Source organism: Sivoneniella epilithica UHCC 1019 (assembly GCF_040830845.1).
Taxonomy (GTDB): Bacteria; Cyanobacteriota; Cyanobacteriia; order Leptolyngbyales; family Leptolyngbyaceae; genus ULC077BIN1.
On record NZ_JBFPDP010000037.1, the window covers coordinates 1 to 51,702 of the forward strand.

60 protein-coding genes are annotated in these 51,702 nt (G+C 47.2%); 24 read left to right on the forward strand and 36 right to left on the reverse strand.

Going from position 1 to position 51,702, the window contains the following annotated elements:
* Positions 1-32 precede the first annotated feature (32 nt).
* The 3 genes from AB3R30_RS19230 to AB3R30_RS19240 all read right to left on the reverse strand — a co-directional run bounded on the left by AB3R30_RS19230 (position 33) and on the right by AB3R30_RS19240 (position 4,182).
* The gene (locus tag AB3R30_RS19230; protein ID WP_458650833.1) at positions 33-1,442 is read right to left on the reverse strand and encodes a hypothetical protein; all 1,410 of its coding nucleotides are present in this window, start codon (positions 1,440-1,442) and stop codon (positions 33-35) included.
* Positions 1,443-1,519: 77 nt separating this feature from the next.
* Complete coding sequence (locus tag AB3R30_RS19235; protein ID WP_458650834.1) at positions 1,520-3,115, reverse strand: hypothetical protein; 1,596 nt, start codon at positions 3,113-3,115, stop codon at positions 1,520-1,522.
* Between the two features lie 461 nt (positions 3,116-3,576).
* Positions 3,577-4,182 carry a hypothetical protein gene (locus AB3R30_RS19240; protein ID WP_458650835.1) on the reverse strand — a complete coding sequence of 202 codons (606 nt, stop codon included), beginning with the start codon at positions 4,180-4,182 and terminating at the stop codon, positions 3,577-3,579.
* Between the two features lie 241 nt (positions 4,183-4,423).
* Here AB3R30_RS19240 and AB3R30_RS19245 point away from each other — a divergent pair, with 241 nt between their 5' ends.
* Positions 4,424-5,221, forward strand: a complete 798-nt coding sequence (locus AB3R30_RS19245) for a ParA family protein (protein ID WP_458650836.1) — start codon at positions 4,424-4,426, stop codon at positions 5,219-5,221.
* Positions 5,222-5,398: 177 nt separating this feature from the next.
* Positions 5,399-5,863 (forward strand): hypothetical protein, encoded by a 465-nt coding sequence (locus AB3R30_RS19250; protein ID WP_458650837.1) that lies wholly within the window; start codon positions 5,399-5,401, stop codon positions 5,861-5,863.
* A gap of 13 nt (positions 5,864-5,876) precedes the next feature.
* Here the strand turns inward: AB3R30_RS19250 and AB3R30_RS19255 are convergent, their stop codons facing one another.
* A complete protein-coding gene (locus AB3R30_RS19255; protein WP_458650838.1) occupies positions 5,877-6,449 on the reverse strand; it encodes a tyrosine-type recombinase/integrase in 573 nt (190 codons plus the stop codon).
* A 255-nt stretch (positions 6,450-6,704) separates the two neighbouring features.
* Between AB3R30_RS19255 and AB3R30_RS19260 the strand changes: the two genes are divergently transcribed.
* On the forward strand, positions 6,705-7,133 hold the full coding sequence (locus AB3R30_RS19260) for a helix-turn-helix domain-containing protein (protein WP_458650839.1): 429 nt from the start codon (positions 6,705-6,707) through the stop codon (positions 7,131-7,133).
* A 108-nt stretch (positions 7,134-7,241) separates the two neighbouring features.
* Here the strand turns inward: AB3R30_RS19260 and AB3R30_RS19265 are convergent, their stop codons facing one another.
* The 7 genes from AB3R30_RS19265 to AB3R30_RS19295 form a co-directional block, all read right to left on the reverse strand.
* On the reverse strand, positions 7,242-7,748 hold the full coding sequence (locus tag AB3R30_RS19265) for a hypothetical protein (RefSeq protein ID WP_458650840.1): 507 nt from the start codon (positions 7,746-7,748) through the stop codon (positions 7,242-7,244).
* Positions 7,745-8,854, reverse strand: coding sequence for an AAA family ATPase (locus AB3R30_RS19270; protein ID WP_458650841.1), 1,110 nt, complete (start codon positions 8,852-8,854; stop codon positions 7,745-7,747). Before AB3R30_RS19270 ends, AB3R30_RS19265 begins: the two co-directional genes overlap by 4 nt.
* Before the next feature lie 152 nt (positions 8,855-9,006).
* Positions 9,007-9,621 carry a HEAT repeat domain-containing protein gene (locus AB3R30_RS19275; RefSeq protein WP_458650842.1) on the reverse strand — a complete coding sequence of 205 codons (615 nt, stop codon included), beginning with the start codon at positions 9,619-9,621 and terminating at the stop codon, positions 9,007-9,009.
* A 79-nt stretch (positions 9,622-9,700) separates the two neighbouring features.
* Positions 9,701-10,975 (reverse strand): HEAT repeat domain-containing protein, encoded by a 1,275-nt coding sequence (locus tag AB3R30_RS19280; RefSeq protein ID WP_458650843.1) that lies wholly within the window; start codon positions 10,973-10,975, stop codon positions 9,701-9,703.
* A gap of 157 nt (positions 10,976-11,132) precedes the next feature.
* Positions 11,133-11,627 carry a C-phycoerythrin subunit alpha gene (gene cpeA / locus AB3R30_RS19285; RefSeq protein WP_458650844.1) on the reverse strand — a complete coding sequence of 165 codons (495 nt, stop codon included), beginning with the start codon at positions 11,625-11,627 and terminating at the stop codon, positions 11,133-11,135.
* Positions 11,628-11,693: 66 nt separating this feature from the next.
* A complete protein-coding gene (cpeB, locus tag AB3R30_RS19290; RefSeq protein WP_458650845.1) occupies positions 11,694-12,248 on the reverse strand; it encodes a C-phycoerythrin subunit beta in 555 nt (184 codons plus the stop codon).
* Positions 12,249-12,476: 228 nt separating this feature from the next.
* Entirely contained in the window at positions 12,477-12,644 is a 168-nt protein-coding gene (locus tag AB3R30_RS19295) for an NblA/ycf18 family protein (RefSeq protein ID WP_458650846.1), read from the reverse strand.
* A 205-nt stretch (positions 12,645-12,849) separates the two neighbouring features.
* On the opposite strand from AB3R30_RS19295, the gene AB3R30_RS19300 reads away from it, so the two are divergent.
* The 5 genes from AB3R30_RS19300 (at position 12,850) to AB3R30_RS19320 (ending at position 20,757) form a co-directional block, all read left to right on the forward strand.
* Positions 12,850-13,530, forward strand: a complete 681-nt coding sequence (locus tag AB3R30_RS19300) for a phycobiliprotein lyase (protein WP_458650847.1) — start codon at positions 12,850-12,852, stop codon at positions 13,528-13,530.
* A gap of 3 nt (positions 13,531-13,533) precedes the next feature.
* Positions 13,534-14,115, forward strand: coding sequence for a hypothetical protein (locus tag AB3R30_RS19305; protein WP_458650848.1), 582 nt, complete (start codon positions 13,534-13,536; stop codon positions 14,113-14,115).
* Between the two features lie 104 nt (positions 14,116-14,219).
* On the forward strand, positions 14,220-14,975 hold the full coding sequence (locus tag AB3R30_RS19310; protein ID WP_458650849.1) for a phycobilisome rod-core linker polypeptide: 756 nt from the start codon (positions 14,220-14,222) through the stop codon (positions 14,973-14,975).
* 1,404 nt (positions 14,976-16,379) lie between these two features.
* Complete coding sequence (locus AB3R30_RS19315; RefSeq protein WP_458650850.1) at positions 16,380-19,370, forward strand: NPCBM/NEW2 domain-containing protein; 2,991 nt, start codon at positions 16,380-16,382, stop codon at positions 19,368-19,370.
* Positions 19,371-19,551: 181 nt separating this feature from the next.
* Complete coding sequence (locus AB3R30_RS19320) at positions 19,552-20,757, forward strand: class I SAM-dependent methyltransferase (RefSeq protein WP_458650851.1); 1,206 nt, start codon at positions 19,552-19,554, stop codon at positions 20,755-20,757.
* 7 nt (positions 20,758-20,764) lie between these two features.
* On the opposite strand, the gene AB3R30_RS19325 is transcribed toward AB3R30_RS19320, so the two are convergent.
* From AB3R30_RS19325 to AB3R30_RS19365, 9 genes are all read right to left on the reverse strand, one after another.
* Positions 20,765-21,679, reverse strand: a complete 915-nt coding sequence (locus AB3R30_RS19325; RefSeq protein WP_458650852.1) for a HEAT repeat domain-containing protein — start codon at positions 21,677-21,679, stop codon at positions 20,765-20,767.
* A gap of 35 nt (positions 21,680-21,714) precedes the next feature.
* The gene (locus AB3R30_RS19330; RefSeq protein ID WP_458650853.1) at positions 21,715-21,954 is read right to left on the reverse strand and encodes a hypothetical protein; all 240 of its coding nucleotides are present in this window, start codon (positions 21,952-21,954) and stop codon (positions 21,715-21,717) included.
* A gap of 118 nt (positions 21,955-22,072) precedes the next feature.
* On the reverse strand, positions 22,073-22,894 hold the full coding sequence (locus AB3R30_RS19335) for a HEAT repeat domain-containing protein (RefSeq protein ID WP_458650854.1): 822 nt from the start codon (positions 22,892-22,894) through the stop codon (positions 22,073-22,075).
* A 121-nt stretch (positions 22,895-23,015) separates the two neighbouring features.
* Entirely contained in the window at positions 23,016-23,843 is an 828-nt protein-coding gene (locus AB3R30_RS19340) for a HEAT repeat domain-containing protein (protein WP_458650855.1), read from the reverse strand.
* A gap of 100 nt (positions 23,844-23,943) precedes the next feature.
* The gene (gene cpcA, locus AB3R30_RS19345) at positions 23,944-24,432 is read right to left on the reverse strand and encodes a phycocyanin subunit alpha (protein WP_458650856.1); all 489 of its coding nucleotides are present in this window, start codon (positions 24,430-24,432) and stop codon (positions 23,944-23,946) included.
* A 108-nt stretch (positions 24,433-24,540) separates the two neighbouring features.
* Positions 24,541-25,059 (reverse strand): phycocyanin subunit beta, encoded by a 519-nt coding sequence (locus AB3R30_RS19350; protein WP_458650857.1) that lies wholly within the window; start codon positions 25,057-25,059, stop codon positions 24,541-24,543.
* 500 nt (positions 25,060-25,559) lie between these two features.
* Positions 25,560-26,312, reverse strand: coding sequence for a phycoerythrobilin:ferredoxin oxidoreductase (locus AB3R30_RS19355; RefSeq protein WP_458650858.1), 753 nt, complete (start codon positions 26,310-26,312; stop codon positions 25,560-25,562).
* Positions 26,313-26,359: 47 nt separating this feature from the next.
* Positions 26,360-27,088 (reverse strand): 15,16-dihydrobiliverdin:ferredoxin oxidoreductase, encoded by a 729-nt coding sequence (locus tag AB3R30_RS19360; protein WP_458650859.1) that lies wholly within the window; start codon positions 27,086-27,088, stop codon positions 26,360-26,362.
* A 154-nt stretch (positions 27,089-27,242) separates the two neighbouring features.
* Positions 27,243-27,827, reverse strand: coding sequence for a phycobiliprotein lyase (locus AB3R30_RS19365; protein WP_458650860.1), 585 nt, complete (start codon positions 27,825-27,827; stop codon positions 27,243-27,245).
* Positions 27,828-27,907: 80 nt separating this feature from the next.
* On the opposite strand from AB3R30_RS19365, the gene AB3R30_RS19370 reads away from it, so the two are divergent.
* Positions 27,908-28,729, forward strand: a complete 822-nt coding sequence (locus tag AB3R30_RS19370; RefSeq protein WP_458650861.1) for a pentapeptide repeat-containing protein — start codon at positions 27,908-27,910, stop codon at positions 28,727-28,729.
* A gap of 7 nt (positions 28,730-28,736) precedes the next feature.
* On the opposite strand, the gene AB3R30_RS19375 is transcribed toward AB3R30_RS19370, so the two are convergent.
* The 7 genes from AB3R30_RS19375 to AB3R30_RS19405 all read right to left on the reverse strand — a co-directional run bounded on the left by AB3R30_RS19375 (position 28,737) and on the right by AB3R30_RS19405 (position 32,940).
* On the reverse strand, positions 28,737-29,153 hold the full coding sequence (locus tag AB3R30_RS19375; RefSeq protein WP_458650862.1) for a type II toxin-antitoxin system VapC family toxin: 417 nt from the start codon (positions 29,151-29,153) through the stop codon (positions 28,737-28,739).
* Between the two features lie 110 nt (positions 29,154-29,263).
* Positions 29,264-29,764: a hypothetical protein gene (locus AB3R30_RS19380; RefSeq protein WP_458650863.1), complete on the reverse strand. Its 501-nt coding sequence runs from the start codon at positions 29,762-29,764 to the stop codon at positions 29,264-29,266.
* Between the two features lie 63 nt (positions 29,765-29,827).
* On the reverse strand, positions 29,828-30,364 hold the full coding sequence (locus AB3R30_RS19385) for a phycobiliprotein lyase (protein WP_458650864.1): 537 nt from the start codon (positions 30,362-30,364) through the stop codon (positions 29,828-29,830).
* Positions 30,365-30,580: 216 nt separating this feature from the next.
* Positions 30,581-30,787 carry a hypothetical protein gene (locus tag AB3R30_RS19390; protein WP_458650865.1) on the reverse strand — a complete coding sequence of 69 codons (207 nt, stop codon included), beginning with the start codon at positions 30,785-30,787 and terminating at the stop codon, positions 30,581-30,583.
* 232 nt (positions 30,788-31,019) lie between these two features.
* Entirely contained in the window at positions 31,020-31,679 is a 660-nt protein-coding gene (locus tag AB3R30_RS19395; RefSeq protein WP_458650866.1) for a HEAT repeat domain-containing protein, read from the reverse strand.
* A gap of 96 nt (positions 31,680-31,775) precedes the next feature.
* The gene (locus AB3R30_RS19400) at positions 31,776-32,024 is read right to left on the reverse strand and encodes a hypothetical protein (RefSeq protein ID WP_458650867.1); all 249 of its coding nucleotides are present in this window, start codon (positions 32,022-32,024) and stop codon (positions 31,776-31,778) included.
* A gap of 184 nt (positions 32,025-32,208) precedes the next feature.
* On the reverse strand, positions 32,209-32,940 hold the full coding sequence (locus AB3R30_RS19405; protein WP_458650868.1) for a phycocyanobilin:ferredoxin oxidoreductase: 732 nt from the start codon (positions 32,938-32,940) through the stop codon (positions 32,209-32,211).
* Between the two features lie 112 nt (positions 32,941-33,052).
* Between AB3R30_RS19405 and AB3R30_RS19410 the strand changes: the two genes are divergently transcribed.
* From AB3R30_RS19410 to AB3R30_RS19420, 3 genes are all read left to right on the forward strand, one after another.
* Entirely contained in the window at positions 33,053-33,571 is a 519-nt protein-coding gene (locus AB3R30_RS19410) for a VOC family protein (protein ID WP_458650869.1), read from the forward strand.
* A 66-nt stretch (positions 33,572-33,637) separates the two neighbouring features.
* Positions 33,638-34,108: a DUF2656 domain-containing protein gene (locus AB3R30_RS19415; protein WP_458650870.1), complete on the forward strand. Its 471-nt coding sequence runs from the start codon at positions 33,638-33,640 to the stop codon at positions 34,106-34,108.
* Positions 34,109-34,110: 2 nt separating this feature from the next.
* Positions 34,111-34,812, forward strand: a complete 702-nt coding sequence (locus tag AB3R30_RS19420) for an ankyrin repeat domain-containing protein (RefSeq protein ID WP_458650871.1) — start codon at positions 34,111-34,113, stop codon at positions 34,810-34,812.
* Positions 34,813-34,925: 113 nt separating this feature from the next.
* On the opposite strand, the gene AB3R30_RS19425 is transcribed toward AB3R30_RS19420, so the two are convergent.
* The 9 genes from AB3R30_RS19425 to AB3R30_RS19465 form a co-directional block, all read right to left on the reverse strand.
* Complete coding sequence (locus AB3R30_RS19425; protein WP_458650872.1) at positions 34,926-35,195, reverse strand: phycobilisome linker polypeptide; 270 nt, start codon at positions 35,193-35,195, stop codon at positions 34,926-34,928.
* Between the two features lie 10 nt (positions 35,196-35,205).
* Positions 35,206-36,078 (reverse strand): phycobilisome rod-core linker polypeptide, encoded by an 873-nt coding sequence (locus tag AB3R30_RS19430; RefSeq protein ID WP_458650873.1) that lies wholly within the window; start codon positions 36,076-36,078, stop codon positions 35,206-35,208.
* A 145-nt stretch (positions 36,079-36,223) separates the two neighbouring features.
* Complete coding sequence (locus tag AB3R30_RS19435; protein ID WP_458650874.1) at positions 36,224-37,042, reverse strand: phycobilisome rod-core linker polypeptide; 819 nt, start codon at positions 37,040-37,042, stop codon at positions 36,224-36,226.
* 108 nt (positions 37,043-37,150) lie between these two features.
* On the reverse strand, positions 37,151-37,639 hold the full coding sequence (cpcA, locus tag AB3R30_RS19440) for a phycocyanin subunit alpha (protein WP_458650875.1): 489 nt from the start codon (positions 37,637-37,639) through the stop codon (positions 37,151-37,153).
* Positions 37,640-37,755: 116 nt separating this feature from the next.
* Positions 37,756-38,274 (reverse strand): phycocyanin subunit beta, encoded by a 519-nt coding sequence (locus tag AB3R30_RS19445; protein ID WP_458650876.1) that lies wholly within the window; start codon positions 38,272-38,274, stop codon positions 37,756-37,758.
* A 625-nt stretch (positions 38,275-38,899) separates the two neighbouring features.
* Positions 38,900-39,640: a phycocyanobilin:ferredoxin oxidoreductase gene (locus AB3R30_RS19450; protein WP_458650877.1), complete on the reverse strand. Its 741-nt coding sequence runs from the start codon at positions 39,638-39,640 to the stop codon at positions 38,900-38,902.
* Positions 39,641-39,735: 95 nt separating this feature from the next.
* Positions 39,736-41,664: a response regulator gene (locus tag AB3R30_RS19455; protein ID WP_458650878.1), complete on the reverse strand. Its 1,929-nt coding sequence runs from the start codon at positions 41,662-41,664 to the stop codon at positions 39,736-39,738.
* Between the two features lie 8 nt (positions 41,665-41,672).
* The gene (locus AB3R30_RS19460; protein WP_458650879.1) at positions 41,673-42,047 is read right to left on the reverse strand and encodes a response regulator; all 375 of its coding nucleotides are present in this window, start codon (positions 42,045-42,047) and stop codon (positions 41,673-41,675) included.
* 30 nt (positions 42,048-42,077) lie between these two features.
* Positions 42,078-43,910 carry an ATP-binding protein gene (locus AB3R30_RS19465; protein WP_458650880.1) on the reverse strand — a complete coding sequence of 611 codons (1,833 nt, stop codon included), beginning with the start codon at positions 43,908-43,910 and terminating at the stop codon, positions 42,078-42,080.
* Positions 43,911-44,258: 348 nt separating this feature from the next.
* Between AB3R30_RS19465 and AB3R30_RS19470 the strand changes: the two genes are divergently transcribed.
* The 12 genes from AB3R30_RS19470 (at position 44,259) to AB3R30_RS19525 (ending at position 51,600) form a co-directional block, all read left to right on the forward strand.
* Positions 44,259-44,561 carry a type II toxin-antitoxin system HigB family toxin gene (locus AB3R30_RS19470; protein WP_458650881.1) on the forward strand — a complete coding sequence of 101 codons (303 nt, stop codon included), beginning with the start codon at positions 44,259-44,261 and terminating at the stop codon, positions 44,559-44,561.
* 40 nt (positions 44,562-44,601) lie between these two features.
* Positions 44,602-45,009, forward strand: a complete 408-nt coding sequence (locus AB3R30_RS19475) for a helix-turn-helix domain-containing protein (RefSeq protein ID WP_458650882.1) — start codon at positions 44,602-44,604, stop codon at positions 45,007-45,009.
* 74 nt (positions 45,010-45,083) lie between these two features.
* Positions 45,084-45,644, forward strand: coding sequence for a phycobiliprotein lyase (locus AB3R30_RS19480; protein ID WP_458650883.1), 561 nt, complete (start codon positions 45,084-45,086; stop codon positions 45,642-45,644).
* A 328-nt stretch (positions 45,645-45,972) separates the two neighbouring features.
* Positions 45,973-46,833, forward strand: a complete 861-nt coding sequence (locus AB3R30_RS19485) for a phycobilisome rod-core linker polypeptide (RefSeq protein ID WP_458650884.1) — start codon at positions 45,973-45,975, stop codon at positions 46,831-46,833.
* The gene (locus tag AB3R30_RS19490) at positions 46,811-46,960 is read left to right on the forward strand and encodes a hypothetical protein (protein WP_458650885.1); all 150 of its coding nucleotides are present in this window, start codon (positions 46,811-46,813) and stop codon (positions 46,958-46,960) included. The genes AB3R30_RS19485 and AB3R30_RS19490 overlap by 23 nt, the downstream gene beginning before the upstream one ends.
* Positions 46,961-46,989: 29 nt before the next feature.
* Complete coding sequence (locus tag AB3R30_RS19495) at positions 46,990-47,736, forward strand: phycobilisome rod-core linker polypeptide (protein ID WP_458650886.1); 747 nt, start codon at positions 46,990-46,992, stop codon at positions 47,734-47,736.
* 99 nt (positions 47,737-47,835) lie between these two features.
* Positions 47,836-48,594 (forward strand): phycobilisome rod-core linker polypeptide, encoded by a 759-nt coding sequence (locus tag AB3R30_RS19500; RefSeq protein WP_458650887.1) that lies wholly within the window; start codon positions 47,836-47,838, stop codon positions 48,592-48,594.
* Between the two features lie 26 nt (positions 48,595-48,620).
* On the forward strand, positions 48,621-49,148 hold the full coding sequence (locus AB3R30_RS19505; RefSeq protein ID WP_458650888.1) for a phycobiliprotein lyase: 528 nt from the start codon (positions 48,621-48,623) through the stop codon (positions 49,146-49,148).
* Positions 49,148-49,756, forward strand: a complete 609-nt coding sequence (locus AB3R30_RS19510; protein WP_458650889.1) for a CpcT/CpeT family chromophore lyase — start codon at positions 49,148-49,150, stop codon at positions 49,754-49,756. The genes AB3R30_RS19505 and AB3R30_RS19510 overlap by 1 nt, the downstream gene beginning before the upstream one ends.
* Positions 49,734-50,099 carry a CpeR family transcriptional regulator gene (locus AB3R30_RS19515; RefSeq protein WP_458650890.1) on the forward strand — a complete coding sequence of 122 codons (366 nt, stop codon included), beginning with the start codon at positions 49,734-49,736 and terminating at the stop codon, positions 50,097-50,099. Before AB3R30_RS19510 ends, AB3R30_RS19515 begins: the two co-directional genes overlap by 23 nt.
* A 138-nt stretch (positions 50,100-50,237) precedes the next feature.
* Positions 50,238-51,269, forward strand: a complete 1,032-nt coding sequence (locus AB3R30_RS19520; protein WP_458650891.1) for a phycobilisome rod-core linker polypeptide — start codon at positions 50,238-50,240, stop codon at positions 51,267-51,269.
* 10 nt (positions 51,270-51,279) lie between these two features.
* Positions 51,280-51,600, forward strand: coding sequence for a TMEM14 family protein (locus tag AB3R30_RS19525; RefSeq protein WP_458650892.1), 321 nt, complete (start codon positions 51,280-51,282; stop codon positions 51,598-51,600).
* Positions 51,601-51,702: the final 102 nt, after the last annotated feature.

Sequence of the window (51,702 nt, forward strand, 5' to 3'; positions counted from 1 at the left end):
TGGCGATCGTGCGGGATGCGATTCGTTCCTATTTAGCCGCTCCTCGCTTTGTTCTCAATCCAACTGCGTAATCCCTGTTTCAATTCGCGGGTTGCTCGGAGGGGAATGTATTCTAAGCCGCAATCATAGAGCAGTTCTTCTTCGCGTCGGCGCAAGTAACCACCCACCGCCACTTCCACAATGTATTGAGTGATGAAGGCTGGGGTATAGAACACCCCTTGGGTTTTGCGTTTTCCTTTCTTGGGGTCATAGTCCTGTCCGGTTGCCAGCGCCCGTAGCTCTTCCAGGTCGCTGACGGATTGTTCAAAAATGTGTCCCAAAATATCGACCGACACTTCCGTGTCAAAGTCAAACCGGGTTAACTGCTTTAGCTGAGAACATAGCTCATCGGTAAGCTGAAGCTGTTCGTCTAGCACTGGATCGAGCTTAAACAGTCCACCGTTATAGCCAGAGATGGGCGGGTTCTCGTTGCCCTGATCCACCCACCGAAATACTGTTTTGTAGTTGTCCCAGATGGCGCGCGGGTTGTAGGGATCGGTGTGGTCGTGGGCGGTGGCGATCGTCTTGGCTGGCAGCAGACCCCGATCTTCACAAAATGCAATAAACAAGATGCGGTCTAAGACTTTTTGCGCTTTTTCGATCAGCGTTGCGTCGCGATCGCGAATCGTGTCAGGGGCTTTTGTTTGGAAGTCGCGGACGATCAGCAGCCGAACTTGTTTGTACTCTTGATAAAGCTGTTTGGTAATTTCTTCTTGGGCTTCATTCGACTCTTGCAACAGCCGATCAATCCGAGACAAGGGTTGTGGGCTGTCTGCGGCTGGTAGAAAGTTTTGGCGGCACAGGAGAAAATAGAAGCGCTTGAACTGTTCTAGGTCTGCCAGGTCGGGGAGCAAAAATTGCTCGTAGTAAGCAGGTGTTTTGCTGGTTTGATAGAGCCGTACTTCCCGATAGTTGGAAACAATCACCCACTTACAATTTGGGGTGTAGTTGGCATAGCGCCATCCCTGTTCTACCGCCGATTCTTTGCGTCCCGCTGTCGGGCGATCCAGATCATTCTTTGCCCCTTTGAGTTCGATCGGGGCAACGAGATGCCCTTGCAGTTTGGCTTTTCCTTGCTTCCCTTCAGTTGCCGTAAATAGCCCCAAAGCGCCATCCGCAGACCCGCCACCGTCGGATATAGACTGTTCGGCATGAATTTCCCAAGTTTTACCAGCGCCCGCAATCACCGATCTATAGCCCAAGACTTGCTGAAAAATATCATTGAGAAATTGCCCATGCAGCGACACCTCTTTGATTTCGTCTAGGGTGCCGCTTTGCAAAGAGTCAATCCACTGCTCCAACTGCGATCGCCGTACCTCTAAGTCTGTGGGGAAGGAGAAGCTCCGCAGGGCATTGTTTAAGGTTTTGCTGTGAAACAGGGCGTTTGCGGCAGGAATAGGCATGGAAAAACGGCATGAAGAACTATTCCAACATACTTACACCGTTGGAAATCAACCCAAAATTTTAACGGTAGAACAAACTACCTACTATATCGGTGCTTTTTCCTTAATTTCTCTGCCTGACTCCAGGCTTCTATCCCCTTCACTACCTCTCTTATGTGAGCAATTCCCTCTTTCGTTGTCATATTTCGGGGTGCGGGTCTGTCCGTCTCCTCACCCGGCAATTTATTACCCCCATCTTCCCGCTTTTCTTCATTTTCAGTAACCCTACAAGCCCCGTCAGGTAAGGTATTACACCCATTCTTATCCAAAAAGCTTGTGGGGTTTTGTGGGTTGAGTGCGCCCTCGCAGCACTCTAGCCCACTACCCATATGAAGTTCGCGATTCAACGCTGCCTGTAAATCGTCTGGATGCCACAAATCACGGTGATTATAGAGGGTTTGACCACCAATCTTATATTTGACTAAGACCTTAAAGCGCTTAGTAGCTCCGTCGGGGAGAGATTCGGCTGCTGATAACGTCGCCACCGCTTGTCGAATTCGTTCTCTAGCGTCTTGCTCTTGTTTCTGATTCCACCCGTTTGAGTTTTCGCTCTCTGACCGTTGTTGTCGATCGCGGTGGCGTTTACCTAAACCATAGTGAAAATATCGACTATTCTCTACGGAGTGTGTCCACTCCATCGCTCGTTTTTCAATTTCATGCTGATGTTGACACCACTCCTCATAGCCGGGAAGCGATCGCGCTACTTTTACAATGTCGTCTGTTAGCTCTGCTCCTACTAGCGGAATCTCTGAGCCGCAGACATGACCAAAAATATAAGACCGCATGGCAATCCGACCGAGCAATCGATTGGTTTGCCCCAAGCCTGTCCAGCCCTGTTCAATTTCCGCATTCAAGTCATTTAAGAACTTGTTCGCTTTTCCACTGATGCGGTACTGTTTGCGCCTAGCTGCTTTGATGGTTCGATCAATTGTTTTGGTATCAACCTGATTGCGGCGTTGAGCAAACTGCCAGTATTCCACAAAGGTTTGCTGAGATCCCCATATTAGCCTTAAGTCTTGATCAAGTAAGTAAGACCCAGCTTGCATGGGCAGCCGATGCCCGTTGTAGAGGGTCATTTCTCCACTTGGGGCGTAGGGCTTGCGGTTGGGAAACACTTCTAGCTGTCCCGGTGCCAGTTTGAACCCAGCATTCTCTATCAGCGTAGACACTGCCAACGCGATCGCCCAGGTTTTTTGGGCGGTATCAAAGGGAAAATAAATGTGGAGTCCTTTGCTGTCGCTGGAGGTGCAAAGGACAAACTGCACCAAACCCAACGGTTCGAGGGCTTCTGTAATCCGTCTCCAGGCAAAGGGATCGCGAATCGGGTTATAGGAACTGCCGCGATCGAGGTCTAAGACTATGTATTCGGTCGTGGAACCAAACCGCACGCCGTAGAGGAGCGCTCCCTGCTGAATCAAGCGATCGGAGAGGGGATGACGGCTCTCGGTTTGCCAGTTGGGTTTTTCTCCCGGATTGGGGTGGTCTGCCCAGAGGTAGTCATAGCGATGGGGGAATAACGATAGAAAGGTATCATTCCATTCTTGGATGAACTGAAATTTAGACTTCCGACGGGAGCTTTTTGGGTGGAGTTTATCTCCAAAGCCTTTGACTGAAGGGGAGGGAGCTAGATTCATGGTCTGTCCTCCCGATGGTCACAAAATGTTGAATACATAATTAACTACCTATGCCTGTGGGTGAGTGGCGGATAGGAAGCTAGGCAAAATTAGAAAAATTCATCAAATGAGGTTGCATCATTTGACAAATTGCTACTAGAATTGGCGTAGCCTATGAACTTTGCAATGCGAAAGCACAGCAAAGCTGGATGACCTAACGTGACTTTCTTGCTAGCTAGCTAGTTAGAGTCTTCCATTCCTATCCGTATTCAATAAAAGTCTTTTAGCCCCTTCTGTTCTCGCAGTGGGGGTTTTGACTTTTAAAGGGTTTTTTATGTCACGGCATGACCTCCTTTTCAACCGTTAAAAAATGTTTGGCGCTCTGGCGCTCACCGACACGCAGCAAATTTGCTGTAGTGAGTAGCTTAATTGATCTAAGCGCAAATCTGGGAAAATGGGACAGTTTTTAAAAAAACTCTCAATTAGCGCTCCTCTCTCATCTGCAACTCAAACAGGATCATTTCCCAGATATTTTGATCAAACTCGGCTTTAGACTCTTCAAGTCCCAACTTTTGGAGAAACTGATCAAGTTGATCCATTGTCCAACCCATTCGGTGAATTCGCTGACCGATCGCCCCTTGAATTATTTCCAACGTGATGGGGTACTGCTCTACAGCGTCGCTCAACCGGATCGGTTCATCTAGGAATGTGGTCAAATCGGGTCGCAGATACCAATCCGCCTGCTTCAGTGCAAAGTCTGGAGGGGGAGCCGTGAAGTAGATAGCATCTTCCTTCTCATCACATACCAACCACTCGACGGCTTTAGCAGTAAAGAGCCAATCTTGTTCTAGGTCAGTCAGCAGTCGGGCACGAATATTCTTCATCCCAGCGAAGGGATCGTATACTCCGATACTCCATGCTAGATCGACTTCTTCCGGGTGTTTCTGGTGGTGTTGCTCAAAGATGTCTTGGATCACTGCCTCCATCTCCATCTCACGCGATCGCCGATTGTGTTCCTGCACCTCCTTCAAAGGAGCCTGACCCGCACCCCGCTTTTTTTGCTTCATGGCTCCAATTTTTCGTGGCATATTTCCATCCTCAAATAGGCATTTCTAGCACTGTAGCCGTTATTCTACCGGGTTATTAGCGATTCCTCAATCACTGGTATTGCTTCGCGCCGCATGGCTCTCATGTTCAGGACAATTCACAGGATATAGTGATACGTGGGAAACTCAATGTTTTACAAGAGTTAAAATTTAACAAAAAATAAAAAGATAAAAAGTCAAAATTAGCTTTTTAACAAAATCTAATGAATTTGAAAAACCAGCTATGTTAACTATTGCGATCGCGTCTCTCAGCGGCGGACAAGGTAAAACCACTGCATCTCTAATGCTGGGTCGGCTGCTCTCGCGTCAAGGCTATCCCACGCTGTTGATTGATGCTGACCCACAGCATAACTTGACGACTTATCTTGATCTAGAACTTCAGACCAACCAACCCACCCTGCTGGAATTTCTGAAAAAATCCGTTTCTGCCGAAAATAGTATTTATCCGAGCGAGGGCAACGAGAATCTATTTCTGATTCCCGCCGATGACCAACTGGATACGATTCAAGACTACCTCTCGAATAGCGGGGTGGGTGCGACGCTGCTAAAACGTCGGCTGGAACCAATCGCCAATACATTCAAAGTCTGTATTATTGACGCGCCGCCTCAGCGATCGCAAATTTGCTTAACGGTTCTAGGGGCGGCGGATAGCCTGATTATTCCTGCGGAAGCGTCGGTAAAAGGCTATGGCTCTCTAGTCAGAACCTTAGATCTGCTGCGAACGCTCCAGGATATTGGTGCAACCGATGCCCAAGTAATGGGAGTGCTGCCTTTTCGCGATCGCTGGATTGGCAACACCCAAACCCATGAGAGCCGCGCTGCTGTTGATGGAATGCGCGATGAGGTCGGGGAGGCATTAATTCTGCCTTCAATTCGAGAATCGGAGCGATATAAGCAGGCGATTAATCGTCGTTCCACTTTGAGCGATCTGGGGTATCCCGAATTGGAATATCCGTTTGCAGTGCTAATCGATAAAATTAGCAAGCTAGCAAAAGCAAAGAAGAAAAAAACAAAAAGCTAGTTTCTATTTTTTGGCTTTTTGACTAATCCCTTGAAAAACCTTCTTTGACCCATGATTTTACGAATATAGTAAAGAGATAAAGCTAAAAAAGTGAAATTAGCCTTTTGAATTTCTTGCTTTTAGTCAGTCAATTGCTTCAAATTTAGCTGTTCCTGTTCCTCATTCTTTCTCATTGCCATGTCTGATAGTGTTCTAGACCGAATCCGCCAGAACCGACAGCGCCCGACTGTACCCGTTAGAGACGACACACTCATTACCAGAGTGCAGCAATCCGAGTCACCCTCTGTATACAAAATTGTTGAGTATTCACCAGAAGCCCCTTCACCAGAAGTCAAGCGATCGCCGACTGAGAGCGGCAGCGACGCTTTGGAAGAGTTAAAAGCAGAACTCGCCAAGGTTCCGCCAACCAACCGCCATTCTGCGATCGTGTTAGAGCAAGAACTCGACCACGCCTTAACCCGCTACTGCAAAGATAACCGGGTGACGATCGAAGTGTTTCTCGAAGCTGCCTGGGTTTATGCTTCTGCCAACCCAGCCACAATGAAGAAAATTCTAGCAGAAGCCAAACGTCGTTATGGAGATCGCAAACGAGCCGGAAAACTCCGTCGGCTGCTAACGATGCTAGAAGGGAAGCCCTCATGAGCAGTCCTGATGTTCAAAAAGTGAGCGCCGCGATCGCCTGCCCTTTTTGCGCCTCACTTACCTCTAGATATTTCTGCAAGGCTGCGAGTGAATTGTGTCCGCTGATTTCTTGAATCACCCGTAACGGAATTCCGGCTGCACTCATCTGCGTCAGCGCCGTTCGCCGGAAACTGTGAGTTGATGCGCCGATAATCTCTACCCGTTGAAATGCCTGCTGTAAAAGCTTGTGTGCCGAGGTCGGTCGAATATATCCGCGCTGCCATCGCCCTGGAAACAAATAGTCCGTTTTTACCTGCGGCTGATAAGCTTCTAACCACTGCCGCAGCCGAGGATGAGTTTGAATCGATCGCGTTGCCCGTCGCCCCTTCGTATCTTTCTTGCGGATCAAAATTTCAGCGCTGACTAGCCCTGATTCTTGGTATACATCCCTGACCAATCGAGTACAGGCTTCATTAATTCGGCAGCCCGTATAAAGGCATAACCCAAAGAGCGCCCGATCGCGATCGCTGTGTAACCCAGCTTGAAACAGTCGAGTGATTTCTTCAGGGGTGAGAATTTTTGCCTGTCCATGACCATCAATCTTCACCTAGGCTATCTCCTCGCCACCAAAACTATCACTATTCCTAAACTAGGATAAGAAATTACTCCTTCTTATCCTATCGGGCAGCAAGCTCGTTGAGCTATTGCTAGATTGCAACCCATGGGAATTGCAAAGCGTAGAGTGTAGAATAGGTCACGGTTGCAAAGCCAAACCTACAACATTGACACCCACATGGACACTATGTGCGATCGCCTTCCGGCGGTTATCTTGTAAATGTTGGAATTCTTTTGGTACTGACCAATGCCAGCGAGGTTACAAATTAAAGCTGAAGATTGCTCCCCTTTAGGGCAGTTCATTCTGCAATACCTGGAAAGGCAGAGTATCAGTATGAACCGTTTGGCGGAGTTGTCTGGAGTGCCGCAACCCCGGTTGAGAGGAGCGTGCTTTAAAGGAACTTGCCCCACTCCTGAAACCTTGAGAAAGTTAGCCAGAGTCATGGGAAAGCATCACCTGGAGCTTTATACCTTAGCCTACGAAGGACGGATGGAACCGCTTCCAGAAGATGCCGATGATGTTTCGCTCGATATTTTGATGCGAGAATTGTTTGAAACCGCCAGAGAACTAGAATTAGCGGTTCCCAAAGTTCGCCCTTCTAAAGCAAAAATCCGTAAAGCTCTGCTAATACTAGGGTTTAGCTCAGAAAACAATGCTATCTCTGAAGTTGGTTAAGTAGAAACAATTGCTTGCTATCAATAGTAGAGCGATCGCCCTTGAACATAATGTATTGGATCAGTAGTAGCCAAAAGTCTATGCCATTCTAGATCAACTTGAACTTGTCTAAAATCTATGACGGTTTTTTTCAAACAGAAATGGTTTTACAGATAGAATCATCCGCTCTACCTCAGGCTGGTTGTGTTTAAGGAGATCATGTCCCCATAATTCATTCATGTCGTCAGAGCAATCTTGTGAAAGGGCTTCCCCAATATTTTCAAAAGTTCTTTGAATAATTTTTCTCAGATTCTCTGGCTCAGAGACTACTCCAAGCACGAAAACCCTATCAGTTAAATCCTGCGGAATCTGATTTTTTACATAACTCAATCGCTCCTCTTGCTGATTGTCGAAATCGATCAGCAAAACCATCATTCTGTATAGATATTTTTGCATTTCGGGAGCGTGAACGTCTTTGAGGTCATTCAGTACTTTGCCCCAACCACCAGCAGAGGGTAGGACTTGAATCGCACGTCCATTAAGGTTTGGATGAAGAATAAATCCGTTTGCAATCTGGCGATTCGCATCGTCTTCAGGCAACACAAGAATGTGTGATTGATATTTATTGATGCTCATGGCTCTATATCGCCGCGAATCAAGGCATCTACAAGATCGCCTCTAATAGATAGCTCACTAAGCAGCCTGACTAAAGTTGGCTCTAAATGGCTTCTCCGCTGGAGAACTATCGTGTTTTCATCTGAAAACTTTCGGATTGCTTCAGGATTATGAGAGGTTACTAAAATTTGTCCTTTACCCTGAAATGAGCGTCGTAGCGATGCGACAAAATGTCCAACTTCTGATATTGCAAGATAGTTATCAGGTTCATCCCAAAAACAAAAAAGTGGACCATAATACTTGTTGGCAGCTAAGACAACAGCGCAAAGGAAAAAGCATTTCTCACCATCAGATAAGTCTCTAAACTCAACCCCCAGATGTGAATTATTTGCCTCAAATCGAACAACCATACTTTTAGAATTTTTGCCAATCTGCTCATTCAGAAAATCCTGGATGTCAGGCATAACTTCTCGGAGATAGCTGTCGGACAGTGTGTATGCAGCAGGGTATCGACTAAGTAATCCAGAAAACCATTCCCCAAAGTTTGAACCATCCCGCTTCGGCTGTAAAGTTTCTCCGTTAGAGTCTCCATTCATCAAGCTTGGGATTGGAGCTAAAATAATCATGTGGGCAAGCCAAGTCCTGAAAATACGCAGCGGATCAGTCTCTGATTGCTCTTGAATTACTGGAAGAGCAACAAGGTGCCAATCTACCAAAAACTGGGCTTTAGGATTTCGTGGGCTGGCATGAAGAGTAACTTGAGCTTCCTTCCGAGAGTAAATTGGATTTCCTGCAATTAGTAGTTGCTCTTCAAATACTCGAAGCTCTTTGAAGTTTTCTGGCAGTTCCAGTGCAAGAACGTACTTGTACAATTTCTCGTTCAGTAATACTTCTATTTCAAATCGAATTGGGACATCATATCTGCCACGAGCAAAATCCTTGGACTGCACCAATTGTCCAACTCGGTTGATGCCTCGACCAATACTCTGAAATACTTCTAATGCATTGGTAATCGTTGATTTACCTGCACCATTTTTTCCAATTAAAAGAGCGGATGACAGGGACTTTAAAGACAGTTCAAAGTTCTCTAGGCATCTGAAGTTGTGTACATATAGTCTTTGGAGCATAGCAAAACAACTCCGAGGAGGGGAAAGTGAAGGAGCCTTTGGTCAAGCCTAGTTAACCAATGTACCCTGTTATAACTTTCGGCAAATTTGCACGTTGATAGGATTGGGAGATCAACCATCTGTCTAGCTGCGATTAGACTGAATTTTTCTATTTATTGCTCTCGTCGTTGAAACTTGGTTGTCATCTCCAGACGAGACAGGGCACTGGTGGCAGACTCCCGCACATAGGAATCGATCGCGTCATCTTGAATCAGGGCAGTGAGAACCTCTACACCGCGTTCATCCCCGATCGCGCCTAAAGTGCTGACCAGCGAGATAGCGAGTGCGGGATTGTCGGTCGTTTGTAAGGCTTCAATCAAAATATCTAGAACAGGGGTGCCAATTTCACCTAGCGCCATCACTACGGCAATATTCACCACGGGGTTCGGGTCATTCAGCGCCGTTTTTAATCCCTGCACTCCTGCGGTAGACAAGGGCACATCGGGATGATTGATCACGACTTGCGCCAAGGCTTTGGCAGCACTACCGCGCACCGTCACATTCTCACTGTGAAGCAAGGCATCAACTAAGGGGGGCACCGTATCGTGACCAATCGCGCCTAAAGTTTTCACCGCTGCCCGTCGATAGGTGGTGTCTGCTTCATCCAAAATGCTCATCAACCGAGGAATGGTGGTTTCATCCGGGTTCTCTGCCAGTTCCCACATTGCCTGATCGCGCAGGTGCGGATTGGGGTGTTTTAGTTGTTGAAAAAGTTCTTCGGTGGACATAGATAATAATTAAAATGAACCGTACAAAAAGATGAGTCAAACTGATTGGCTAACTCGCTTTGATTTGAAGTTTTAAGCGTTAACTTTTGAGTTTGGAGTTGGCTTTTTCTTGGATCAACCAATCGTCTTCATGGGTGACTTTTTCATAGCCGCTGGTGTCACCAAATTGTTCTAGTGCTAATAATGCAGCGTATTTTAGATCCCAAATTTTAGTATCTAAACAGGTTTTGAGTTCTGGGATGGCGCGTGGATCGGCAATTTCTGCTAGGGCGATCGCGGCGGCGGCTCGTGATTTCTGAAACTGAGGCTGTTTGTTGTGCAAGGCTTCTACAAGTAAATCGTAAGCAGGTGCATGTTTTAGCCAGCCAAATAGCTTCATCACATGGAAGTGAGCGCCGTAGTCATTGGTGGCTTCTGCGGCATAGCTGGCAAATAGTGCGGCGGGAGCAGAGTCAGCGTAATGATCCAAGATCGTTTGGGTGGCAAGATAGCAGCGCCCAAAGTCGGTTTCGTATAGTTCTTGAATCAAAAAGGGAAGATCTGGCGGCTGATCATAACTATGCACCAAACTCAAATCCTTGGGATGGTCGCGTAAGGTCTGCTCTAAATAGGGGTGAATCGTGGCAAAGGCGATCGCGTTTGACGCAATGCCCACCTCTGCCAACAGCCGAATGCCGCGCAACCGAAACACCAATGACACGGGACAGTGGGCAATATCTGGAATGGCATCATAGTACCGAGCATCGATTAAATCTTGAATCGATAAGCGCCGTGCCAGTACGTTTGTGTGTTGCAGCATCGCCACCACCCGATCCATTTGAGAATCATCGTGGGTGAATCGACACACTGTGGTAATCGCTGCACTTGATGTCGGCAGATCGGCGCTATCGGTAAAGCGACGAATTCGGTCTAGCGCGGGCTGATAATCTAGCTTAGCTAAGGTATGGATGATGACCCGGTAGGTTTGTCCGGGTTTATCGAGCAATTGGGCAATGTCTTCTAGAATGGCGGGGTCTTGAGTGCCAATTTCCCCGATCGCCCACACCGCATTTTCCACCGTATAGCAATCCGCATCGCCGAGGCAGCCATGAATCACAGGCAGAGCTTGTGCCGCTTGCAGCCGCCCCAAGGTTTCCACCGATTTACGCCGGACGATTCGGTTCTCCATTGCTGCATCGGTCTGCTGCACGGCTCGGATCAGGGCATTGATTGATTGCTCTGTGTTGAAGTTTATTAAATGGGATGCGGCAATGTAGCGCGAATCATCTTCACTGATTTGGTCTTGGGGCGTATCCAACAGGGCGATCGCCTGATCTTCAGTCAAATTAAATAGATTAAAAAATCGTTTATCCATTCACTCAGTCTATGGCTAATCACTACCCGCTTTAAACCCAACAAACCTGAAAGTTCTTTGCCAATACTTCACCTTAATGGGTAAAGCCAATCGCGAAGAACCTCCAGGCTTGCATAAGAACATCTATCCAGTCACCCAATCACCCAAGGGCGATCGACTAGGACAGAGAGTTGATGGCATAGTCCAACAGTGCGTTGTACTCGGTCAATGCTTGAGCAGACATATCGCGAGGAGCGCAACCCCGGTTACGGGCAAAGCTCAATGCTTCAACATAAGGAGCGGTAGGCAAGCTTAATGCACGATAGACTTCGCGCTGACCTGCAATACCCCATTCATCCAAAGGACCGGTACCGCCCACGACTAGGCTGTACTGGATTAGGCGCAGGTAGTGCTTGATGTCACGAGCGCACTTTGACTTGAAGGTATCGGTGGAGTTTGCTTCACCTTGATTGTTTAAGTAAGGATACTTTTTGATTGCAGCATCGTAAGCTTCTTTCGCAACGTTGTCGAGGTTGTTCGCTAGCTTTTCAGCTGCTTCCAAACGAGCAGCAGCCCGTTGGATGGAACCTTGAACTGACTCTAGATCAGAGGTGCTAGGAAAACGTCCTGCTGCATCAGCAGAGGCGATGACGGTAGTAACAACGGATTTCATTTTTAAATCTCCCAATGGTTAGAGTGTTGATTGTTGTTCGATTTTTTCTGAGCCAGCGACTGAGAACTAGCTCAGGGCAGCAATCACGCGATCGAAGTAGCTGGAAGCTTCAGCAACCAAGCTAGCGCAACGATCTTCTACGACTGGGGAACCCATTTTGCGGAGTTTAGAACCAGCTAGCGCTTCGCTGGGGGTGTCTTTGATGTGAGCCGCTGCTTGAGCCTTCATGATTTGAACAGCACGCACGGTGGAGGTGGTGGGTACGCCCAATGCTGCATAGGTTTCTTTCAAACCATTCAAGCAGCGATCGTCCAAAACTGAAGCATCACCAGCCAATAGAGCATAGGTGACATAGCGCAAGATGATTTCAGCATCGCGCAAGCAAGCAGCCATGCGACGGTTGGGGTAGCAGTTACCACCGGCTTGAATCAAGCCTTGGTTTTCGCAAATCATCCCTGCAACTGCATCAGACACCATGCAGCTAGCGTTACTTGCGATCGCGTTTACTGCATCCAAGCGACGGTTGCCGCTAGCAACAAACGACTTGAGGGCGTTGATATCACCGACAACAGAAGTGCTTGCATCTGCTGATACTACGGCTCTGGAAAAAGCGTCAAGCATTTCGCTCTCCTTAAAAATTAGTAATCTGTTAAAACTTTTTGTCTGTTTGGTTAAACAAGACACTACAGACCATAAAAGATGATGTGTGCCTCAGTCTCAGTTATGAGAAACAAAGCAACAATCCTTAACATTCTAAAAAACATCCCCAATTAGACAGATCTAACTGGGGATGAAAGCAATAGATTGGCGATCGCACTTAGCGAATATAACGATCAATTATTTTTGGCTCTAAACTTGCTTGAGCAAATGCTTCAGCATATTGTCTTTCACCATGAGTTGGCGCAGCACCTCCAAGAGAAATTCCTGCGATTGTTCCAGGTTTAAGCCTTTAACTTGTTCTTCATACAGCTTGAGGTTAAATTGCTGCTCTAGGTTAAGCTCCATGGGGACATTCATAATTTCTCCTCTTTGGGGTTTGTGTTCGACTCTGAGAATTGGACAATATTGATTTTGTTTACCTTGGCTTAATATTAACAAAAATAACACTTGCTTGACAAGAAGTCAGATTTAGACGTTTCCGAATAAATCATGATTTGAGTGGAGTTACTCTGGGTGTAAAGACCGCTAATGCCGCTTTATGATGTAAGAATAGCGTTACAACATGGGTCAATCCTCCCTCCTAGGATTAGGCTGCGTCGGTTTAAAAGTAGAAATATTGTTGTTTGGAATTGAGAATCCAATGGATGTAATGGAGTTTTTTCAACTGAGTACGGGAACATGGCGATCGCAGCGAACCACCCATCACCTCGCATTCAAGCGCACGGAAGCTGGCGAATCTGCCATTCGGGTCGAAGCATTTGCCGCCGATCATCCCCAAGTGATTGAGATCTGCCAATTGCATGAAGTTGACCCTGCCCTAGCGATCGGGGGGGCATTTGTCTCCTGGAACGGTGCCATGAGTTGGGATCGGAATGACGATGAAAATCATGAAGGGTCTACTGTCTTCGCACTTATCCCCGATGCCGATCATCCTCGTCAAGGAATTTTGCTGCGAGAGCGGGGATATGCTGAAATCGTGCCCATTGCAGGGCAATATCACATGGATGATGAAAATGGCTTAGTCCTAACCACTGAGTATGAAACCATGAGTTCGATCGAGCGCTTCTGGTTTGCTAGCCCCAGCCTCCGGATGCGAACCAGCACTGTCAAACGATTTGGTGGCTTTAGCACGGCTACTTTTTGTACTGAAATGCGGGTGGCAGATGCGATCGCATCTGCCGTTGAGTCGGTTCCTGAAACTGCCGTTGAGCCAACTCAATATTTTTCTGTTTTAGGCTGCTAGATCTTGGCTGATTCATTAATTATCACCACTAGCACCGATCCATTTACCCGTGGATTGGATTATCTCTATGGAGTTCGCAGTCTCGCTTTAACGCCAGCAATAATTGACTTGGTTGATCGCCTAGATGACCGCATCTCAATTTGTACTTGGATCGGCAACCATATTGATGCAGTCAACCGACAACTCACTGGCTATGTTCAAGGATGCCATGATTGCTTTCATGCTTGGGAGCAACCCCCCATCCAAATTTTTGCCGCTCCACTCGTTGAGTCTTTTAAGATCGACGGGCTATGCAATTTACAAACCAACCCAGTCACTATCTTGGTTGATGTGGGACGGGTAGTGCCCAAAGACTGGCTTCGGTTAGTTGTTCATGAATATGCTCATGCTCACGCGGGTTCTCCTGGGCATCACTCACAGTTTGAGCGATCGCTGGCTCATCTCTGTCTAGGATTGGAAATTGCCCTCCCGCCTGATCAGCCTGATCAAAAAGACTGGTTGCAGTTTTATCCAGATTATGTTTCGACCCAAGACCCGTTGGCATTTTGGCGCGGTCAAGGACAAGATTCGCGATCGCTAAATTAAGTTATGTAATTTTCATCAGACTAAATCGAATAATGCCGCCCCCATCCCTATATGATCAGGACTAACTTTGTAAGATTTCTTCAGAAAAGGGAGATTTTGTAGGCGTGGCACTTCCTCTTTTAGAATATTCCCCTAATAGTCAAAACCAGCGGGTTGCAAGCTATGAAGTCCCTGGAGACGAGCAACCCAGGATCTACTCCACAGAAAACCTGCTGTCCTCAGCCGATATGGATACGCTGATTGAAGTAGCCTATCGTCAGATTTTCTTCCATGCTTTCGCTGCCGATCGCGAAAAGTTTTTAGAGTCTCAACTTCGCAGCGGTCAGATTACAGTCCGTGATTTTATTCGTGGATTGTTGCTTTCCAACACGTACAAGCGCAGTTTCTATGACCTCAATAGCAACTACCGTTTTGTAGAGCAAACTGTGCAACGAGTGTTAGGTCGCGATGTCTACGGTCAACAAGAAAAGATCGCTTGGTCTATTGTTGTTGCCACCAAAGGGATTGTCGGCTTTGTAGATCAGCTACTCGACAGCGACGAATACCTGGAAGCGTTTGGGTATGATACTGTTCCCTATCAACGTCGTCGAATCTTGCCAGGGCGCGCAGAGGGTGAACGTCCTTTCAATATCACGTCTCCTCGTTACAACGAATACTATCGCGGCAAACTTGGCTTCCCACAGTTTGTTTGGCAAACTACTGTTCGCAGTTATGTTCCACAAGAACAGAAGGCGGTTGCAGGAAGTCCGTCTCAATTCCTTAATATGGCGCGAAACCTTAATCCTCAGGGCAACGCGCCTCAACGAATCTCAGCGCTTAACATCGATATCGAAAAATCTGTTCCTTATCGCAAAAATTAAGTCATTCTGAGCCATTCAAAAACGCGGGGGCTGTCTGTTTATTCAGTGCAGCCCCCGCGTTTTTAGTTTTTAAATTTTTAGTCTTTAAATAGGCATTTCTAAAAATCTGACATTGAGGATTGAGCGTAGTCGAAACTAGCCTATATAGTGATTCTGAGCCATATTTGTCGTTACTGGACTTGGGATCGTGCTTCGGCTTCGCTCAGCATCCATTGTTTCGCTATTCATTGTTCAGCACTCATTGTTTGGGACTTGGCAGGTTGGGCAGAGTCGAGACTTGGTGCTTATTAATCTCTAGATGGCAGCAAGTCAGTTTTAGTTTGTCGATAAGTACTTGATTTCAGACTTGATTTCAGACTTGTTGATATTGTCCTTAATTGGGTGCCAAAAGAGGAAGTGTCATCTATTTGGTAGGCAAGGCGAACGGATTGACTTGCTTTATGAAGCAGTTATGAAGCTCTTATTAGATTTGATGAATGTCTCATAAAGCTAGTGCCAAACAATACACTTCATTGAGCAAATAATCACTGAGAAACTATCTCAATCATCCACTGAACTGAGCTTTCATCGCTTTTGTTTAAGGGAATTACACTCTCCTCAGGTCACTACCTAAAATTTGATTTTGCTACAGAGGATACGATCGCAATCGTTTAGAAATAGCTCAAAAATGGCTGATCTCAGCAGTGGACGCAAAAAAAACCGTCAATACTGGGTTGGGTGACCACTCTTGTACTCCTAATATGTCCGTAGTGTAAAACGCAGATTAACAGTCGGTTGAGTCCTACCACAAAACCTATAAGTGACTGTTACATCTTCCTGTTGTAGATAAGGTTTATCGGTCAAGCTCTACCGTGCATCTCCCAATCATGAAGCTTAGCTGAGTCAGTAGAGCGTACTGAAAAACGAGGAAATTTGTTGGAAATTGCATTGCCTAACCATTATTTGCGATCGCTGACTCGATTCATGGGTTTGAGTTGAGTTCACGGAATTCTATTGCTGTTGGCAAGACTCTAAGACTGAAGCCCAAACTTCTAACGGATTTTAGTGCTGATCTCTGTCAGTTTTCTCTTTGCCAATTTCTTTAATTGTCAATTGCTGGTAAAGCAGTACGGGGAAAGGTCAAGACATCATCCTCCCTTATTTCTCAAGGGTCTTTGTGTCCTTGCCGATTCATCCGTTGCTACAAAGCTCAATGCCTACTGATGTGTAGTTGATGTTGACCGCATTCAACTGTAGTTTTTGGTGTCATTTTCACTGCTTTAGCCCAAGCCCCATAGTTAGCAAGCGATCGCAGCTGCGATCGCTTGCTAACTGCAACCTGCCATTACCTCAGGATGATCACAATTTAGGGTTGCCTTCTACCAAATGGCGACTTTCACACATTCGTATTTGGGAGATTTAGTTATGGATAGTGTCAACAACGTTTTAGACACACAATCTAGTTTATCCTCCAGCCTTAGCAGCCAGATAATCCCTACAAATAACCCCCTCACACTCTCTGAACTACAACTGCTCAACCGGAGTAGTGCATTGACCTCTTCTGTGCCTGCTAGTTCTGTTTATATTAGTGATTTAGAGTGGAGTTCAGTTATCAACGGTTGGGGTCCAGTTGAGAAAGATAAGAGCAACGGGGAACAAGGCGCTGGAGATGGGCGCACTCTCACACTCAACGGAGTCACTGCTAATAAAGGATTAGGGGTTCACTCTAACTCGCAAGTCACCTATACATTGGGCGGCAAATATACTACCTTCGCCGCTGATATCGGGATAGATGATGAAGTGGGTGATGCTGGTTCTGTTGAATTTCAAGTATGGGCAGATAATAGCAAGCTCTATGACAGTGGCGTTGTTACTGGAAGCAGTGCCACAAAAGCGGTGAACGTCAATGTGGCAGGTAAGCAATCGTTACGGTTGGTGGTCACGGATGGAGGCGATGATGCCAGCTTTGATCATGCGAATTGGGCAAATGCAAAGCTTTTTTCCAGTGCAGTAACCCCAATACCAGTCCCAACTCCGGCTCCAACGCCTCCCCCAACAGGGAACACGAGCAGTGTTTACCTGAGTGATTTAGCTTGGAGCGCCTCAACCAACGGCTGGGGTCCAGTTGAAAAAGACAAGAGCAACGGGGAACAGAGCGCAGGAGATGGGCGCACCCTGACGCTCAATGGGGTCACCGCTAATAAAGGATTAGGAGTTCACTCTAACTCACAAGTTACCTACACATTGGACGGCAAATATACCACCTTCAGCGCTGACATCGGACTGGATGATGAAGTAGGTAATGCGGGTTCCGTTATCTTTCAGGTGTGGGCAGATAATAGCAAGCTGTATGACAGTGGCATTGTTACTGGAAGTAGTGCCACAAAAGCAGTGAATGTGAATGTTGCAGGTAAGCAATCGTTACGGTTGGTGGTCACGGATGCTGGGGATGGTGCCACCCTTGATCATGGAAATTGGGCAAATGCACGATTGTCTTCAGGCACAGTGATTCCGACTCCCACTCCAACACCAACTCCGGCTCCAACGCCTCCCCCAACAGGGAACACGAGCAGTGTTTACCTGAGTGATTTAGCTTGGAGCGCCTCAACCAACGGCTGGGGCCCAGTTGAAAAAGACAAGAGCAACGGGGAACAGAGCGCAGGAGATGGGCGCACCCTGACGCTCAATGGGGTCACCGCTAATAAAGGATTAGGAGTTCACTCTAACTCACAAGTTACCTACACATTGGACGGCAAATATACCACCTTCAGTGCTGACATCGGACTGGATGATGAAGTAGGTAATGCGGGTTCCGTTATCTTTCAGGTGTGGGCAGATAATAGCAAGCTGTATGACAGTGGCATTGTTACTGGAAGTAGTGCCACAAAAGCAGTGAATGTGAATGTTGCAGGTAAGCAATCGTTACGGTTGGTGGTCACGGATGCTGGGGATGGTGCCACCCTTGATCATGGAAATTGGGCAAATGCACGATTGTCTTCAGGCACAGTGATTCCGACTCCCACTCCAATTCCCACTCCAACGCCGATTCCGATCCCAATTCCGCCTGTTGGAAATGCGATCGCGGTCAATGTGAACTGGAATACGGTCGTGGATACGACCACTGATTTGCAGTTTGGGTTAAATGCGTTTCAAGGCTTTGAAACAGCGAATGCAAACAACGCTGCTTACGGCAGAAACATGAGCTATATGAGTCCAGGTTTACTGCGATATCACCATGCTGGAGCCATGGAAGATTCCAAAACCACTAGTGAGGGGTTGGTTGATACCAGTCGCAGAGTTTGGGATACTCAAAAGATTGTGACGGCTCTCACGGCTTCAGTGAATGCGTTTGGCAATGATCAACCTGAGCGCATGATCAACATTCCAAGTTGGCCCTCTTGGATGACCGATGGCGAGGGTTATCTAGCACGCGATCAATATGATAACTTTGCTAAGTTCTCTGCCGATCTGGTCAAAATTGTCAACAAGGACTATAACTTCGACGTGAAGTATTGGGAAGTATTGAACGAGCGGGATGATTCATACTTTACCAAGTTTCGCAACAATGGAGGATGGGGTAGTTTGATTAACCCCAATAATCCTGATCGCTTGGGTGATCTAATCACGATTTACAACAAAACTGCTGAGGCAATGAAGCAGGTTGACCCAACCATTGAAATTGGCGGACCCGCGATCGCCCGCTCTGACTTGGAGCCATTCTATGTTCCATTTATTCAGGGCACTGCGAAAAACCTAGACTTCTTCACCTATCACTATTACGCAAACGGTAGCGCTAGTACGCCGGATAGTGAAGTGTTTAAGTCTCCAGAAGATCTGGGTGACTATACTCAAAAAATTGTTCAAACTCTGAAAGATGCTAGCCCAGATCGATATATTCCAGCAATTCTGGATGAATACAACATTAGTTGGACTTGGGAAACTCGCGATCCTCGAATGACCAATAACAAAGGAGTGGTCTTTGATGCCATGACTATTGTGGAAGCCATTCAAAATGGTGCGGATGGCACCGCTGCTTGGAATGAGAAAGATGGGATTTACGGTAAAACAAGCAATGAAGATGTTTTACGACCTGGCGCACACCTTTTCCATCTACTCAACACCTATTTTGTAGGTGATGAAGTTGCATCCACCAGTAGTAATGACGGTGCAGTGACTACGTTTGCAGTGAAAAACAAAGCAACTGGAAATAAGGAGCTTTTGATTATCAATTTCTCTGATAAAGCTCAGGCAATTCAAGCAAACTTCACCGGTTGGCAACCCACCCAAACCAGTGTCAATGAGCATGAAATATCCTCTAAAGGATATCAACAAGAAAAGACTGACTGGAATACCGTCAAGAACGGCACATTTGTTGTTCCAGAGTACTCGGTCACTTTACTTGATTTTGCTGGCTAACCCAACATGATCAACTCATTGAGTTAGGTCTTATTGAGTGGTTTCTGAGGAATTCATCTTCAGAAACCACTTTTTCAACGCTCTTTGATAATTTCTTCAGCATCTCTGCTGGCATCAGCGTAGAGTTTGGGACAATGGGAACTGGATTTAGCTATCCATCCATCTTTGAACCTAATCAACTATGTCCGATTCTCAAGCGATTAGTGCTGCTGTTGCCAAACTCTACAATACTTATCCGTTTCCACCTGAACCCTTGTTAGATGAACCACCGCCGGGATATAACTGGCGCTGGAACTGGCTAACTGCCTATAACTTTTGTACTGGGCAAAAGCCGACTCGCCACAATGTGCGAATTCTTGATGCTGGATGTGGGACGGGTGTGGGAACGGAATATCTGGTACATCTCAATCCAGATGCTGCGATCGTGGGCATTGACTTAAGTGCTGGAGCGCTGGCAGTGGCAAAAGAGCGCTGTCAGAAGTCAGGGGCAACAGGCGTAGAGTTTCATCACCTGAGTTTGTTTGATGTGGAGCAACTGCCGGGTGAATTTGATTTGATTAACTGTGTGGGGGTGTTGCACCATACGCCCGACCCGATTCGCGGCATTCAGGCGTTGGCGACTAAGCTAGCACCCGGTGGAATTTTACATATTTTTGTTTATGGCGAGTTGGGTCGCTGGGAAATTATGTTGATGCAGGAAGCGATCGCGCTGCTGCAAGGCGATCGCCGGGGTGACTATACCGATGGAGTACAGGTTGGGCGACAATTGTTTGCGGCGTTACCGGAAGAGAATCGGTTGCGAAAACGGGAGACGGAGCGCTGGTCTTGGGAAAATCAACGGGATGGCTATTTTGCGGATATGTATGTGCATCCGCAAGAGATTGATTACAACATCAATACGGTGTTTGAATTGATTGATGCGTCTGGACTGGAGTTTGTGGGATTCTCTAATCCGCAGGTTTGGGAGTTAGAGCGACTGATTGGAAAAGCACCAGAACTGATTGAACGGGCAAAAACCTTAAGCGATCGCCAACGATATCGCTTGATTGAATTGCTTGATCCGCAGGCGATTACTCACTATGAATTCTTTTTGGCACGAACTCCCTTACTCCAACAAAACTGGTTGCTAGATGAAAATCTATTAGCTGCCATACCAGAACCCAGTCCTTGTAGCCAAGGGTGGCGCGATAGTCGGCAGTTTTTCAATCAAGATTATCAAGTGGTGAATCTAACGGAAGCAGAGTGGCAGTTTTTGCTTGCCTGCGATGGCAATCCAACTCAACAAAAAACTGTTGAGCAGATTTTGCAGACTATTGAAGCGAGTTTGGCAGAGGTGCGATCGCTTCAGAAACAGCAACTTATCCTACTGACACCAGCCGCGCAGTAATCAAGTCTTACCAATCATTGGTTTCTGATGACTGACGCTCAATTTGGGCGATCGCTAGTTTTGCCAAAACACGCACCACGGATTGATCATCGGTGAGCATGGTTTGGAGGGGTTCTAAGGCAGCGCGATCGCCCATTTTGCCCAGTGAGTTAATGGCTGCTTTCCGTACATCTAATTCAGCATCGCGACTTGCCAAGATCAAATGGGGCACCGCAGACGGATAATTCACCTGTCCCAAGGCGGCGGCGGCTTCCGTGCGAATTAAGGCTTCTGGATCGGTGAGCGCTGTTATGAGTAGATTGCACGATTTTTCGTCGGATTGCTCTTGCGCCACATGCCCCAATGCCCCAATGACTGCACAGCGGACATCGAGAGACGCATTATTCAAGGCGGCGTAGAGATAGTCGGCAGCTTCCGAGCCAATAAATGCCAGCGCCCAAGCGGCATGACCTTTTGTGTCTTCTGCATAGTCGGTCGATGCCAGAATATCTAACAGTGCTGGCACTGCCGCCTCACCAGTTCTTGCCAAGGCTCCCGCAGAGGAGCTTTTAACCACGGTATCTTCGTCGTTGAGAAAACTGTGAAGCAAGGTGGGAATGGCGGCTGGGTCTGCAATTAGGGTCAGCGTTTTTGCGGCTGCTCGCCGGACGACGACATTGGCATGATTTGCCAGCGCGATCGCTAAAAACGGAGTCGCAACTTCCCCAATCTCGCCGAGTGTTTCAGCAAAACGCAACCGCACTAATCCGCGTGGATCTCCTAACCCTTCTACCAATTGTTGCAGAAGAGCCTGGTCAGAAGTATCGAAGATTTCCAGCGTGATTTGGTCATCCACTTGTTGCAGTAAGGCATCATTTTCAGCTTGAATTCGCTGGACTGAATCACCGACTGTGGAAGCTTCGGGTTTTAGTGATTGATTCATCACAACTCTTTGATTATTCCAATTTGAACGGGGGGCTAATTTTCAACACTCAGTTTTGCTTGCTGTTGACGAAGCGCTTCTAGGTTCGCGTCGATCTGAGCCAAACTAGGCTCTAGGGAAGCCAGCGCCTGAGCCTTCATCACTTTCGCCCGTTGTGCCATAGAAAGGGTGTCATTCACTAGGCGATCGCGATATTGTTCTAACTCAGTAATAATTTCAGCGAGTTCTTGAGAAGTGGATTGCTCGATCGCTGTTAATTCTGAAATATCAGCCATATTAATTGGAGTTCCTAAACGCAGATTACTCAAGGGTGTCAATCGATCTTCTCAGATTTTCTCAGATCACGTCGTTTCTGGTTGAAGTTCCTCAACTTGATGAACTGGTTGAAGGTGATCAAATAGCGTCAGGCGTTTGAGCCATGGATACCGCCAGTTCTCGATAGCGGCGCGGATCGCCCTCTGCAAATACCATCCGTTCTTGTCCTTTGCGATCGTAGAGTGTGTCTAAAATCATTTGCCAATCTGTTGCACTGAGCGGAGAGGGCTGAGCATCACACACAAGCATTTGCACCGCTGACGTTGCCTGAAGATGCTGTTGCGCCATCCAAACTCTGGCACGAACCGTCCAACTACTATCACCGCTTGCCATCTGCTCAAATTGAGAGTTGATTTGCGATCTCCACTCTGGATAGGTGAGCGCGATCGCATCCGCTAGCGATTGCAAGCCCGAAACAGCCGAGTACCGCACGATCCACTCTTCATCCTGCTGCGCCACAAAAAGCAATGCTTCCAAGACTTCTGCCTGAGCAATTTCTAACAAATTGTCTGGGAACCAATGCCATTTCATCATGCCTAAACCCTTAGCGGCGGCTCGACGAACACTCATGGCAAAATCAGCCGTGGCAACTCCCAACAAGGTAATCAGTCCTCTAGGGTCGCCAATTCCAGCCAGTGCCCGAATTGCCCAAGCCCTAGCGCTGTAATTATGCAGATCCAGTTGCTCCAACAGTGGGGGAACAGCAGCTTCTCCCATCTGAATCAACCCATCTACTGCTGCCACCGCTGCCCCAGGATTGTTGTAGCTTAACGCCGCAATCAGCGTCGGAATCGCACCTTCCAATCGTGCTGCTGCCAGATTTTGGACCGCTTCGAGCAACCCATTCGCAGAATCAGCAGCATCTACAGCCTGAATTAGAGAGGAAAGAGAATCAGCCATGGCGAATGACGAATGACGAATGGGGATTGACGAATAACGAATGAAGAATGGGGATTGGAGATTCAGTCCTATTCCCTATTCCCTATTCCCTATTCCCTTCTTTCTATTGTGACGCTTTCTGCTACAACAACTCATCCATTAAAGACATGACTTTGATTGCGCCTTCCGAAAGAGTTGGCGGCGGGGTCTGCTGGAGTTGTTTTTCCAGCAAGCCTTTGAGGGAAATGAGCTTGAGGCTGTTTTCTGCAAGGGTTTGGGCGATCGCATCGGCTGCCGGAAGATATCCAATCGCGCCTATATCTGACAAGACAGTTCGTCGCAGTTGCAAATCATCGTTTGAAAGTGCCTGCACCAAGCGATCGCCATATTCACTAGCAATTTCAGGATTGGGAGTCAGTTGATACATTGCCCGGTTAGCCGCGTAGCGAATTCGGGGAACGGCATGATCTAAAAATGGCAAAATGTCAGGAACGGCATCCATTGCGCCCAAGCTGCCCAACGCTTCCAAAATGGCATCAAAGGGCTGCACTAGATACGGTGGCTCTGGTGCAGGTAGGGTTCCAGCCACTTGGTTATTGAGTAACTCGATTAATTGGGGAATTCCGCTAGGATCTCCTAACTTTTCCAAGGATTGTGCGGCAGCTTCTCGCACATAAAAATCAGTGCAATTTAAGGATTGAATCAGGGCTGGAACCACTCGATGATCGCCTAGTTTGCCCAACGCCCGCGCTGCATTGCGCCGCAGAGGATAACCGCCTGCATCGGTGCGATCGTCCTCATCTGTTAATGCCGCCATCAACACATCAATGGCTTCTGGATCATCGACTCGAAACCGCCCTAACCACCAAGCCGCATAGACCCGCAAGCCCAAATCTTCTCCCTGAAGATTGGCGATCGCTTGGTCTACCGTGAGTGAAACATCGCTCTGAATATCTGGTGAGTGACTCATGACAACGAGAGGAAGTCCCTTTAAAAATAACAATGCCCGGAGGACTATGCAACGACCAACCTCTGTCGGTGATTGCCTAACCCTCCGGGCACAAGCCTGACTAGCTCAATGCATTGATGGCATAGTCAATATAGGAGTTCGCTTCAACAGCAGGATCTCCACTCAAGCCATGGCTTGCTTTGATATTTTTCAACGCTTCCACATACCAGCTAGGAGACAGTTCAAACGTGCTGTTGATTTCAGCCAAACCGCTAATCAAGTAGTCATCGATAGGTCCTGTTCCACCCACAACGAGGCAGTAGGTAACCATCCGCAAGTAGTAGCCGATGTCGCGGACACACTTGTCTTTGCCCACTTGAGTCGATGCGTAGTTAGGACCTTGCATAGAGGTGGTGTATGGAAACTTTTGGTAAACCGCGTTAGCAGCACCCGAAGCCAAGCTGTCAGCTTTAGAAGTCAATGCTTTGGCAGCTTCCAAGCTAGCAGACGCTTGACGGAAACGACCAAAGGCAGTTTGAAGCTCGGTAGAGCTAAGGAAGCGTCCTTGAGAATCAGCAGCCGAAACTGCTTCGGTTAGAGGGGTTTTCATGATTAAACTTGCTCCAGTAATTTTGCTTTATGAAATGAGTGTTGTCGTTGCTTTGGCTACCGAATAAACCAGTAGAAATCAACTCCAGCGGTTTCTAGTAGTATCTTTCTAGCCAACAGCCGCAGCCGCCTTATCAAAGTAGCTGCTCACTTCAGACATCAAGCTAGAGCAGTCGCCTCTAGTCACTCCATTGGTGTCATTGGCGATCGCCAATGCAGCATCCTTCATTTTGTTCACGCCCACTGCCACAGAAGCACCAGGAGTTCCCAAAGCCAAATAGGTTTCGCGGAGACCATTCAAGCAGCGATCGTCCAGAATGCTTGAATCTCCAGCAAAAATAGCGTAGGTGATGTAGCGCAAGATAATTTCCATATCCCGCAAACAAGCAGCCATGCGACGGTTGGTGTAAGCATTTCCACCGGGAGCAATCAGCCCAGGTTGCTCAGCAAACAACGAACGAGCCGCATTTGCCACGATCGCAGATGAATTGCCAGTAATGCGGTTCACAGTATCCATGCGCTTGTTGCCATCGGCGACCATCGCGCTTAAAGCATCCAGTTGTGCAGAGCTGAGGTATTCACCCCGCGCATCAGCCTGGGAGACTACCTTTGCAAATGCGTCCAACATAAACTCAATCTCCTAATGTGTTCAAGTGAAGTAGGGACTTAGGTCACAACTAACTCTTGATTAAGCTCAGCAATTAATCTGTCTAAACAGCCTGAGAAAAACAAAAACCGTTGATGCTGACCTGTGAAATGCCTCCCATTCTTCTGATGAAGAAACTTGGAAGATTTTACATTTCTTAAATATTATGGAGCCTTAACCGAGCAGATACCTAAAAGTCTGCATCTGCTGTGTAAGTTTTCCAACATCTCTGTTTATACTATGTCGTTGAATCCTTATTTATTACGAATTATAACTGTCTAGCCAGGTCTGAAGCCTTGATCAGAGGATGAATTCACTCTGGAGTCAATCAATTTTTAGTAGAGAACCTAACTCCAATTCGAGCTATGCCAGCAGCGAATCAACCCCTAAGATAGCGAGAATAGCTAAAGACAAATGAGCTAAAAGATAAAGAAATGTTGCGAATCTGATGATTTAAGTTTGGTCGTTAGCGGATGCCAGGATCACTCACGGGCGATCGCAACTTGGGTTCGTTCCAAATCAAACAAAAAGCCATGGATATACTCTTCTGTCCATTCGGCTCCATAAAACCGGGTAAACATTCCTCGTGCAGGGTCTTTTTCAGCCCGATAGCGGAGATAGCGCAATTGAGCCTGTTCAGTCTCTTGTAATGCCGAAGCTTCTGTGATTGGCTCTGCTTGATCAACAAACGTTAGATAGGCTTGGAGATAGGCTTTGAACGCTTCAAACACATGAGTTGCCACCGTTTCAGTTTGTTGTGGTCGCGTCCAGAGAAAGGCAGGCGAAAAGAAAGGACGGGCTTCTTCCGGGAAGTCTCCGCCCCAGGGCAAGTGCTGCTGAGCCGCCTCAAAAATCGGCAAGATGGGTTGAGTATACTTTGTCTGATAGTCAGAATCATCACGAAATAAGGGCTGCATATCCAGGGCGATTAAATGTCCGCCGGGTAGCGTGACCAGATCGGCACCAAAAAACGGCAAATCGTAGTTTAGCTGCGGAAAAATCACAAAGTTCAATACCTGAAGAGCGCCGCCTCCCTGAACATGCGCCGCTCGGATTTGCCGCAGTTTTGGAGCTTGATATCCATAACTCGTGGTTAGCACTTCGTCTTGATGTTTGCCCTTACCGACGATCGCCGATTTCGACTCAAACCCGGCTGGAATGGGGTAGGGTTGCAAATCGAGGCGCTCTTGCAAAAGCGCGATCGCATAATCCAAAAAGGGTTGATATAAGGTCATGGGGAGGATGAAGTTTTGAGTTTTGAGGTGAAAATTGAGAACTCAATCTATTTTTTAGCGATCGCTAAGGGCATGGCATCTTCAAACAAGAATTCAAACAGAAACTTTTCTGACCATTCATGCCCAAAGTAGCTGCTGAATAGACCCGATGCGGGATCGCGATCGGCGCTGTATTGATCGTAGTCTTTCTGGGCTTTCACAATCCGCTGCACCGACTTTGAATCGTTGAGAGGTGTGGCTTCTGCCAACATTTGCCAGTAGAGATTCAAATAATCTTTGAACGCTTCAAATACCCGCGTTCTCACCGTTTCTGGATCGGTTTTGGCAAACAATAAATATTTTGAAAAGTACTGGTTTGCATCGTAAAACTTCATCTCCAAATTCTGCGCTAGATCTGGATATTTCTCATGTAATGTCTTTAACGGATCAATATATTTTGTCAAATACGTTTCATCTTGAAACAATGGCTGAAAGTCCATCACAATCAAGTTTTTGACCTGTCCAAACGAGAGAAAATCAATTCCCAGCAAGGGCAACTCATAGTTGTGGCTGGGATAGATCACACTATTGAAAATTTGGGCACTCGCCCCTGCATCAATGTAGGTATAACGAATTTTGCGAAATTCAGGACATTGATAGCACCAGCTTTGAATCGTCGCCGGATTTCTACCACGCTCACTCACTTGAGATTCTAACCCCGCTGGAATCGGGCGATGTTGTAAATCAAACTGTTGAGACAGTGATTGCTCCAGATGCTCCAGAAAGGGTTTATACATAAGCTAATCAATGGATCGATTCGTGTGCGTCAACCCCTGACGATACGAGATACCCAGCCGCACAGTCTCAAATAAATGAGACAAAGTAACAATCCTTAACATAAGGGATGGTGGCTCCTATCTCATCTACCCATCCATCCTCTCATCGTCCTTTTCAAGTGGCTCTAGACAAGTTGTGTTCGATCATGGCAGCCAAATCGGTTGCAGAAACGCAACGCCGCTCAGAGCAATAGGTCATGAGATATATGCCATTCAGCATTCGTATGGTGCTAACGCGAACCCGGAAGTCATCCGTCATAAACCAGCAGCGTTCCTGCCCTTGATTGGTTTCATACTCGGTATCAATCGTCAAAATACCGTCTTGTCCAAACCAGTAGCGGCTGACTACAGGAATTTTTTCCACGTAGCCCTGATTGCGGAGCAGCTTCCCCGATCGCCCGGTTTCATCATCAGGTACATCCACCAACACCGCCGCCTGATCGGGATTCGGTGCTTGATTGGCTTCGTGGGGCTGCCACATAAAACTGGCTCCCCCGGCAGCGATCGCTGGATCAATTCCTTGAGGTTCGCAGACTTGCTGAATGCGATCGTCATCGGCAGTAACCACTTGCACATGCAGTTTCGATTCGCCTGATTCATCCGCCACCGTATCAAAATGATGGACAGTGCGCTGGGTTAACCAGACTCCTTCGCTTTTACGAAAAAAGTCCATCATGGTCACTGGTGGTATAAGCGTCATTGGCTCACCTCAACAAAACAAAATTATGGTATCGCTACGACTCTATGATTGTAGGTAGGTGCCGCTTCAGATACAAAATTATGTCACAACTCCAAGCTATGCCAGAAAGAGCAAGTCGAAAAACACCTCAAGACGTTTTGGCTGCGCTCAAAGCGGGGCTAGCACTTAGTCAGGCAGATTTGTATCAAGTTAATCTCAGCGGATGTGATCTGCAATCTGCAAACTTAAGTGCAGCGACGCTGATTCGGGCAAATCTGAGGGGTGCCAACCTCAGACAGGCAGACTTACGCGCAGCCGATTTACGCGCAGCCGATCTGAGCAAAGCCCTGTTGCAGCAGGCGAATTTACAGGGAGCGTTTCTCTATCGAGTTGATTTGTGTGGGGCAGATCTGACGGGCGCAAATTTGCATGATGTCAAGCTGCAAGGGGCGCGATACGATAGCCACACCCAGTTTCCAGAAGGCTTTGCCTACAAATCCTCTGGGGCGATCGGTCCTAAAGCCAGTTTAAATGGGTCACCGCTGAACACTGCCAACCTCAGGTTTGCCGATTTGCAGGAAGCGAACCTGTTGGGCGCTTATTTGGGAGGGGTGGATCTAACCGGCGCAAATTTGCGGGGCGCAAGGTTGGTGCAGGCAGACTTACGCCGTGCGATTTTGACGGGTGCTTTTCTACGCACTGCGCGGTTGAATGGAGCAAATTTAGCAGGAGTGGATTTACGCGCTGCGGATCTAACCGACGTGGACTTTGAGCAGTTTGAAAGCATTGCTGGAGCAGATTTTTCCCAGGTTCAAGGACTCACTCAGGAAATGCGATCGCGCTTGCTCAGTCATCCCACCCAGCAATTAGAAACGGTTCATCCCCTGACGCTCAAAACTACCTTAGAAAGCTTGACCTGTTAATTGGTGTTCAGTCATCTCGGAGCAAGGCGCAAAATCCTGCTTGCTGAAAGTGGCGATCGTGCGTTAGCACATCTTGAATTCCCATTTTCTCCATAATCAGCATCGAAACACAGTCTGTGAGACTGTACTCTTTATCCAGCCGCTTTCTATAGAAGAGTCGTGCCTGTTTAACTTGTTCGGTTGTCTGAGGGATAATCTCAACGTCTGGATCAGCACACAGTTTATCCGTCGCAGTAATTGCTAACTGGCGAAAGCTAGATCCTCTAGCACAAAAATGATTGAGAAACTCAGTCAAGACCATCTCAGAAGTTACTGATAAATAATTTCCTAAGCTCTGTGATACTTCTTTAGCCTTTTGATGGCGATCGTCTCTAGGATTAAGAATTGCAACCAAGTAAGAGTTGTCTACAAACACGCGCCTCATTCTTCTTTGGGTGCACCGTACATATAATGCTCAAAATTGCGAGATAGGTCGATCGGCAACTTTGCCCATTCTTCTGCTGAAACTTGACTACCAATGGCTACAAGTTGCTTTCATAAAGGTTGAAGTTCTTCTCTCTCTCTTAAACTGATAACCACATGATCAAAGTAGCCAGCCACTTCTGTAGATAAGTCGTCAACGTTAATTGATTCGATAGCAACAGCTTTCATTAAGTTAACTGCTTGAATAACAAAATCTGTAGAAATCCCCAAGGCTACATAGGTTCCCCTCAAACCGTTGAGACAGCACTCATCTAAAACAGCAGGATCACCTGCCAAGAGTGCGTATGTAATGTAACGCAGAATAATTTCACAGCCACCCATACATGCAGCTATTTGACGTTTAGAAGTTGGTTCAGTCCAAAGAGAACCTTTGCTAAGTAGACGGTCTACGGCTTCCTTAACAATACGGGTTGCACTTTTTGAGAGTTTCTCTACAGCATCAATTCGAGCAAATCCTAACTGAACAGATTTCTGAATCTCTTGTAGGGTTTGAGAATTAACAAAAGTTTGTGCTGCCTCAGCCTCCTGAATAATTTGCGATACATTTTTCATCAGGTTTTTCCTCAATCTGTTCAGTAATTAGAGGAGACAAGAGACAAGTAATTAACTCAAATTCTACATTCGCGTCTCTAAGTATTGCCCAATCATTTGCTCTTCTCCAGCACGGGAAATGATCGTTTGGCGAGTGCGATATTGGCTACCAATTAGCCTAATTTCTTCCTCAAACACATTTCCACTATACTCAGTTCGCAAGCGCATAATGTCAGCATCTCGCATGGAAAATTGGGCAATCACAGGTTTGCTTGTAGAAAAGCCGCGATCGCGATATAGCTGAGTTCCCTCTACCCCAAACACCGTTGAGCCAGTAATCTGCTTGGGGCTAGGACCTACATAATTACTTTCCCATGTAGTCAACGCGCCGCAAGTCATCGCGGTTTCATCGGTCAGATCATGCAACTGCGCCAGTTGACGTAAATCGGGGCTGCCTTGCTCTAAGAATTGGACGGTCAATAAACTTACTACTTCCTGCGTTTCACCATCTTTAAGAGTGTAATAGCGACGCTGCGATCGCCAGTTTCCCTCAGATTGTTGAAAAAACGCTTGCACTAGAGATGCCAGAGTCGGCTGAACCGTTTGAGGTTGAAACATCATATAAAGTTAAGTGCCTTGAGAAGGATCGAGCAGGAAAGATGTGACTAATTGTCTACGTTTCTTAATATTCTGTCATATTGCTTTTATAACTGCATCCCCCATGCTCCGCAGATTGAGCAAAAGCTGCACCAGCTTAGCTTTGAGTTTTACGGGGAACAGAAGCATTGATGGCGAAAGCAGTTTAGCAATCCGCCAGACTAATTAATTGAAACGTTTCTAGGATTTAATGGCTGTCCAGTCCTGTTTCAACAGCGCTAGAAAAGTAGCAATTCCCTTAGAAAATCCTTCAGGATCGGGCAGTCTATACTCTGGAAACTCTTCATAGGGTCGCCACGGCTCTGAGTCATGATGCCGTAAGTGCAAGGCACGATCGTTCCCTTCCAGCTTCCAGAGCATTTGACCGTTCTTAAATGTTTCAGCCATGGTCTTTTTCCTCACATCAATAAAACTATTCAACTCAGCAACAATTTGCTCCTCTCAATTTTGCCTGCTTAAACGTCAATTTCTGTAAATATCATTACTTTTTCTATAGACATTTGTGCCGGGTTGCTATATAGCATAAATGCAATATAGAATTCTACAAATCAGGAAACCATCCCCTTAAGGGGTACTTTTCCTCTATCGAGCGATAGAAACAAGGCTAAAATTAACCCTCTCAAGAAATCAAATCTTCCATTGCCGCCCCCACAACTCGATGATCGGTATCCTGTCTCAGTTGTGCCAGCGCTTCCCTCGCTTCAGGAGCAGGAAAGTGTTTCAGGGCATAGGCAACCCGAACCCGGATATATTGAGCCGCCGAATTTTTTAAGGTCAAGAGTTGAGATAAAGCCGCTTCAGATTGACGAGAGTTCACCAACGCGCCTAAAGCATCAACCGACGCTTCTTGAACCGCCGCATCGTCTCCCCCTAGACCGATCCCACAGACTTCCAAAACTTCCTCCGGGCATTCCAATTCCACCAATGCTGCTAGAATGCTGCGACGCACTAGCCAATGGTCGTCTCTAAAAAAAGTTTGGACTAGATGGGACGCGGAAATTCTGCCGAATAGCGAAAGGGAATTTGCGGCTTCTGCTCGCACGTTAGGCGTATTATCAAATCTCATGATCTGAAGGAGATTGGCAAAAGACTCAGACGTTTTTTGTCTACCAAGTTCTCTCGCCACAAACGTTCGGACTAAAAATTCTGGATCTTGAATGTGGCGGGTGAGTAACGGAACCGCGACTTCAGGAGGATGATCTTTGAGCGCCGCGATCGCCTTAAGGCGATACTGGAAATCTGAGTTTTGTAGACCTGTGGCAATTTGATTAAGATCCATGAAAGCAAATTATAAACATTTCTTTCACTGTAGACCTGAAGGGGTGGAGGAGTGGAGGAGTAAAACTGTTGCTTTTGTGTAATTTTGATCTACCTTTTAAGCGGCTTTGGATGAGGGGCTAAAAGAGGCTTTAACTTGAGCAGTGGAAAGTAAAGTCCAGCCTGCCGCTAAAAGTTTTTGAGAAGTAGCAAATCCTTTGGAAGCTCCAGGAATGGTGTGGTCGGGAATCGCTAGTCCTCTAAAGTGGGTATAGGGCTTCCAGGGCTGTTGCTGCTCCAATCGGAGATGCAAGGTTAACTCTCCACCCCCGCCAAATTTGGCAAGCCAACACATTTGTCCAATCATTTTAAATGGCTCCAATTCACGATAGGGTTGCTTCAACGCAAAAAACACTCAGTCGGTAAATTGCGGAAGACTTTATACCTACAGTGATACTGAAAGACTTTGCTTATAAAATCTATCAAGAGTTTAATTTGTCTCTAAAAAAACTTGCTCTAAAGGATTACAAACCAAATCAAGAAAATTTTGATCAGGTGACGTAATCAAACAGCATGGTGGTCATATAGCGATCTGCCCACTCGGTGCCAAAGGATTTTTCAAGCACTCGGCGAGTTTTATCATTTTGCTGTTGCTTGGTGCAGTAATATCGTTGTCCGGCAATGGTTCGGGCGATCGCCAACTCTGAGGTTAGCGAGGGTTCCAAGGTGGCAAGTTGACAATGCACCGTCAAAAAATCTTGAACTCGTTGCAAAAAAGTGTCTTCTTCGAGCGTTCCCATGGGACGAATAAACAGGCAAAATTCAGAAAAAATATCTGCCCAGTCGGGTAAGGCACGAGGTTGGGAAAAGTGTAGCCTTGGTAAGGCTGATAGGGCTTGCTGATAGCTGTCTGGCAGAGATCGATCTAGATTCACAGGCGATAAATCCGCGATCGCGGCACTGATTGCCCCACCTCGTCCGCCCACTAAATCAGTGCCAAAAATAGGCAGAGCATATTCGGGATTGGGGAACATGACGCAGTGCAAAATATCTAGCCCATTGCTAACTTGCGCCAGTTCGAGATGCAGCTTGCGAAATTGCGGAGCCTGGTAGCAATGATTTTCGATCACCAACTTTGCGCCCTCCAAAGACCCCTCCACATATCCCAAGCCTTCTGGAATATGAAATGGCGATAGCTCCAGATGAGTCTTCCAAGTGGCTTCAATCGTATCTGCCAGCCGATGGATCAGCGGGTGCTGCTGGCTTCGCAACAATGCTTGCATAACTTCGACGTACACTTTTATCTGAACATCTGAGTATAGAGTTGTTGTCGGCGCTATCGGATTTTCTGACAAGAATTGAGACTATTAAAATAAAAAACGACTATTATCCAAAATGACTATTGATGCCCAATCCAACGCTGCTCAATCCAACTCGCCGCCTGCCATCAAAGCAGGGCTTCATCTAAAACGTCCCTGCTTAATCGTGGCAGATTTGCAGCGTGCCCTCCAGATTTACCAAGATATTTTGGGATTCCGGCTGGACTATGTAGGGGAAGCATCAGCAGATTCCTACCTCTACACCGTTTTCAAATTGCCAGCCCAAGCCCAACTCACGTTTGCCGCTTTAAGCACCGAGCATGAACCACGGGCGATCGCGCTGACTGAAGCCAAAAACGTTGACTTGCCGCCCCTGCTTCCTCCCCACCGCATCGGCACCGTCATTCAGGTGAGCGACCTAGCACCCATCATTCAACAAATTCAAGCCCTAAACCTGGAAATCATTCCGCCCTGTTCTTTTACCGCACCGCCCAATTTAGTATTCACAGAACAAGGCTTCCACGATTTTGATGGACATCTGATTATCTTGTATCAAGTGAAAGTGGCAGAAGCACCCCATGAGGCAACGACTTAATGATCGCTCACTAACCGACATCCTCTAAACTAGAAAACGCTCACTTCGATTACCAACATTCACATTTTGAGTCATGACCTTCAAGGGCGAATGCTGCTATCTCACAATTTCGATGTTTCGCCTGACATCGTGCCTGCCCTCAGTCGGGAAGAGTTTGCTGAGGTGTTTCGAGCCGGGTTGAGTGACTATGAATCGCTCCAATCCAGGCGGGTGAATCATCCCCATTGGACGGTAGAAATTTTGTTTGCGATCGCTCAATTTTCACCCGCGCAGGTGGGCGAACTCTGTGCCCAAGCATTGGTCAATCAGCGGCAGACTCAGCAGGTGATTAATCTGCCCGATATTTTAGTGTTGGGCGGCATTAAAACCACGCCTGCCACCAGTGATGCACCGGATGCTCTCCAACCGGGCGAGTGGGGTGTGGATGTGGTGGAAACTGTTTCTGGTGAGGCTTTTTTGCAGGCGATCGCCTGGGACGCAACCATTGCCGCAAAACCTAACCACAGTGTTTTCAAAGTTGAACGCAAGAGAGGCTAACCATGGCTCTCAACGAAGACTTGATTCGCATGATTATCAAAGGGGATGCCGCCGCAGTAGACAGTTTATTAACTCAGGGCGCAGATGCCAACACGACTGGAGGCGTGACCCCCGTTGGAGCGAGTAATACCGCTCTGATGTGGGCAGCCACCGAAGGCTATTTGGATATTGTCAACTTGCTATTGGCTCAGGGATCGGAGGTGGATGCAAAAAATGCTGCTGGCTATACGGCGTTGATGTTTGCGGCAGAGGGCGATCGCCGAGATATCGTTTCCATGCTGCTTGATCGTACAAACCAGATCCACGATCTCAACAGTTATGGGGAAACCGTGCTGATGGCGATGGCGCGGCAGGGTCAAACGGATCTGGTACAACGGTTGGTGGGCATGGGGGCGGAGATGAATGCCACCAACAAAATTGGCGATACTGCCCTGTATCTAGCGGTCGATCGCGGACATTTCTATGTGGTCAAAGCGTTGATTGACCTAGGCGCAGCGGTGAATACTGCTAACCTCGGCGGCTGGACTCCGCTGATGATGGCATCGGCGAAGGGCGACCTAGAAATTATCGATTTGTTGTTAACCCATGGCGCAGATTTTCGCCCCATTAACCGTTGGGGCGCAACCGCTTTGAGTGAGGCACGGAAATCGTTTCGATCGGCGCAGGCATCTGAATTGTTAATTCGAGCAGGGGCGATCGAGTAAGAAGCTAAAAAACTATGAATCGAGATCGCCCCCCTTTTTGGAGCCGAAAACTCAAAATCCCTCTTCCAGACCGGGAGAGGGATTTAGGGTGAGGGCGCAAAAGTGAGCCGATTTTACACCTGCGGCGCTTCACTTGGCGGCGCGGATGGAGCTTCACCTAGAGGATAAATGCTCACAATTTTGCCACCTAATCGGCTAATCCGTTGCATTTCGCTATTCATCCGGCTATAGGGAACTTGCAGCAAAATTGTGCTGCTGTTCCGCACCGGATACTGATTATTGTCTGTTTGATCGTTTTGCTGTAATCCTTCTACTTCATAAACAAAAATGCGATTGCTAGCAGATGAACTAGCGGTTCCGGTGGAGGTGAGTTGTCCCAACATGATCGGTGTCCTATTGTGCGAGGGTGATGCTGGCTACTTTGCCACCCAACTTGTTGATTTGTTGGAGGGTGCTGGATAGTTGCTCGTAGGGAACGATAAACTCTTTGTTGCTGCGCCGAACTTTGGGATAGCGCGGTAGGTTAATGCCTGCGACTTCAATGCGATAGAGGCGATCGGACGAGTTGACCGAGGAGCGTCCAAAGGCTCGGCTAGGTACAGTTCCTTGTTTCGATGGCTGATATGCCCATCCTTCACTCCCACCGGAAGGACCAATAATCGCAGAGGCGCTGTTTTGAGCTAGGTCAGCGGCTAACCGAGAAGTTGCCCCAGCGAGTTGGGCGCTGTCGCTGTTGGCATAGCCACGATAGAGGCGGAACATGCGCGTGAAGCCAACGGTGCGTTGACCTACACCCGTCGTCACAAAGTCTTGATAGTAGGGCACGATCGCATCGCCGAATTTGGCATCATATTCCTCTGAATCGATGTAGGAATCAATATCTGCCTCAAACCCTTGATTCTGGTAGCGATCGAGATGCTCAATCACTTCCAATTCTGAGTAGGGAGCGCGACCCAGTAGGTGTTTGAAGTTCAACTCAATCACGCGGGTTTGAAAATGAGGATAGAGAAACTTGGTTTTATACAAATCTGATTTGGCGACTGCCCGCACGAAATCGCGCACTGACAATTGACCATTGGCTAAGAGTGACTCCAGGCTGGTCAGTCGTTCTGACTGCATGATGTAGTCATTGCCCAACACTTGACGGTAAACTGCTTGAATGATTCCTTGGGCATCTTCAGAGGTCCAATTTTGGCGGAGTTCAATGGGGCGAAAATCCCCTAAAGCAGTTGTTCCCAGCCGGGAAGCTGCGGTTGTAATTGCCACGAATGACTCTCCTTAACAGTTGAGTGAATAGTGTTTAAAAAGTTGTGAGTTAGTTGTGAGTGATCGGAGTAATGCCTAGCTATAGGCTAACCGCTTAAACACTAAAAACTCACAACTAAAAACTGATACCTAAAAACTAAGTTGTCTACGCAGTCGTAATGCTGACTACCTTACTGCCGCGCTGATTCAGCCGTTGCAGAGTGGGTGAAAGTTGGTCATAGGTAACGAGATAATCGCTGACTGCTTGCCGAACCTGGGGAGTTCGTCCCCGGTTTGCCTGCGTCACGCGCACTCGGTAAACCTGACCGCGATCGCCCGCCACGACTCCAGAGAGCGATCGCCCAAAGTTAGCCGTTTGCACGGGTGTAACTAGATTCCGTCCCAAATCATTGGTTAACCAGGCAGATTTATTCTTGCCCTGAGCGCGATCGCTGTTAGCATACCCTCGATATAGTTGGAACATTCGGCTAAAACCCGCCGTTTTTTGTCCACGTTGAGTTTCAAAACCCCGATAATAGGGAACGATCGCTTCGCCAAAATTTTCTTGATATTCTAGAGAATCTATATAGGAATTGATCTCAGCTTCATAGCCTGCCTGCGTATATAAATCAACGTGGAAGGCAATTTCTGATTCATCGTAGGGCGCTCTACCCAGCAAATGCTTGTAGTTCAACTCAATAAAGCGAACTTGCGGAGTGGAGTAAAAGAATTTGGTTCGATACAGTTCCGACTGTGCCAACATTCGCACAAAATCACGGACTGTCACATCGCCTTGGCGCAAGAGCGATTCGGCACTAGTTAGCCGCTCACTTTGCATCACATGATCATTGCCAAACACTTGACGGTAGGCGGCATGAATCACGGCTTGCACATCGTCTTCTGTTCCCTGCGATCTCAGTTCGGTCGGAAAACTTTCTGCGAATGGTTCAAACCCTAGCTGCCTTGCAGCCATAGAACTGGTCATGACGGGGTCTCCTTTGGTTGAATAAAAAATTATGCCCAGACCCTCAAAAAACTGTTCCGCAATGCATCACATTCACAGTCTTTTATGGGTCTGGGCAACGGTCAACCCTTAGCTCAGGGAGTTAATCGCGTAGTCAAGGTAGGAATTGGCTTCCACCGCTGGATCGCCGCTTAAACCATGGTTCGCTTTGATGTGCTTCAACGCTTCCACATACCAGCTAGGAGACAGATCAAAGGTGCGATTGATTTCAGCCAACCCACTGATCAAATAGTCATCCAACGGACCAGTGCCGCCTGCCACTAAACAATAGGTGATCATGCGAATGTAGTAGCCAATATCCCGCACACACTTTGCTTTTCCTTCTGGAGTGGAGGCAAAGTTATTGCCTTGCATGGAGGTGGTGTATGGAAACTTTTGGTAAACTGCATTTGCAGCGCCTGAAGCCAAGCTGTCGGCTTGGCTGCTCAAAGCTTTAGCAGCATCCAAACTAGCAGTGGCTTGACGCATCCGACCAAAGGCAGTTTGAATCTCAGTAGAACTCAGAAAGCGACCTTGAGAATCTGCTGCTGCAACGGCTTCTGTTAACGGTGTTTTCATGGGGAATTATTCCTTTTAACCAGTGTGCAAAATTGTGCGAAATACTGTCAGAAATGGCGCAAAATCTAGGCTAGAGAATAGGCTTTTTTGGATCAAAGCCCTTAGCTCACAGCCTTTTAGCCTACAGCGGCGGCTGCCCGATCAAAGTAGCTGCCGACTTCAGCCATGAGGTTGCTGCAATCTCCACGAGTCACCCCATTCGGATCATTGGCGATCGCGATCGCAGAGGCTTTCATTTTGTTGACCCCTGCTGCCACAGAAGCACCGGGTACGCCCAACGCCAGATAGGTTTCGCGCAAGCCATTTAAGCAGCGATCGTCGAGAATACTGCCATCGCCAGCAAAAGTTGCGTAGGTGACATAGCGAAGAATAATCTCCATATCGCGCAAGCAAGCCGCCATCCGCCGATTCGTATAGGCATTACCACCGGGTGCAATCAACTGAGGTTGTTCTGAAAACAACGTCCGCGCGGCATCCGCCACAATCGTAGAAGCATTGGAGGTAATGCGATTGACCACATCCATCCGCTTGGTTCCATCTGCCACCAGATTTTTCAAGGCATCGATTTGAGCGTTAGTAATATATTCGCCGCGAGTATCGGCTTGAGAGACAACTTTAGTAAAAGCATCAAGCATTCTAGTATCTCCTAGTGATTTTGATGGAAGCAAAATTCAGTTCAAAAACTGGTTTTTAGAGTCGATTTTTAGAGGAGATAAATGCAGTGTTAGATAGATGATTAATCGTATGATTCGCTGAACGGAAAATAGTCATTAGCGAGTTTAATCGCCTGACGAGAAAAAATATTAAGGAGAGCCTCACCCGAATACTGTTTGCCGTTTAAATCAATCAGCAGAAGCATCCATCACCCTAGCGAATATCTCAAAACCCAATGCTCGCTGTTTTAATCAGCCTGTTTTAATCAGATTGTTTTAGTCAGTCAGAAATAAACTGAGCTACAGTCGAGCTTAAAAATCTAAACCCTTAACCTTGACGGTCATGAGGTTCGTTTGTGTTTGAACCTGCCTTTGATTAAAGCAACCCACTTGTGCAAATTTTGTGCAATCTCACCCAGCGGTGAAAAAGATACTATTAAAAAACGTTAAGAAAGTGCTAAAACCCTACTAATTGGGAATCCTGAGGATTTTTTGTAATCTCTAGTGCTTAACTTCTTGTTACAAATGTGTTTTTTGAAAGTGTAATTTAAGCGCGACTCCATCCCTTTTCTACCCTAGAGAAGTTTCTACCCTAGAGAAGCGTCTTTCAGGCATGAGAGACAACGTAATCAAAAAGCATGGTGTTCATATATCGATCCGTCCATTCAGCCCCAAAGGATTTTTCTAGGACACGGCGGGTTTTATCGTTTTGTTGTTGCTTCATGCAGTAATATTTTTGTCCTGCTAAAACGTTGGTGATGTCGAGAGTAGACGTTAGAGGCTTTTCTATCGTGGCGATCTGGCAGTGGATTGTGAGAAACTCTCGCACCCGGGTTAAAAACATTTTCTCTTCTTGCCCGTTCACGGGATGCACAAACAAACAGAAGTCTGAAAAAATATCGCCCCAGTCGGGTAAGGCGCGGGGCTGAGAAAACTCAATTTTAGATAGCAGCGACAAGGACTGTTGATATTGCTCTGGCAAGGCGTGATCGCCATTGACCGGAGATAAATCGGCGATCGCGGCACTAATTGAACCGTTGCCTCTCCCGACTAAATCGGTGCCAAAAATAGGCAGCGCGTATTCAGGATTGGGGAACATGACGCAGTGTAAAATATCTAGCCCATTGCTAACTTGCGCCAGTTCAAGATGCAGCTTGCGAAATTGTGGAGCCTGATAGCAATGATTTTCGATGATCAATCGCTCCCCTTCTAGGCTGCCTTCGATGTAGCCTAAGTCTTCTGGGACGCTATAAGGAGACAGTTCTAAGTTTTGATGCCAAACCGATTCGATGCAGTCGGCTAAACTGCGGATCAGGTCATGTTGGCGACTTCTCAAGGAGACTTCCATAGACCTCAACATAAGCTTCTATTTGAGAACAAGACTAAAACTTACCTTGGCGTATATTCTGTGCAAAATGTGTGCAATGGTTGATTCAGCGCATTTCATCCAGCACAGGCGCGTAGTCGGTGCAGTCGGCTGAGAATCCGATTGGCAAGGGCAACTCCCATGACGGGCTTCGATAAATAGTCATCGGCTCCTGCGGTAAAGGCTTGCTGTTGACTATCAGAATCGCTTAGCACGCTGAGGAATAATACGGGTAACCGCTGCCATTGGGGATCACTGCGAAGCATCTGGCACAGTTCAAAGCCATTGATTTGGGGCATGTTGATATCCAAAATCAGCGCATCTGGAGCGACCGCTTGTAAAACAGTCCAAAACTGCCGTGGATCAGCCAGAGTCGTGACCTTGAAGCCCCAGGGTTTAAGCAAGGTTGGCAGAGTGCTAAGCCAAGTGCGATCGTCATCGACAATCATCACTCTAGTAGGCAAATTCTGTGTTTCCAATAACTGCACCACCGCCGCCATGACCTGATCAATGGGCGTTTGAGTGGTGAGAAACCGTTTGCCACCCCGTCGGAGAACCTCTAGCCGATCGCTCAAGTTGCCGCGATCGCTCATCACCAACACGGGCAAGGCTGGATAGCGCTGGACAAGGGTTTGTAAAGCTTCTAGCAGTAGGCTTAACGGAGGCTGATCAGAGGTTGCTGGGTCTGATTCAGTGGGCAGGCGCAACAAGATAACATTGGGCTGTGATTCTCCCCACCCCATCGGCTCTAGGGTGGGCACAGTTTCAAGCTGAATCCCGCAGCGAGTGGCTGCCACCTGAAGCAACTGGTTAAACGGTAAGTCTGAACTGACCAGCAGCAAGCGGGGTAACAGTTGATTCGGAATTTGGCAGGGCTGAATCTGCGTGGTGTTCTGAATTTCCTGCTGAAGGGCGGTTACTAGCGCTTGCATCAGCGGGGCATGTTTGGGCTGCAATGGCTCCCGTCCGCCTAGCCAATAGTCCAGTTGCCGCACCAGGTGAGTCGTTTTAGTTAAGCCAAAAATGCCCAAAGTTCCTACTAATGTGTGTGTCATCTGTTGGGCAGCGGCTAGCTGTTGGGCGGTGAGGCGATCGCGCTGCAAATCATGGATCGTTTGAAACAAAACCGCCAGTTGATCCAAGCTTTTGGGTTGAGTGGTTGTCCAAGTTTCGTTGAGAAAATCCAAGTATTGTTGCGATGAGTTCAGTGAAAGATCGGCTTCAGAACTCGGTTCGCGGCGATCGCCTAAAGGTTCTGCTGTTGATAATTGCCCCGCTACCACCGCATTACTTGGGGCAAGGGAGAAAGCACTTTCTGGGATTGCTTCCGTCTCGATCGCCTTCAGGTAGTAACCGCGTCCGTGCATCGTCGCAATAAAATCGGCGGGCGCGCCTGCCGCCGTTAGTTTTTGCCGCACTCGCCGAATGTGCGATCGCACTGTTGCCTCCGATGGAAAATCTTCTGACGACCAGAGGCGATCGATTAATTCATCGCTACTAAAAACATAGTGGCTATCTCGTAACAGCAGTTCTAGAAACTCATACTCTTTGGTCGTTAGGGTAAGAGGCTGACCGTTATAAGCCACCTCACAGCTGCTTGGATTTAACAGCAAAGCTCCCCAGCTTAGAAGGGGGAAGGGCTGGCTACTGCTCCGCCTGAGCAACGCCCGAATCCGAGCGACCAGTTCCACCGGATCAAAGGGCTTGACGACATAATCATCGGCTCCCGCATCCAATCCCTGCACTTTTACTGTCCTGGCATCCTGCGCCGTCAGCATCAAAATTGGCGTATCATACCCTTTCGCCCGAAATCGCTGACACAAACTAATGCCATCCAGTTTTGGCAACACAATATCCAGCACCATCAGGTCATACTCAAAGGTCGAGCCATAAGTCCATCCCATTTCTCCATCTTTAACGACATCCACAATATGGTGATGCGTCGTGAGCGTCCTCGTTAGGACTTTGCTTAATACCTCATCATCTTCTACCAGCAAAATTTTCATCGATGGTATTACCAATGGAGAATCCGGGCGATTTGGTCTGGTAAATTTAGCGAGTTGAAAGGTTTGGTAATCACACCGCTCACCCCCAACTCATTAAACTGCCGCGTTTCTGCCGTTTGTGCTTTAGCCGTTAGCAGAATGACTGGAATATGTTCAGTTTCAATTCGGGATTGAAGTTCTCTAAACGTAGCAATGCCATCCATTTCTGGCATCATCACATCGAGCAAAATCACATCCGGTTTTTCAGTTTGAGCCGTCTCAATGCCTTGAACCCCCGATCCAGCGACCAGCACTTCCCAACCTGCCGCCATTTTGATGCCAAATTGAACCACAGTTTGAATGGTTTCTTCATCATCAATAATTAAAATTCGTTTGCTTGGCATCGATCGCCCTAATTTTGTGAATGACTTTTGTTAATGACTTTGATGGAAGGCAGGCAACGTAAACGCAAAAGTGCTGCCGCAACCGGGAACACTCTCTACCCAGATTCTGCCATTGTGTTGTTCAACAATTTTGCGACAGATGGCAAGCCCTAACCCCGTGCCGCCTTTTTTGCGTGAGTCGGAGGAATCGACCTGCTGAAACCGCTCAAAAATCCGCTCAAGCTGATCAGCCGGAATGCCTTGCCCTTCATCGCGCACTCGAAACACGACTTCAGAGTTGGAGTGCTGAGGATGCGATGTTGTCGGGTCGTCCTGGTCAACGGTTAACCAAACAGTTCCCCCGATCGCAGAGAACTTAATCGCATTGCTGAGTAAATTGGTCAGGGTTTGCAGAATATAATCGATATCCGCCCAAATGAAAATATCGGCTGCTTGCGTTACCAGCGTCACGCCCTGCTGCTGCGCCATTGCCTGCATTGCCTCCGCTGCCTGAATCATCAAAGTTGCTGCGTTGCAGGCTTGGCGATCCATCACCACTTTGCCCGACTCGATCCGCTGTAAATCAAGCACATTGTTGACTAACCGCACTAAGCGTTCGGTGCTGTCATCGGCAATCCCTAACATTTGCTGCCCTTCGTTGGAAAGAGTGCCCAGTCGCCCGGTTGCCAGAATTTTGAGGGCGCTATGCAACGAAGTCAGCGGCGTTCGCAGTTCATGGCTGATTACCGAAATGAATTCATCTTTCATCCGTTCGATCGCCTTGCGATCGCTAATATCGCTGGTTAAAGAGAAAAACCCTTTGACGATTTTGTCAGCATCTCGATGGGGAATATAGGTGGCATCCACCGATCGCACACTGCCATCCTTCAGCACCACATCATTTTCATAGGTGACAACCTGCCCCGATAGCGCCGCTTCTACCTGTGGTTGCATTCGTTGATAGGACTCTGCACCCCAAACCTGCTGGAGATGCTGCCCATAAATGTTTCTAGGAGATTGCCCAAGCCACTCTTCATAGGCTTGGTTGTTAAACCGATACTCTTGTTGGTCATCCACATAAGCAATCAGTACCGGCAGCGCATTGGTGATCAAGCGCAACTGTTCTTCACTTTGCCGGAGGGCGGCTTCTGCCTGCATTCGCACGTTAATCTCTTGTTGAAGATTGCGATTTACCTGTTGCAATTCTGCGGTGCGCACTTCCACAACCTCTTCCAGATGTTCCAGCAGTTGGGCTTGAGAAAGGGCAATGCTGATTTGATCAGCGAGTTGCTGCATCAGTTCTAGTTCAAACTCAACCCAATGGCGGGGACTGCGGCATTGATGGGCAATCAACAAACCCCAAAGATGATTTTGGGGCTGGGAAGTACTTTGGGATTGCCCGTTAGAATGCACATTCAGAGTTTGAACGATCGGGACAATCAATTTTGCTTGGATGTCAAATTGTTCAACAAATTCCACCAAACAATCCGCTAAGCCAGCCGCCGGGTTATGCACATTGGCGATCTCCCGCACTCGTCCTTGGCTATAAAGCTGCTGATAGTCTGCTGGAAAAACTTCTTCTGGAAATTCCAACTGGATCAGCGCCGGATATTCTGGCAACACCGCCTCACTGATCGCCTTGCCAGTGCCATCGGGCAACACCTGATAAATCAACACGCGATCGGCTTGCAAAATCCGCTGAACTTCCGTTACGGTCGTATGCAAAATTTCTTTGAGCTGCAGCGATTGCCGAATTTTGAGCGTTACTTCTGAAAACAGTTCAACCCGCTGCTTCTGCTGGCGTAATTCTGCCTGCATGGAGTCTTTCTGTTTGGAATTTTGCTTGTCAGCCTTTAAAGACTGCCGAGAAGACCGTTTGGACAATGAAGTAAAGCCAATGCGCGAAATATCTCCAATTGTTTACTGAACCGAGCAAAACTTCAAATCTAATAAAAATAACATTGCAAATCTTAATCAGCGATCGCGGCATTGTGGAGCTTTAAGCAAATTCAAGTGCTATCTCTTAGTCAGGAGGATCATCATATGCCTCAGATTTGCTCAAAAAATCCTCTTTTTTTACAATCTTGTAATTATCTTCGCAATTTGCTAAGATCCCATCGATTGATAACTAATCACATGGCAAAGCAATTACAAGCGACCCAGTGATTATCCAAGACAGTAAGTTGCATACCCTCTGGAGATTTACTATGTCCTGCTCGTTTTTTAGTGGTTATGCACATTATTACTCGCTCTCGCCTTCTAGAGTTTTGGGAGAAGCATCCTGATTCCGAAACTAGTTTACGCCTTTGGTATAAATTGACGGTTACTGCTAACTGGAAAAAGTTTGTAGAAGTACGCGAGGTTTTTGCTGCTGCTGATCAAGTTGAAAATTTTACAATCTTTAATATTGGGGGTAATAAATATCGCTTAATTGCTTTGATCGATTACACATCCCAGAAGGTTTTTATTCGTCATATTCTTACTCATGCAGAGTATGACAAAAATGATTGGAAACAAGATGATTGGTATGAGTAGCTTACTATCAGGTCGCCGCTGTTAACGGGCGAAAAGTCATATGTTTACCGCTGAACCTAATACTTACATAGAGCTTCTAAAAAAGTTTCCGCCTCGCCCAATTAAATCAGAAAAGGAGTTACTTGCAGTTCAAGAAGTTATTGATAGCTTACTTGACTCTCGTGAGATGACATCAGATAAACAAGATTACCTGAACGTACTGGGTATGCTTGTTCATGAATACGAAGCAAAGTATGTGCAAATTCCAGATTTAAGCGGTGTTGAGTTGCTTAAGGCGTTAGTTGATGAGTTTGGTCTTAAACAAAAGGATCTCGTTCCTGTTTTCAAAACTGAGTCAATTGTGTCTGCAATTTTCAACGGGCAGCGTAAATTCACTGTAGAACACATTGAAAAACTAGCTGACTTTTTCAATGTGTCTCCATCTACTTTCTTTAGTCGGTCGTCTTAAGCTGCTTGTTGTCATGCACTAGTACGTAGCCAAGCCTAACAAGTCGCTATGTTTAACCCTTCACGTTCTACCCCATGACTTCTCTTTCCCCCTTCCAACAGTTTTTTGACGATTGCGTTGGCAATTGGGCAACCGAGCGCACCTACCACTATCTAGCTCAGCAAGAAGTAGAGCGATCGCATACTGAATTTGTCATCCAATCGGTTGATCGCGATCGCAAATCTCAAGTGCTGACCGATAATCACTATCCTGACCAGCCAGACTTAGACAGTTTGCCCGGATATCATCTAGAGTTTGCCACCGTTTCAGACAAAGGCGATCGGGTGAATCAAGCGCTGAATATGCTGTTTGTGCCGCAGCCGCAAGAGGGGCTGTTGGTCATCGGCGATTATTTGCGCGATCGCGCCTATGAAGAATCCCGTCCGATTGTTTCCCGCTTCCAGTTCAACCCCGAAAACCGCGAACTGTTGATGACGACTACTTATACGCGAGTTGTATCTGTAGACTCGATCACGTTGGTGAATCCTAAACTGCGGATTCGTAAAATCCTGAACTACCGCCGACCCGATGACAACGAACCCCTTCAAGAGGTGGTGCTGGTTGGGTTTGGAGTTGAGCAAAAGGTGGAGTCTTAAGGCGTTAGGGTGAGTAAGCCAAAAATAGCCCATTGTTTTGCTGGAGTCGTTTGTGCAAAATCAGTGCAAAACTAGTCAACTTTATTAAGATTTACAAAGCTTGACGTTCATGATCACACGCTTATAAGAAAATCGATCATAACAAAGCGTATAAAAGCCTTAAAAGCTTGAGTGCCGGGAAAACTAAAAATTCTCTGATGTAAAACTGGAAAGTTGTCTTTATGTCAACTCATCCAGTCATCTGATTTGCTTGAATAAGTAATTCTGAGATTTATTTGCATCTCGAAACAATTTCTTAAACTTTATCGTTAACCAGGAGATACGATTAATGTCTTTTGGACCAGCTTCACGTCTAGGGGTTAGCCTGTTCGATGAAACCCCCCCCGTTGAGTGGGTGCCCGGTCGCTCACAAGAAGAAGTCGAAACCATCATTAAAGCAGTCTATCGGCAAGTGCTGGGCAATGCGTATGTGATGGAAAGTGAGCGGCAAGTCGTGCCGGAATCCCAGTTTAAGCGGGGTGAATTGAGTGTTCGTGAGTTTGTCCGAGCCGTGGCAAAGTCCGATCTCTATCGTTCTCGCTTTTTCACTAGCTGTCCTCGTTATCGGGCGATCGAACTGAACTTCCGGCATTTGCTCGGTCGTCCGCCGTTCGATTTAGAAGAAATGCGGATGCACAGCACCATTTTGGATACTCAGGGCTTTGAAGCGGATATTGATTCGTATATCGACAGCGACGAGTATCAAAATACGTTTGGTGAAAACTTTGTTCCTTATATTCGGGGTTATAAGAGCGAAGCTTGCACCAGTATGGTGCAGTTTACCCATACCTTCCAACTGGTGCGGGGCGCTTCTAGCAGCAGCCTCAAAGGTGATTTGTCAGGCAAGACTCCGAAGCTGAATGCTTTAACCATTCTCCAGACTCCAACGCCTGTGGTTTCGCCTGCTAGCGATGGGGCGCTGTTCTCTTCTCCTGCGATCGATCCAATTACTCGGTTGGGCGTGGGCGCGAGTTCTGATGGGCGAGTTTACCGGATTGAAGTCACCGGTTATCGCTCGAAGGCAGTCAATCGGATTTCCAAGTTCCGCCGCAGTAACCAGGTTTATATGGTGCCTTACGAGCAATTGTCCCAAGAATATCAGCGGATTCATCAGCAGGGCGGCATTATTGCCAGCATTACGGCTGTATAGCTTCTTGCTAGAGCGATCGCGGTTTGGCGGAATGAAGCATTTAGGCAAAAGAGTGGGCGATCGCCCTTCGATTCTCGTCCGAATGCTTCATTCCTATAAGTACCTTTACATTTTGAATTCACTTTAAACCTACAAAACTTTAGGAGATAGGTTTCAATGGCATCCCCCACGATTCTGGAACTCTGGTCTACCAGTGACTTAGAGGACGTTCAAACGGTAATTCGGGCAGTTTATAAGCATGTGTTGGGGAATCCCCATGTGATGGAAAGTGAGCGACTGGTGACGGCAGAATCTCAGTTGTGCGATCGCTCTATCAGTGTGCGGGAATTTGTTCGTGCGGTTGCCAAATCAGATTTCTATCGCTCTCGTTATTTTGAGTCTTGCGCTCCCTATCGCTTTGTGGAACTGAACTTCCTGCACTTGCTCGGTCGGGCACCCCAAGATCAACGAGAAGTGTCTGAGCATATCGTTCGCTGCGTTGCCGAGGGCTACGATGCTGAAATCGATTCGTATATCGACAGCGCCGAGTATCAAGAAGCGTTTGGCGAGAATGTTGTGCCATACTCTCGCGGCAAAAATAGCGAATCGAATCCTAAGCAGGTTGGCTATAACCGGATCTTTGTCCTCGATCGCGGACCCGCTCAAATTAATAGCGCCGTGCAATCCTCGCAGTTGGTTTACACCATTGCCAGCAATAGCACGAATGTGATTAAGCCTTCCACGGCAACGGTGATTGGGTCTGGCACGGAAAAACGATTCAAAATTGTAGTGACTGGCTCTAAGTTTGATACTCGTCGTCGGATTAGCACCACTGAATACATCGTGCCTGCTAGCAAAATGACTCCGCAAATCCAGCGAATTAACCGCACCTCTGGCAAAATTGTCAGCATTACCGAAGTTTAATTCGTTTTTTTTAGAGGGTGGGCATTGCTCACCCTGCGCTGTGTGTCTGTGGTTTCTGTTTTTGATCGCTTTATACCAATTTAATTTAGGAGATTTAGCATGGCACTTTGGATTGAAGCCGAATCGGTTGAGATGCGCCCCAACGCCACTGAAGAAAATCTACAAGACATCATTCGAGCCGTCTACCGCCAAGTGTTGGGCAATGCTCATGTGATGGATAGTGAGCGGTTGACGAGTGCTGAGTCGCAATTGCGAAACGGCGACATTACTGTTAAAGAGTTTGTTCGCGCCGTTGCTCAGTCTGACTTATACCGTTCTTTATTTTTTGAAACATCTTCTCCCTACCGTTTCATTGAATTGAACTTTAAACATTTGCTGGGTCGCGCTCCCCAGGATCAAACTGAAATTTCAGAACATGTACAGACCTATAACAACCACGGCTACGAAGTAGAGATTAATTCCTACATCGATAGCGAGGAATATACTCTTGGATTTGGTGAAAATGTAGTGCCTTCTGCTCGTGGCAACCGCACTCAACTTGGCATCAAAAATGTTGGGTTTAACCGCACATTTGCCTTAATGCGCGGATATGCTGCCAATGACGTAGGCAACTCGGCAAAGCTGATCAGCGACATCGGCGGAAATTTACCGACCAAACTGGTTTCGCCATCGCGTGCTTCGGGTGCTTATAGCAATACGGGTAAGCGCTTCCGGATCTCGGTTTCCAAAGCGAGCTATGGACCTCGTGTTACCCAAAGTGCTGCCACCTTTGAAGTGGGCTACAACCAGCTATCTCAGAAGATCCAGAATATCCATAAGTCTGGCGGCAAGATTCTAAGTATTACGGAAGTGTCTTAGATAGCCCTTTGTATACGTGATCTGAAATGGACATTACGGAATTTGTAGCCGCTTCAATTGGGCGTTGGCGATCGCAACGCAGCGCCCATCATTTGGCGTTTGGTCATTTTGAAGCGATTCAGTCTGAGATTGATATTGTGCCGCTCTCTATAGAAGATGCCGCTGTGATTGATCTTTGCAAAACCTACAATTTTGATCCGAAGGTAGCGGTTTCTCCATTTCGGATGAGTTGGGCTGGGCAGTCTGATTGGGAAGAGAGTGAAGCGGTTCAAGGCACCTGTGTTTTAGTTCCGATTCCTGATCCCAATCAGGCTAATCGCGGTAAGCTGTTGCGCGATCAAGGGTATGCCGAAGAGATTGCGGCAGTCGGTGATTATTCGTTAACTGAAGATGGGACGTTCGTTTTAGTGACTGCCTACGATCGCGCGGCGGCTGAAGAGAAAATTTGGTTTGTCAATCCCAATGTCCGCTGTCGGGTATCCCTGATCAAAACCAGTGCAGGTACAGGAGTGGTCACGGCTTCCTTTTCGTCAGAAATTCGTCAAACTAGCTAATGCAGTCCTTTACTTCTGCCACTGATGATTTAATCACCCTCGCTCGGTGGATGGCAGGCGATTTCAGCAACTCTAAACAAGCCCAAGAAAATTCTAAAGATTACGCCCACATTCATGTGTTCTTTCGTCCGTTACCGTTTGAGTTTTTTGCGGGAATTGGACTCTATTCAGAACAAGTGTATGACTATGATTTGTGGTCTCCTTATCGTCAGGGCGTTCATCGCTTAGTGGCTCAAGCCAATCAGATTTATATCGAAAACTATGGCTTAAAAAATTCGATTTACTATGCTGGAGCCGCGCGCGACTTAAATATTCTTAAAACCATCACTCCCGATTGTATTCAACGACGCGATCACTGCTCCATGGTGTTTAAACGAGAGGGCGATCGCTTCTATGGAAGTGTTGAACCTGGAAACCGCTGCTTAATCGAAAAAAACGGTTGCCAAACTTACCTGGATAGTTTTGTTGAAATCACTGAAACAACTTGGATTAGCCTCGATAAAGGCATGGATGTAACCACACATCAGCAAGTTTGGGGGTCGGTTTTTGGACCCCTGCGGTTTGAAAAACGGGAGAGTTTTGCCCATGAAGTCCCAGGTGTTTTATGACCTTTCCCTGCCCACTCTGGAATCATTTGAAGCCAAAATGTTACCCCCAGAAGCGCAGAAAAAGATGCAGTGCTGGATTCGGAGTCGGCATTTAATTTGTTCGGGTAATTTCTTTGTGTTTGAAACGGTAGACTTTAGTGCCGTCGATCGCTTTTCTGGTTCGATTGAGGCATTAGGCGGCACCGTGATTTCGGTGAACCCAATTGATAAAATTTGGCTTGGAGATCATCGTCAAGTGGTGCTTTATCGAGCCACCGCCAGCTTGCACACACCTTGCCATAACTTAAAGCAATACTGGTTGAAATATGGCAGTTTTCGCACCCGATTTGATGAACAGGTTTGAGGGCTTGAAGACTAGAGATTGCAAATGTGAATTCTGGAGAGTTGTGACAGCACGGTTTAAATAGCATTTTGTATTGCTACACTAAAACACTTTTAATTTTGCATTTTAATTTTTAATGACTTCAAGGAGCTAATTCAAGTGAATAATACATTTGTGAATCCCGTAGTCAATCCTGAAGCTGGGTTAGGGGTTAGCGCGTTTGACGAAACTGATCCGGTGCGATTGTGGCAGGAACGGTCAGATGCAGAAGTTGATCTAGCCATCCGGGCAGTGTATCGGCAAGTGTTAGGCAATGCTCATGTGATGGAAAGTGAGCGGCTAACCGTTCCCGAATCAAAACTGAGGCGGGGAGAACTGAGTGTACGAGAATTTGTCCGCCAAGTTGCCAAGTCTGAGCTATACCGTTCTCGGTTCTTTGATAACTGCTATCGCTACCGCGCGATCGAACTGAACTTTAAGCATTTGCTGGGGCGCGCTCCTGATAGTTTTGACGAAATGCGCGATCACAGTGCAATTTTGGATCAAGCAGGCTTTGAAGACGATATTGATTCTTACCTAGACAGTGAAGAATATCAGCAGGTTTTTGGGGAAGATATTGTGCCCTATTATCGGGGCTATAAAACCCAAACTGGACAGTCGTTGCTGGAGGTTACCAACATGCTGCAACTGCTGCGGGGTGCTTCTAGCAGCGATCGCGATTTGCAATTTGGCAATCGACCCCGCCTGACGCGATCGCTACTCCGAAATCAAACGTCTGGGGGTAGCCAGACTCAGGATGTCAGCATGATCTTGGCGGATGTATTTAAGCCAAGTGCCCAACCCACTCGCTATACTTCGCCGATCTCAGCCTCTCTAACAGCGAAGAATGCAGATCTCCATCGGCAACAAGCAGACTTAATTGCCACCTTGCAACGCCAACTGGCAGACTTGCGTCCTTTTGCTAGTATGGGTTCTGCGATTACGCAGCAGGGAAAGTTTGCGAGTAGTTCGCCGATTGAATCTCAAAGCTCTTTTACAGCAAGCGCGATCGCTGCCACTGAGCTAGAACAGCAGATTGACCAGCAAAAATCCCAAATTACTAGCTTGCAACAACAATTGGCAGAGGCGCGATCGCTGGCAGCGATTGGAGAAGCCCGGTTAAACAAATGGCGGCAGCGTACTTTTTTCTAGGAGAAATAAAATGATGAATCCCGGTATTATTGCAGCGATCGTCTATGGCATTTTGGCGATCGTCGGCGGCATTTTGGGTTACAGGCAGGCAAAAAGTCAGATTTCGCTGATTGCTGGCTGCGGCTGTGGCGTTTTGTTATTGCTCAGTGCCCTTCTACATCTCCAAGGTCAGTCTTGGGGCTTGCTGGCTGCCGCAGGGGTCACAGGAATCTTGCTGATGGCGTTTATGATGCGCCTATTCAAAACTCGTAAGTTCATGCCTGCTGGTTTGATGCTGCTTTTGGGCATTCCATCCTTGGGCGTGATGCTGAGTCAACTGGGGGCGTTCTAAGAGATCGCTGAACTAGCATTGAAACTTTGGTATTCATCTACTTGCGTTACCCCGATCGACTCCGCCCTCACCCTAGCCCTCTCCCGCAGGAGAAGGAACCAG

Excerpts from the sequence above, each read along its gene's own strand:
- AB3R30_RS19355 (WP_458650858.1), bottom strand. The coding sequence starts at position 26,312 with ATGACCTTATATCAACCCTTTTTGGATTATGCGATCGCGCTTTTGCAA.
- AB3R30_RS19350 (WP_458650857.1), bottom strand. The coding sequence starts at position 25,059 with ATGTTGGACGCATTTGCAAAGGTAGTCTCCCAGGCTGATGCGCGGGGT.
- AB3R30_RS19450 (WP_458650877.1), bottom strand. The coding sequence starts at position 39,640 with ATGGAAGTCTCCTTGAGAAGTCGCCAACATGACCTGATCCGCAGTTTA.
- AB3R30_RS19410 (WP_458650869.1), top strand. The coding sequence starts at position 33,053 with ATGACTATTGATGCCCAATCCAACGCTGCTCAATCCAACTCGCCGCCT.
- AB3R30_RS19385 (WP_458650864.1), bottom strand. The coding sequence starts at position 30,364 with ATGATGTTTCAACCTCAAACGGTTCAGCCGACTCTGGCATCTCTAGTG.
- AB3R30_RS19480 (WP_458650883.1), top strand. The coding sequence starts at position 45,084 with ATGACTTCTCTTTCCCCCTTCCAACAGTTTTTTGACGATTGCGTTGGC.
- cpcA (WP_458650875.1), bottom strand. The coding sequence starts at position 37,639 with ATGAAAACACCGTTAACAGAAGCCGTTGCAGCAGCAGATTCTCAAGGT.
- AB3R30_RS19340 (WP_458650855.1), bottom strand. The coding sequence starts at position 23,843 with ATGAGTCACTCACCAGATATTCAGAGCGATGTTTCACTCACGGTAGAC.
- AB3R30_RS19230 (WP_458650833.1), bottom strand. The coding sequence starts at position 1,442 with ATGCCTATTCCTGCCGCAAACGCCCTGTTTCACAGCAAAACCTTAAAC.
- AB3R30_RS19500 (WP_458650887.1), top strand. The coding sequence starts at position 47,836 with ATGGCACTTTGGATTGAAGCCGAATCGGTTGAGATGCGCCCCAACGCC.
- cpcA (WP_458650856.1), bottom strand. The coding sequence starts at position 24,432 with ATGAAAACCCCTCTAACCGAAGCAGTTTCGGCTGCTGATTCTCAAGGA.
- AB3R30_RS19455 (WP_458650878.1), bottom strand. The coding sequence starts at position 41,664 with ATGAAAATTTTGCTGGTAGAAGATGATGAGGTATTAAGCAAAGTCCTA.
- AB3R30_RS19270 (WP_458650841.1), bottom strand. The coding sequence starts at position 8,854 with ATGCTCCAAAGACTATATGTACACAACTTCAGATGCCTAGAGAACTTT.
- AB3R30_RS19240 (WP_458650835.1), bottom strand. The coding sequence starts at position 4,182 with ATGCCACGAAAAATTGGAGCCATGAAGCAAAAAAAGCGGGGTGCGGGT.
- AB3R30_RS19265 (WP_458650840.1), bottom strand. The coding sequence starts at position 7,748 with ATGAGCATCAATAAATATCAATCACACATTCTTGTGTTGCCTGAAGAC.
- AB3R30_RS19510 (WP_458650889.1), top strand. The coding sequence starts at position 49,148 with ATGCAGTCCTTTACTTCTGCCACTGATGATTTAATCACCCTCGCTCGG.
- AB3R30_RS19365 (WP_458650860.1), bottom strand. The coding sequence starts at position 27,827 with ATGACGCTTATACCACCAGTGACCATGATGGACTTTTTTCGTAAAAGC.
- AB3R30_RS19395 (WP_458650866.1), bottom strand. The coding sequence starts at position 31,679 with ATGGATCTTAATCAAATTGCCACAGGTCTACAAAACTCAGATTTCCAG.
- cpeA (WP_458650844.1), bottom strand. The coding sequence starts at position 11,627 with ATGAAATCCGTTGTTACTACCGTCATCGCCTCTGCTGATGCAGCAGGA.
- AB3R30_RS19485 (WP_458650884.1), top strand. The coding sequence starts at position 45,973 with ATGTCTTTTGGACCAGCTTCACGTCTAGGGGTTAGCCTGTTCGATGAA.
- AB3R30_RS19470 (WP_458650881.1), top strand. The coding sequence starts at position 44,259 with ATGCACATTATTACTCGCTCTCGCCTTCTAGAGTTTTGGGAGAAGCAT.
- AB3R30_RS19400 (WP_458650867.1), bottom strand. The coding sequence starts at position 32,024 with ATGATTGGACAAATGTGTTGGCTTGCCAAATTTGGCGGGGGTGGAGAG.
- AB3R30_RS19320 (WP_458650851.1), top strand. The coding sequence starts at position 19,552 with ATGTCCGATTCTCAAGCGATTAGTGCTGCTGTTGCCAAACTCTACAAT.
- AB3R30_RS19435 (WP_458650874.1), bottom strand. The coding sequence starts at position 37,042 with ATGACCAGTTCTATGGCTGCAAGGCAGCTAGGGTTTGAACCATTCGCA.
- AB3R30_RS19295 (WP_458650846.1), bottom strand. The coding sequence starts at position 12,644 with ATGAATGTCCCCATGGAGCTTAACCTAGAGCAGCAATTTAACCTCAAG.
- AB3R30_RS19370 (WP_458650861.1), top strand. The coding sequence starts at position 27,908 with ATGTCACAACTCCAAGCTATGCCAGAAAGAGCAAGTCGAAAAACACCT.
- AB3R30_RS19390 (WP_458650865.1), bottom strand. The coding sequence starts at position 30,787 with ATGGCTGAAACATTTAAGAACGGTCAAATGCTCTGGAAGCTGGAAGGG.
- AB3R30_RS19275 (WP_458650842.1), bottom strand. The coding sequence starts at position 9,621 with ATGTCCACCGAAGAACTTTTTCAACAACTAAAACACCCCAATCCGCAC.
- AB3R30_RS19300 (WP_458650847.1), top strand. The coding sequence starts at position 12,850 with ATGGGTCAATCCTCCCTCCTAGGATTAGGCTGCGTCGGTTTAAAAGTA.
- AB3R30_RS19515 (WP_458650890.1), top strand. The coding sequence starts at position 49,734 with ATGAAGTCCCAGGTGTTTTATGACCTTTCCCTGCCCACTCTGGAATCA.
- AB3R30_RS19460 (WP_458650879.1), bottom strand. The coding sequence starts at position 42,047 with ATGCCAAGCAAACGAATTTTAATTATTGATGATGAAGAAACCATTCAA.
- AB3R30_RS19475 (WP_458650882.1), top strand. The coding sequence starts at position 44,602 with ATGTTTACCGCTGAACCTAATACTTACATAGAGCTTCTAAAAAAGTTT.
- AB3R30_RS19260 (WP_458650839.1), top strand. The coding sequence starts at position 6,705 with ATGCCAGCGAGGTTACAAATTAAAGCTGAAGATTGCTCCCCTTTAGGG.
- AB3R30_RS19495 (WP_458650886.1), top strand. The coding sequence starts at position 46,990 with ATGGCATCCCCCACGATTCTGGAACTCTGGTCTACCAGTGACTTAGAG.
- AB3R30_RS19375 (WP_458650862.1), bottom strand. The coding sequence starts at position 29,153 with ATGAGGCGCGTGTTTGTAGACAACTCTTACTTGGTTGCAATTCTTAAT.
- AB3R30_RS19505 (WP_458650888.1), top strand. The coding sequence starts at position 48,621 with ATGGACATTACGGAATTTGTAGCCGCTTCAATTGGGCGTTGGCGATCG.
- AB3R30_RS19250 (WP_458650837.1), top strand. The coding sequence starts at position 5,399 with ATGTCTGATAGTGTTCTAGACCGAATCCGCCAGAACCGACAGCGCCCG.
- AB3R30_RS19360 (WP_458650859.1), bottom strand. The coding sequence starts at position 27,088 with ATGTATAAACCCTTTCTGGAGCATCTGGAGCAATCACTGTCTCAACAG.
- AB3R30_RS19280 (WP_458650843.1), bottom strand. The coding sequence starts at position 10,975 with ATGGATAAACGATTTTTTAATCTATTTAATTTGACTGAAGATCAGGCG.
- AB3R30_RS19315 (WP_458650850.1), top strand. The coding sequence starts at position 16,380 with ATGGATAGTGTCAACAACGTTTTAGACACACAATCTAGTTTATCCTCC.
- AB3R30_RS19330 (WP_458650853.1), bottom strand. The coding sequence starts at position 21,954 with ATGGCTGATATTTCAGAATTAACAGCGATCGAGCAATCCACTTCTCAA.
- AB3R30_RS19380 (WP_458650863.1), bottom strand. The coding sequence starts at position 29,764 with ATGAAAAATGTATCGCAAATTATTCAGGAGGCTGAGGCAGCACAAACT.
- AB3R30_RS19405 (WP_458650868.1), bottom strand. The coding sequence starts at position 32,940 with ATGCAAGCATTGTTGCGAAGCCAGCAGCACCCGCTGATCCATCGGCTG.
- AB3R30_RS19425 (WP_458650872.1), bottom strand. The coding sequence starts at position 35,195 with ATGTTGGGACAACTCACCTCCACCGGAACCGCTAGTTCATCTGCTAGC.
- AB3R30_RS19325 (WP_458650852.1), bottom strand. The coding sequence starts at position 21,679 with ATGAATCAATCACTAAAACCCGAAGCTTCCACAGTCGGTGATTCAGTC.
- AB3R30_RS19245 (WP_458650836.1), top strand. The coding sequence starts at position 4,424 with ATGTTAACTATTGCGATCGCGTCTCTCAGCGGCGGACAAGGTAAAACC.
- cpeB (WP_458650845.1), bottom strand. The coding sequence starts at position 12,248 with ATGCTTGACGCTTTTTCCAGAGCCGTAGTATCAGCAGATGCAAGCACT.
- AB3R30_RS19445 (WP_458650876.1), bottom strand. The coding sequence starts at position 38,274 with ATGCTTGATGCTTTTACTAAAGTTGTCTCTCAAGCCGATACTCGCGGC.
- AB3R30_RS19335 (WP_458650854.1), bottom strand. The coding sequence starts at position 22,894 with ATGGCTGATTCTCTTTCCTCTCTAATTCAGGCTGTAGATGCTGCTGAT.
- AB3R30_RS19420 (WP_458650871.1), top strand. The coding sequence starts at position 34,111 with ATGGCTCTCAACGAAGACTTGATTCGCATGATTATCAAAGGGGATGCC.
- AB3R30_RS19525 (WP_458650892.1), top strand. The coding sequence starts at position 51,280 with ATGATGAATCCCGGTATTATTGCAGCGATCGTCTATGGCATTTTGGCG.
- AB3R30_RS19235 (WP_458650834.1), bottom strand. The coding sequence starts at position 3,115 with ATGAATCTAGCTCCCTCCCCTTCAGTCAAAGGCTTTGGAGATAAACTC.